The 50,496-nt window shown below is 73.8% G+C and carries 47 protein-coding genes and 2 tRNA genes (1 of these 49 cut by a window edge); 18 read left to right on the forward strand and 31 right to left on the reverse strand.

What is annotated here, in order from left to right; translation table 11 throughout:
* Together BN344_RS09680 and BN344_RS09685 are read left to right on the forward strand one after the other, a co-directional pair.
* On the forward strand, positions 1-597 hold the 3' portion of the coding sequence (locus BN344_RS09680; protein WP_040338359.1) for a cystathionine gamma-synthase. It extends 540 nt beyond the left edge of the window; only the last 597 of its 1,137 coding nucleotides appear in the window; its start codon lies off the left edge, out of view; the stop codon is at positions 595-597.
* A gap of 28 nt (positions 598-625) precedes the next feature.
* Positions 626-1,177 carry a GNAT family N-acetyltransferase gene (locus BN344_RS09685; protein ID WP_040338360.1) on the forward strand — a complete coding sequence of 184 codons (552 nt, stop codon included), beginning with the start codon at positions 626-628 and terminating at the stop codon, positions 1,175-1,177.
* A 77-nt stretch (positions 1,178-1,254) separates the two neighbouring features.
* Here the strand turns inward: BN344_RS09685 and map are convergent, their stop codons facing one another.
* The 7 genes from map to BN344_RS09720 form a co-directional block, all read right to left on the reverse strand.
* On the reverse strand, positions 1,255-2,025 hold the full coding sequence (gene map, locus BN344_RS09690; RefSeq protein WP_040338361.1) for a type I methionyl aminopeptidase: 771 nt from the start codon (positions 2,023-2,025) through the stop codon (positions 1,255-1,257).
* Positions 2,022-2,342 carry an antibiotic biosynthesis monooxygenase family protein gene (locus tag BN344_RS09695; protein WP_040338362.1) on the reverse strand — a complete coding sequence of 107 codons (321 nt, stop codon included), beginning with the start codon at positions 2,340-2,342 and terminating at the stop codon, positions 2,022-2,024. The genes map and BN344_RS09695 overlap by 4 nt, the downstream gene beginning before the upstream one ends.
* 33 nt (positions 2,343-2,375) lie before the next feature.
* Positions 2,376-2,666 (reverse strand): GNAT family N-acetyltransferase, encoded by a 291-nt coding sequence (locus BN344_RS09700; protein ID WP_040338363.1) that lies wholly within the window; start codon positions 2,664-2,666, stop codon positions 2,376-2,378.
* Between the two features lie 32 nt (positions 2,667-2,698).
* On the reverse strand, positions 2,699-2,893 hold the full coding sequence (locus BN344_RS09705; RefSeq protein WP_040338364.1) for a ferredoxin: 195 nt from the start codon (positions 2,891-2,893) through the stop codon (positions 2,699-2,701).
* Entirely contained in the window at positions 2,890-4,179 is a 1,290-nt protein-coding gene (locus tag BN344_RS09710; protein ID WP_231486694.1) for a cytochrome P450, read from the reverse strand. The genes BN344_RS09705 and BN344_RS09710 overlap by 4 nt, the downstream gene beginning before the upstream one ends.
* A gap of 139 nt (positions 4,180-4,318) precedes the next feature.
* The gene (locus BN344_RS09715; RefSeq protein ID WP_040338365.1) at positions 4,319-6,442 is read right to left on the reverse strand and encodes a DEAD/DEAH box helicase; all 2,124 of its coding nucleotides are present in this window, start codon (positions 6,440-6,442) and stop codon (positions 4,319-4,321) included.
* 181 nt (positions 6,443-6,623) lie between these two features.
* A tRNA-Met gene (locus tag BN344_RS09720) sits at positions 6,624-6,700 on the reverse strand.
* A 152-nt stretch (positions 6,701-6,852) separates the two neighbouring features.
* Between BN344_RS09720 and BN344_RS09725 the strand changes: the two genes are divergently transcribed.
* From BN344_RS09725 to BN344_RS09735, 3 genes are all read left to right on the forward strand, one after another.
* On the forward strand, positions 6,853-7,311 hold the full coding sequence (locus BN344_RS09725) for a hypothetical protein (RefSeq protein WP_155858828.1): 459 nt from the start codon (positions 6,853-6,855) through the stop codon (positions 7,309-7,311).
* Positions 7,312-7,339: 28 nt separating this feature from the next.
* Positions 7,340-8,212 (forward strand): alpha/beta fold hydrolase, encoded by an 873-nt coding sequence (locus tag BN344_RS09730; protein ID WP_197022298.1) that lies wholly within the window; start codon positions 7,340-7,342, stop codon positions 8,210-8,212.
* 282 nt (positions 8,213-8,494) lie between these two features.
* The gene (locus tag BN344_RS09735; protein ID WP_166518217.1) at positions 8,495-10,117 is read left to right on the forward strand and encodes an ABC transporter substrate-binding protein; all 1,623 of its coding nucleotides are present in this window, start codon (positions 8,495-8,497) and stop codon (positions 10,115-10,117) included.
* A gap of 56 nt (positions 10,118-10,173) precedes the next feature.
* Here the strand turns inward: BN344_RS09735 and BN344_RS09740 are convergent, their stop codons facing one another.
* The 4 genes from BN344_RS09740 to BN344_RS09755 form a co-directional block, all read right to left on the reverse strand.
* Complete coding sequence (locus BN344_RS09740; protein WP_051515761.1) at positions 10,174-10,944, reverse strand: phytanoyl-CoA dioxygenase family protein; 771 nt, start codon at positions 10,942-10,944, stop codon at positions 10,174-10,176.
* 133 nt (positions 10,945-11,077) lie between these two features.
* Positions 11,078-11,151: transfer RNA gene (locus tag BN344_RS09745), tRNA-Met, on the reverse strand.
* 68 nt (positions 11,152-11,219) lie between these two features.
* Positions 11,220-14,192, reverse strand: coding sequence for a UPF0182 family membrane protein (locus BN344_RS09750; protein WP_231486837.1), 2,973 nt, complete (start codon positions 14,190-14,192; stop codon positions 11,220-11,222).
* Between the two features lie 155 nt (positions 14,193-14,347).
* The gene (locus BN344_RS09755; RefSeq protein WP_051515762.1) at positions 14,348-15,370 is read right to left on the reverse strand and encodes a YlbL family protein; all 1,023 of its coding nucleotides are present in this window, start codon (positions 15,368-15,370) and stop codon (positions 14,348-14,350) included.
* Positions 15,371-15,498: 128 nt separating this feature from the next.
* On the opposite strand from BN344_RS09755, the gene BN344_RS09760 reads away from it, so the two are divergent.
* On the forward strand, positions 15,499-16,833 hold the full coding sequence (locus tag BN344_RS09760) for a zinc-dependent metalloprotease (protein ID WP_051515763.1): 1,335 nt from the start codon (positions 15,499-15,501) through the stop codon (positions 16,831-16,833).
* Positions 16,834-16,893: 60 nt separating this feature from the next.
* On the opposite strand, the gene BN344_RS09765 is transcribed toward BN344_RS09760, so the two are convergent.
* Positions 16,894-17,580 carry a M48 metallopeptidase family protein gene (locus BN344_RS09765; protein WP_231486695.1) on the reverse strand — a complete coding sequence of 229 codons (687 nt, stop codon included), beginning with the start codon at positions 17,578-17,580 and terminating at the stop codon, positions 16,894-16,896.
* A gap of 422 nt (positions 17,581-18,002) precedes the next feature.
* On the opposite strand from BN344_RS09765, the gene BN344_RS20255 reads away from it, so the two are divergent.
* The 3 genes from BN344_RS20255 to BN344_RS09775 all read left to right on the forward strand — a co-directional run bounded on the left by BN344_RS20255 (position 18,003) and on the right by BN344_RS09775 (position 20,760).
* A complete protein-coding gene (locus BN344_RS20255; RefSeq protein WP_012950213.1) occupies positions 18,003-18,155 on the forward strand; it encodes a DUF5679 domain-containing protein in 153 nt (50 codons plus the stop codon).
* A gap of 155 nt (positions 18,156-18,310) precedes the next feature.
* Positions 18,311-19,363 carry a ThiF family adenylyltransferase gene (locus tag BN344_RS09770; protein WP_040339036.1) on the forward strand — a complete coding sequence of 351 codons (1,053 nt, stop codon included), beginning with the start codon at positions 18,311-18,313 and terminating at the stop codon, positions 19,361-19,363.
* A 74-nt stretch (positions 19,364-19,437) separates the two neighbouring features.
* Positions 19,438-20,760 (forward strand): ABC1 kinase family protein, encoded by a 1,323-nt coding sequence (locus BN344_RS09775; protein ID WP_231486696.1) that lies wholly within the window; start codon positions 19,438-19,440, stop codon positions 20,758-20,760.
* 41 nt (positions 20,761-20,801) lie between these two features.
* Here the strand turns inward: BN344_RS09775 and BN344_RS09780 are convergent, their stop codons facing one another.
* The 4 genes from BN344_RS09780 to BN344_RS09795 all read right to left on the reverse strand — a co-directional run bounded on the left by BN344_RS09780 (position 20,802) and on the right by BN344_RS09795 (position 24,004).
* A complete protein-coding gene (locus tag BN344_RS09780; RefSeq protein ID WP_040338369.1) occupies positions 20,802-21,041 on the reverse strand; it encodes a hypothetical protein in 240 nt (79 codons plus the stop codon).
* A complete protein-coding gene (locus BN344_RS09785; RefSeq protein WP_231486698.1) occupies positions 21,038-21,382 on the reverse strand; it encodes a WhiB family transcriptional regulator in 345 nt (114 codons plus the stop codon). Before BN344_RS09785 ends, BN344_RS09780 begins: the two co-directional genes overlap by 4 nt.
* 142 nt (positions 21,383-21,524) lie before the next feature.
* The gene (locus BN344_RS09790) at positions 21,525-21,821 is read right to left on the reverse strand and encodes a hypothetical protein (protein WP_040338370.1); all 297 of its coding nucleotides are present in this window, start codon (positions 21,819-21,821) and stop codon (positions 21,525-21,527) included.
* Positions 21,822-21,994: 173 nt separating this feature from the next.
* Positions 21,995-24,004 carry an ATP-dependent helicase gene (locus BN344_RS09795; protein WP_040339039.1) on the reverse strand — a complete coding sequence of 670 codons (2,010 nt, stop codon included), beginning with the start codon at positions 24,002-24,004 and terminating at the stop codon, positions 21,995-21,997.
* 162 nt (positions 24,005-24,166) lie between these two features.
* Between BN344_RS09795 and BN344_RS09800 the strand changes: the two genes are divergently transcribed.
* The 3 genes from BN344_RS09800 to BN344_RS09810 all read left to right on the forward strand — a co-directional run bounded on the left by BN344_RS09800 (position 24,167) and on the right by BN344_RS09810 (position 25,621).
* On the forward strand, positions 24,167-24,433 hold the full coding sequence (locus tag BN344_RS09800; RefSeq protein ID WP_040338371.1) for a mycoredoxin: 267 nt from the start codon (positions 24,167-24,169) through the stop codon (positions 24,431-24,433).
* A gap of 7 nt (positions 24,434-24,440) precedes the next feature.
* Positions 24,441-24,974: an ANTAR domain-containing protein gene (locus BN344_RS09805; protein WP_081788522.1), complete on the forward strand. Its 534-nt coding sequence runs from the start codon at positions 24,441-24,443 to the stop codon at positions 24,972-24,974.
* A 188-nt stretch (positions 24,975-25,162) separates the two neighbouring features.
* Complete coding sequence (locus tag BN344_RS09810; RefSeq protein WP_231486700.1) at positions 25,163-25,621, forward strand: nucleoside/nucleotide kinase family protein; 459 nt, start codon at positions 25,163-25,165, stop codon at positions 25,619-25,621.
* 57 nt (positions 25,622-25,678) lie between these two features.
* Here BN344_RS09810 and nudC read toward each other — a convergent pair whose 3' ends face one another.
* From nudC to BN344_RS09830, 4 genes are all read right to left on the reverse strand, one after another.
* Complete coding sequence (gene nudC / locus BN344_RS09815) at positions 25,679-26,662, reverse strand: NAD(+) diphosphatase (RefSeq protein ID WP_051515765.1); 984 nt, start codon at positions 26,660-26,662, stop codon at positions 25,679-25,681.
* On the reverse strand, positions 26,659-28,020 hold the full coding sequence (locus BN344_RS09820) for a M16 family metallopeptidase (protein ID WP_081788523.1): 1,362 nt from the start codon (positions 28,018-28,020) through the stop codon (positions 26,659-26,661). The genes nudC and BN344_RS09820 overlap by 4 nt, the downstream gene beginning before the upstream one ends.
* The gene (locus BN344_RS09825) at positions 28,017-29,327 is read right to left on the reverse strand and encodes a M16 family metallopeptidase (protein ID WP_040338373.1); all 1,311 of its coding nucleotides are present in this window, start codon (positions 29,325-29,327) and stop codon (positions 28,017-28,019) included. Before BN344_RS09825 ends, BN344_RS09820 begins: the two co-directional genes overlap by 4 nt.
* Positions 29,328-29,472: 145 nt before the next feature.
* The gene (locus tag BN344_RS09830; RefSeq protein ID WP_040338374.1) at positions 29,473-30,372 is read right to left on the reverse strand and encodes a DUF2510 domain-containing protein; all 900 of its coding nucleotides are present in this window, start codon (positions 30,370-30,372) and stop codon (positions 29,473-29,475) included.
* Positions 30,373-30,428: 56 nt separating this feature from the next.
* Here BN344_RS09830 and BN344_RS09835 point away from each other — a divergent pair, with 56 nt between their 5' ends.
* Together BN344_RS09835 and BN344_RS09840 are read left to right on the forward strand one after the other, a co-directional pair.
* Complete coding sequence (locus BN344_RS09835) at positions 30,429-31,208, forward strand: putative protein N(5)-glutamine methyltransferase (RefSeq protein ID WP_040338375.1); 780 nt, start codon at positions 30,429-30,431, stop codon at positions 31,206-31,208.
* 23 nt (positions 31,209-31,231) lie between these two features.
* Positions 31,232-31,435 (forward strand): hypothetical protein, encoded by a 204-nt coding sequence (locus BN344_RS09840; RefSeq protein ID WP_040338376.1) that lies wholly within the window; start codon positions 31,232-31,234, stop codon positions 31,433-31,435.
* Here BN344_RS09840 and BN344_RS09845 read toward each other — a convergent pair whose 3' ends face one another.
* Entirely contained in the window at positions 31,436-32,845 is a 1,410-nt protein-coding gene (locus BN344_RS09845) for a M20/M25/M40 family metallo-hydrolase (RefSeq protein ID WP_040338377.1), read from the reverse strand. It abuts the gene before it with no gap.
* Positions 32,846-32,902: 57 nt separating this feature from the next.
* On the opposite strand from BN344_RS09845, the gene BN344_RS09850 reads away from it, so the two are divergent.
* Positions 32,903-33,739: an alpha/beta fold hydrolase gene (locus BN344_RS09850; RefSeq protein ID WP_040338378.1), complete on the forward strand. Its 837-nt coding sequence runs from the start codon at positions 32,903-32,905 to the stop codon at positions 33,737-33,739.
* Positions 33,740-33,798: 59 nt separating this feature from the next.
* Here the strand turns inward: BN344_RS09850 and BN344_RS09855 are convergent, their stop codons facing one another.
* From BN344_RS09855 to BN344_RS09895, 9 genes are all read right to left on the reverse strand, one after another.
* Positions 33,799-34,572, reverse strand: coding sequence for a hypothetical protein (locus tag BN344_RS09855; RefSeq protein WP_155858829.1), 774 nt, complete (start codon positions 34,570-34,572; stop codon positions 33,799-33,801).
* A gap of 155 nt (positions 34,573-34,727) precedes the next feature.
* Positions 34,728-38,057, reverse strand: coding sequence for an ATP-dependent DNA helicase (locus BN344_RS09860; RefSeq protein ID WP_040338380.1), 3,330 nt, complete (start codon positions 38,055-38,057; stop codon positions 34,728-34,730).
* A complete protein-coding gene (locus BN344_RS09865) occupies positions 38,054-41,245 on the reverse strand; it encodes an ATP-dependent helicase (protein ID WP_231486703.1) in 3,192 nt (1,063 codons plus the stop codon). The genes BN344_RS09860 and BN344_RS09865 overlap by 4 nt, the downstream gene beginning before the upstream one ends.
* A 63-nt stretch (positions 41,246-41,308) precedes the next feature.
* Entirely contained in the window at positions 41,309-42,040 is a 732-nt protein-coding gene (locus BN344_RS09870) for a biosynthetic peptidoglycan transglycosylase (protein ID WP_040338382.1), read from the reverse strand.
* A gap of 69 nt (positions 42,041-42,109) precedes the next feature.
* Complete coding sequence (locus tag BN344_RS09875) at positions 42,110-42,418, reverse strand: MGMT family protein (protein WP_040338383.1); 309 nt, start codon at positions 42,416-42,418, stop codon at positions 42,110-42,112.
* Between the two features lie 85 nt (positions 42,419-42,503).
* A complete protein-coding gene (locus BN344_RS09880) occupies positions 42,504-43,085 on the reverse strand; it encodes a TIGR03086 family metal-binding protein (RefSeq protein ID WP_040338384.1) in 582 nt (193 codons plus the stop codon).
* A 70-nt stretch (positions 43,086-43,155) separates the two neighbouring features.
* Positions 43,156-44,316 carry an adenylyltransferase/sulfurtransferase MoeZ gene (gene moeZ / locus BN344_RS09885; RefSeq protein ID WP_040338385.1) on the reverse strand — a complete coding sequence of 387 codons (1,161 nt, stop codon included), beginning with the start codon at positions 44,314-44,316 and terminating at the stop codon, positions 43,156-43,158.
* Between the two features lie 215 nt (positions 44,317-44,531).
* Positions 44,532-45,476, reverse strand: a complete 945-nt coding sequence (locus BN344_RS19020; RefSeq protein WP_081788525.1) for a DUF3152 domain-containing protein — start codon at positions 45,474-45,476, stop codon at positions 44,532-44,534.
* Between the two features lie 93 nt (positions 45,477-45,569).
* Positions 45,570-46,619 carry an alpha/beta fold hydrolase gene (locus tag BN344_RS09895; protein ID WP_051515766.1) on the reverse strand — a complete coding sequence of 350 codons (1,050 nt, stop codon included), beginning with the start codon at positions 46,617-46,619 and terminating at the stop codon, positions 45,570-45,572.
* A gap of 71 nt (positions 46,620-46,690) precedes the next feature.
* On the opposite strand from BN344_RS09895, the gene BN344_RS09900 reads away from it, so the two are divergent.
* Complete coding sequence (locus BN344_RS09900; RefSeq protein WP_040338386.1) at positions 46,691-47,341, forward strand: TetR/AcrR family transcriptional regulator; 651 nt, start codon at positions 46,691-46,693, stop codon at positions 47,339-47,341.
* Positions 47,342-47,452: 111 nt separating this feature from the next.
* A complete protein-coding gene (locus tag BN344_RS09905) occupies positions 47,453-47,695 on the forward strand; it encodes a DUF3107 domain-containing protein (RefSeq protein WP_040338387.1) in 243 nt (80 codons plus the stop codon).
* A 174-nt stretch (positions 47,696-47,869) separates the two neighbouring features.
* Here BN344_RS09905 and BN344_RS09910 read toward each other — a convergent pair whose 3' ends face one another.
* Positions 47,870-48,520, reverse strand: a complete 651-nt coding sequence (locus BN344_RS09910; protein ID WP_040338388.1) for a ferritin-like fold-containing protein — start codon at positions 48,518-48,520, stop codon at positions 47,870-47,872.
* A gap of 222 nt (positions 48,521-48,742) precedes the next feature.
* On the opposite strand from BN344_RS09910, the gene BN344_RS19535 reads away from it, so the two are divergent.
* Positions 48,743-50,496, forward strand: a 1,754-nt coding sequence (locus tag BN344_RS19535) for a DEAD/DEAH box helicase (protein ID WP_231486705.1), incomplete at its 3' end; no start/stop codon positions are given.

Consider the following 50,496-nt stretch of genomic DNA (forward strand, 5'->3'; position numbering starts at 1 on the left):
CTGCAGCGGCCGCTGACCCTGGGTGCCGACGTCGTCGTCCACTCGACGACGAAGTACCTGGGCGGCCACTCCGACGTCGTCGGGGGCGCCCTGGTCACCCGGGACGCCGCGCTCGGCGAGAAGCTCGCCTACAACCACAACGCGATGGGTGCGGTCGCCTCGCCGTTCGACTCGTGGATGGTGCTGCGCAGCCTCAAGACGCTCGGCGTCCGGATGGACCGGCACTGCGCCAACGCGGCCCGGGTCGCCGAGTTCCTCGTCGGCCGCGCCGAGGTCTCGGCGGTGCTGTACCCGGGGCTGCCCGAGCACCCGGGCCACGAGATCGCCGCGCGGCAGATGTCCGGCTTCGGCGGCATGCTCTCCTTCCGGCTCCGGGACGGCGAGGGCGCGGCCCTGAAGGTGTGCGAGCGGACGCAGCTGTTCACGCTGGCCGAGTCGCTGGGCGGGGTCGAGTCGCTGATCGAGCACCCTGGCCGGATGACCCACGCCAGCGCCGCCGGCTCGCCGCTGGAGGTGCCGTCGGACCTGGTGCGGCTGTCGGTCGGCATCGAGGACGTCGACGACCTGCTGGCCGATCTGGACGAGGCGCTGAGCTGACCTCCGTCGGCCTGGCACGCTCCGGGTCGTGACGACGCAGTACGAGGTCCGGCCGGTCCGGGCGCACGAGTGGCGGGAGGTCCGGGACCTGCGGCTGGCGGCCCTGTCGGACGAGGCCGCCCCGATCGCCTTCCTCCAGACCTACGCCGAGGCCGCCGCCCGCCCCGACGAGTTCTGGCGTGAGCGCTCCCGGGACTCCTCGGCCGACGCCGGTCCGGACGCGGCCGCCCGCCAGTTCGTCGCGATCGCGGAGGACGGCACCTGGGTCGGGAGCCTCGTCGCGCTGGTCGAGCGCGCCGGCGACGACGACTACGCGGGCACGACCATCGAGGAGCCCGGCGGCGGCCATCTGGTGGCCGTCTACCTCCACCCGGAGCATCGCGGTCGCGGTGTCATGGAGGGTGTGTTCGAGGCGGCCTTCGGGTGGCTGCGCGGGCTCGGACTGCCGCGGGTGCGGCTGCACGTCCACGAGGACAACGCCCGGGCCGAGCGCTTCTACGCGCGGTGCGGCTTCTCCCTCACCGGAGCGGGCTTCGAGGGCCCGCACGGATGGGAGCGCGAGATGGCGATGACCCTGTGACCTCCTGATCACCGACGAGTCATGCGAACTCGGGGCGATCAGCGGACGATGGCCACGAGTTCGTATGACTCGGTGAGTCAGCGCGGAGCAGTGAGGATGCGCGGGCCGTTTTCCGTTACGGCGACGGTGTGCTCGACGTGCGCGGCGCGGCTGCCGTCGGCGCTGCGCAGCGTCCAGCCGTCCGCGTCCACGGTGTAGTCGTCACTGCCCCCGGCCAGGAACCACGGCTCGATGGCGATGACCAGGCCCGCCCTCAGCGGCACCCCACGGCCGGGGCGACCCTCGTTGGGCACCGACGGCGCCTCGTGCATCGAGCGCCCGACCCCGTGGCCACCCTGGTCGGTGTTGATGCCGCACCCGCCGGCCCGGCCGACGGCGCCGATGGCGGCGGAGATGTCACCGACCCGGTTGCCGACGACGGCCGCCGCGATGCCGGCCGCCAGCGCCCGCTCCGTCGTGTCCACGAGCCGGACGTCCTCCGGTCGCGGGGTCCCGATCGGGTAGGTCATCGCCGCGTCGCCGACCCAGCCGTCCAGCACCGCGCCGGCGTCCACGCTGAGCAGGTCGCCGTCGTCCAGCATCTCCGGGGTGGGGATGCCGTGCAGCGCCACGTCGTTCACCGACAGGCACAGCACCCCCGGGAAGGGCGGGGTGGTCGGCAGGGGTGCGTAGCCGAGGAACGGCGAGGTCGCCCCGGCGTCGGCCAGGACGTCGCGCGCGATGGCGTCGAGCTGGGTCAGCCGCACACCCGGCGCCGCGGCGGCCCGCACCGCGGCGTGCATGTCGGCGACCACCGCTCCGGCGGCGCGCATCGCATCCAGCTCACCGGGGGTGCGCAGCTCGATCACGGGGTGTCCTCCGGGACGGGGTCGGCGGTCAGCACCGTCGTGAAGTGCTCGACGACCGGGAACGGGTCGTAGTACGGGTGGAGCAGCGCCTTCCACTCCTGGTAGGCGTCGCCGCCCCGGAATCCCTCGATGTGGTCCTCCAGCCGGTCCCACTCCACCAGCAGCAGGTATCCGGTGTCGCGCTCCAGGCAGCGCGAGAGCCGTAGGCCCCGGAACCCCGGGGTCGCGGCGATCAGCGGTCGCGCGCGGGCGAAGTCCGCTTCGAAACCGGCCTGCTCCCCGGGCCGGACGGTCAGCAGGGCGTGCTCGAGGATCACGCCGACGACCGTACGGTCCGGGGGCAGGTGCGGTCAGCTCTCCGAGCCGGCGAGCAGGTCGGCGTACTCCTCGTGCTTGCCGATCCACCCGCGGACGAACGAGCACTGCGGGACGACGGAGCCGCCCTTGGCCCGCACGTCGTCGAGTGCCGCCTTCACGAGGGTGCTGCCGAGGCCGGACTTCCCGGTGTCCTGGTCCACCTCCGTGTGCGTGAACACGAAGGTGGACCCGTCCCGCTGGTAGTCGGCGTGACCGAGCAGCCGGTCGCCGTCCCGGATCTCGTACCTGCTGGCGTCGGGGGCGTCCTGAACTGTGGGTTCCATGCCGCCCCCTTACCCGGTGAGCGCCGGATCGATCACTCGGCCAGCGCGAGCGCCCGCGTGGGGCACTGCTGCACCGCGTCGTGGACGGCGTCCAGCTGGCCCGCGTCCGGCTCCGACCGGTGGACGACGAGCACGCCGTCGTCGTCGAGCTCGAAGACCTCCGGCGCGAGCGACTCGCAGACGCCCGAGCCCACGCAGCGGTCCCGGTCCACCTGGACGCGGCTCATCGGGCGCCCAGCCGTGCCGGCAGCCGCTTGAGGCCGTTGACGAACGACGAGCGCAGCCGCGCCGGCTCGCCGGTGATCTCCAGGTCGGGGCAGATCTCGAACAGCCTGCGGAAGGTCACCGCGAGCTCCCGGCGGGCCAGGTGGGCGCCCAGGCAGAAGTGCGGGCCGTGCCCGCCGAATCCGACGTGGTTGTTCGGGTTGCGGGTGATGTCGAACCGGTGCGGGTTCTCGAACGCCTCCGGGTCGCGGTTGGCCGCGGCGTAGAACAGCAGGAACTTGTCGCCCTCCTTGTAGGAGTGGCCGTTGAGCTCGCCGTCCTGGGTGGCGGTGCGGCGCATCCAGGTGACCGGGCTGACCCAGCGGACGATCTCCTCGACCGCGGTCTTGTCCAGCGACGGGTCGGCCATCCAGCGGGCACGCTGCTCGGGGTTCTCCGACAGCGCGAACAGCCCCTGCGCGATCGCTGTGCGGGTGGTCTCGTTGCCGGCCACCAGCAGAAGGATGAAGAACGAGGCGATCTCCTGGTGGGTCAGCTTCTCGCCCTCGACCTCGCTGTTCACCAGCGCCGTCGTCAGGTCGTCGGTGGGGTTGGCGACCCGCTCGGCGGCCAGGCGCTCCATGAGCGCGGCCATGGCCATACCCGCCTCGAGCAGCGCGGTGAGTGGGTCGTCCTCGTCGGTGAGCTCGGGGTCGCCGCCGGAGAGGATCGTGTTCGAGGCGTTGAGCACCAGGGCGCGGTCCTCCTCGGGGACGCCCATCATGTCGCAGATGATCCGCAGCGGGATCGGGGCGGCGATGTCCGCGACGACGTCGATGCTCCCGTCCCCCGCCTCGGCCTTGGCCCGGGCCTCGACCAGCACCTGGTCGACGATGCCGACCACCGAGTCGATGACCTGCTCGAGCATCCGAGGCGTGAAGGTCTTGGCCACGATCCGCCGGATCCGCGCGTGCCGCGGGTCGTCCATGCTGATCATCGAGCCGTAGAACTCGCTGAGGTCGGCCGGGAGGTCCTGGATGGACACCGCGCCCTTGCCGGAGCAGAAGAGGGCCGGCTGCGAGCTGATGGCATCCAGGTCGGCGAGCCGGGTCACGGCCCAGTAGCCGGGACCGGGCTCCATCCCCTCCATGGTCGGCTCGGCGAAGTACGCGAAGGGCCGCTCGGCACGCAGCCGGTCGAAGACCGCGTGGCGCACCGCCGGCGGCTCCGCCCAGAAGTCGCGGTCGGAGAGGTCGATCGCGTCGATGTCGATCTGCGCGGGGTCGGTCGGGCCGGCTGGGGTGTTCACGGACACGGGGCGCCTCACGGTCGAGAGAAAACGGTCAGCGCTGACGCTAATGAGCGAAGGGGTGGCGCACAACACTCGGGGGTGCCCCGGTGCGCCGCTCCCCGCGCCGAGCCCCGGCGCGGAGCGGACCGGCCTGCGCCTAGGGACGGGACAGGGCGTCGGTCAGCAGGGCGACCAGCGCCTCGAGCTGGACGTCGGCCGACGACTGCATCTCCTCGTCCGAGCCGTCCAGCGCCCGGGCGGCCAGCCCCGCCTTGCTGTCGATCAGCTCGGCGATCCGGGCGTCCAGGGTCTGGGCGGCGATGATCCGCCAGGCGGTGACCGGCTCGGTCTGGCCGATGCGGTGGCTGCGGTCGATCGCCTGGGTCTGCTCGGCGTCGGTCCAGGACAGCTCGGCGAGCACGATGTTGGAGGCCACCTGCAGGTTGAGACCCACCCCGGCCGCCGTGAGGGAGCACACCGCGACGGCGACGGCGGGGTCCTTCACGAACGCGTCGATGTGCTTCTGCCGCGCCGACGGCGTCTGGTCGCCGCGGATCGAGGAGTACCGCACACCCAGCTTGGTGAAGGTCTCCTCGGCGGCGTCCATGACGTCGACGTGCTTGGCGAAGAAGACGACCTTCCCGGCGCTGCGGGCGAGCTGGGCGGCGTAGTCGGCGGCGAGGCCGGCCTTGGCCTGACCGATGCGCCGCATCATGCTGAAGACGTTCTCGCCGCTGGCCTTCGTGCTGGTGTCCTTGAGCTCCCAGCCGGCGACCTTGCGCACGAGGTCCAGGTCGATGCCCTCGACGTCCGTGGCGGACTCGCGTGCGGCGATGGCGCTCTCGTAGCGCTTCACCAGCCGGCGGGCGAGCTCCTGCTCGGCGGCGCGGATCGAGCGCCCCGCCTTGTCGTCGAGCTCGACGGGCAGGTCGGCGATGCGGCGGGCGGGGATGTCGGCGGCGACGTCGACCTTGCGACGGCGGACGATCCCCATGTCGACGACGCACTGGCGGGCGGCGGGATAGAAGCCGGGGTCGGCGGGGGTGAGCCCGGTGTCCTCCAGCCGCTCCATGAGCTCGCCGAGCGGCTTCTCGTCGTCGATCCAGCCGAGGAACTGCCAGATCGCCCGGAAGTCCTCGATGTCGTTGATCAGCGGGGTGCCGGTCAGCGCCATGAGCAGCGGACGCGGCGCCCGCAGCCGGATGCGCTCGGAGAGCTCCAGCACGTGCTGCGAGCGCTGCGAGGTCTTGTTCTTGATGAAGTGGGCCTCGTCGACCACCATGCCGCGGAACCCGAAGTCGCCGATCCAGCCCACGTGCCGGTCGAGCACCTCGTAGTTGACGACGACGATGTCGGCGAAGGCGTCGATCGTCTCCCCGTTGCCCTGGATCACCGTCACCGGGCGGTGCGGGACCCAGCGGCCGGCCTCGCGCGCCCAGTTCGTCTTGACGACGTTCGGCACCACCACGAGCAGCGGGAAGGCCTGCGCCACCTCCGCCGCGAGCAGGGACTGGGCCGTCTTGCCCAGTCCGGGCTCGTCGGCCAGGAGGAAGGTCCGGTGACCGGCCGCGGCGGCCGCGACCAGTTGCGCCTGGTGCGGCATCAGCTCGAGCCCCGGCGGGAGGATCCGCGGAGAGGGCGACGGCAGCTCCATGCACGCCGGGGCGCCACCGCCGGCACGTTCGAACGAGTTCAGCAGCGGGGCGAGCAGCTCCCAGCCCAGGAGACGGCGGGGCCGGGCCGCTGCCGGACGGGCGGCCGAGAAGTCGGGGGCGAGGAAGGGGTTGGCCAGCTGGCGCGAGATGACCGACTGCGGCACCACCCGGTTCTCCGGCGCGGGGGCCGTCGGGAGCTGCGGCGCCGGAGGCTCCTCGGCGACCGGCTCCATGCCGGCGGCCTCCTGGAACTCCCGCTTGAGCGAGCGGACCGCCTCCGACACGACGGCGTCCTCGGCGAGGAGGGCGAGCAGCCCGGAGTCGCGGACGGCGGTCTTCGCCAGGATGGTCGCGATGCCGTCCAGCCGCTTGAGCTGCTCGGCCCGTTGCGCCGGTGTCATGGTCTCGGCCGCCTTGACGCGGGCGTGCTCCTCCCGGACCAGCAGCGCGACGACGTGGAACTTCGTGCGCACGGACGGCGTCACACGACCGCGCTCCGCGGCCCCCTCCACCTCGCGGACGGCCCGGGCGAGCACCGCGATGAGGTCACCGCGCTCGCCGTGGCGCCCCTGGTTCCGCGGGGCGGCACGGCGCCCGCCCGACCGGGGCTGGCCTCGACGAGCCACGGACTCCTCCTCTGCACTGCCGGCACGGGTTGCCGCGGCCCGACGTCGCGCACGGCCCCGTCGGGACCGTGGATGTCGCGAGGGGAGGACCGCGCCGCCAGACGCGGCCCGGACTGCCCGCCCGTGCGATCTTCCACCAAGCGGAACGGCCCCCACAGCGACTGTGGGGGCCGTTCCAGCGTGGTAGCGGGGACAGGATTCGAACCTGCGACCTCTGGGTTATGAGCCCAGCGAGCTACCGAGCTGCTCCACCCCGCGTCGGCAGGACGAACTCTACACCGGTGCACGCGACCGCCTTCGGCGGGGACGGCAGGCCACCCGTGTGAGTGGTGGGACGGGGCCGTCACACCGGTCCCAGCCGCTCGCGCGCCTGCGCGTCCGCGTCGGCCCACGCACCTACAGTCCGCCTCGTGACGGGGGATCCGGCGGTGAGCGCCTTTGCCGGGGAGCCGCAACCGGTGGAGATCCACCACCGCGGGATCTGGTACTCCGGCGAGCTGCTCGGCTGGACGAACTCCGACGACGGACGGGTGCTGGCCCGGGTCCGCTGCGTGGTGGACGGCCTGCGCCACTCCACCTGGAAGGACCTCGCCGAGCTGCGGCTCCCCGACCCGTCCCGTCCGCCGCGGCGCGAGGTCTTCCCCGCTCCCCCGGCCCGGGCGACGACGGCCGTCCCGGCGGTCCCGGAGGAGGACGCCACCCGCCCGCACGCACTGCTCGCCGGCCTGCGCGTCCGGCCGTCGAAGCCCGAGCACGCGCTCGCTCCCCCGCCGCCCCGGGACCGCATGCCCGCCGTGCCGCTCCACCGGCCGGCGGCGAAGCGCAGGCACCCGGACCGGCGCCGCAGGGACGAGCTGAGCGCGGTCTGAGCAGGGCCGCGGTCCGTAGTCTGCGGCCGTGCTCACCGAGATCGACATCGAGACCGCCGGCCTCCGCTTCGCCGCCCTGACCGCGGGACCGCAGGACGGGCCGCTGGCGCTGTGCCTGCACGGCTTCCCGGACACCGCACACACCTACCGGCACCTGCTCCCCCGGCTCGCCGGGGCGGGATTCCGGGCCGTGGCGCCGTTCTCGCGGGGCTACGCCCCGACCGCGGTCCCGGCCGACGGGCTCTACCAGACCGGCGCTCTGGCCCGGGACGCCAACGCCCTGCACGCGGCGCTCGGCGGCGACGAGCGCGCCGTCGTCGTCGGCCACGACTGGGGCGCCCAGGCCGCCTACGGCGCCGCGGCCTCCGCTCCCGACCGCTGGCGCCGCGTCGTGACCATGGCCGTACCGGTCGGCCCGGCGCTGGCCACGCATTTCTTCACCTACGACCAGATCAAGCGGTCGTTCTACATGTACTTCTTCCAGAACCCCCTGGCCGATGGACTGGTGGCCGCGGACGACCTGGAGTTCGTCGCCCGGCTCTGGGCGGACTGGTCCCCCGGGTACGACGCCGCCGAGGACCTCGCCCACGTCCGGGCGGCGCTGGGCGGCGCGGAGAACCTGAACGCCGCGCTCGGCTACTACCGGGCACTGTTCGACCCGACCCGGCAGTCCCCGGAGCTGGCCGTCGAGCAGGGCGCCGTCGGGAGCATCCCCCCGCAGCCGACCCTGTACCTCCACGGGGCGCAGGACGGCTGCATGGGGGTGGCCGCGGCCGAGGCGTCGCGCGACCTGCTCCCGGCGCCGTCGGAGGTGGCGGTGGTCGACGGCGCCGGCCACTTCCTGCACCTGGAGCAGCCCGACGAGGTGAACCGCCGGATCGTCGACTTCCTCACCCGCTGAGCGCCCTCTTTCCTGCGACGAGGCCCTGACCTGCGCCTCCGGTCGGATCCGGCGGATGCGGATTGTGCGCAACGCATAGGTCACAGGTCGGCCACAGTGCTGCCAGCCCAGTGACGAACGTCACGGGGGGCGACAGACTCGGCTCAGTGCCCCGGGCGCTCGCACATCCTGGTGCGCGCATCCGGACGCCTGCTGTCTCTGCACGCGACTGGTTCGAGGAGTGATGACATGCGAGGACATCCGCGCCTGACGCGAGGACCGTGGAGGCGCACGCTCGCCTCCGTGGGGCTCGTGGGCCTGCTGCTCGGCAGCGCCGCCTGTGGTGGTGGTGACAGCGACGAGGGGGGCAACGCATCGGAGGGCACGCGGGAGGACATCTCCGAACAGGGCGACCCCGTCGAGGGCGGATCCATCGAGGTGGGCCTCGAGGCGGAGACCAACAGCTGGCTGCCCGGCGAAGGCTCCTTCGGCAACCCCGGCACGACGGTCGCCTTCGCCCTCTACGACCCGCTGATGAAGCGGACGGAGGATGGCGAAGTCAAGCCCTACCTCGCGGAGTCGATGGAGCCCAACGACGACTTCACCACCTGGACGCTGACGCTGCGGCCGGACGTGCAGTTCCACGACGGCACGCCGTTGAACGGCGAAGCGCTGAAGGTCAACTTCGACGAGTACCTCACCGCGCCGGGCTCCAACGTGGCCTCGACGCTGGCCGAGGTCACCTCGCTGGAGGTCGTCGACGAGCTCACCGTGGAGTACCGGCTCGCGGCCACCAACGCCGCCTTCCCCGACATCCTGACCCAGGCGCCGGGCTGGCCCTTCTCGCCCACCGCGGCGGCGCAGTTCGGCGAGGACGCCGGCAGCAACCCGGTGGGCACGGGGCCGTTCCAGTTCGTCTCGTGGCAGCGGGACAGCCGCCTGACCGTGGAGAAGAACGAGAACTACTGGCAGGACGGCCTGCCCTACCTCGACGAGATCGTCTTCCGGCCGATCCCCGACGAGGACACCCGGCTGGCCAGCCTGGAGAGCGGTGACGTCCAGGCCATGCAGACCCTGCGGCAGAGCACCATCGCCCGCGCCCGCGACGTCAGCGGCGTGGACAACTACGAGTACCTGGGCAACAACGCCGGTGGTTCGCTGATCAACACCAGCCGGCCGCCGTTCGACGACGTGCGGGTCCGCCAGGCGCTGGCACACGCCATCGACCAGGAAGCACTGATCGAGATCCTCGGTGGCACCGGGATGACCCCGCCGGCGACCCAGTACTTCAGCCCGGACAGCCCGTACTACTCCGAGGAAGCGGAGGAGGCCTTCCCCGACTTCGACCCGGAGCGGGCGCAGGAGCTCTACGACGAGTACATCAACGACCCGGCGCGTTCCGACGGCCAGCCGGCCGGGACCGACCTCTCCTTCACCTACAACTGCCCGCCCGACCCGAGCCTGAACGAGCTGTCGCAGCTCTACCAGTCGTTCTGGGGCAACCTCGGCATGGATGTGAGCCTCCGCGCGGTCGAGCAGGCCGCACACATCCAGAACGCGATCGCCAGGGACTACGACGTGCAGTGCTTCCGCTTCAGCGAGGAGGCCGACCCGTACTTCATCCTCGACGAGGCGTTCACCCCGGGCCCGCTGAACTTCACCGTGTACCAGAGCCCGGAGATCGACACGGCGCTGGAGACCCTGCGCACGACGACGGATCTCGACGAGCGCAAGGAGGCCGTCGCGGCAGCCAGCCTCAACATCTCCGAGAACGTGCCGAACCTCTTCACCGGCTACACCCTCACCGATGTCGCGGTGCGGGAAGAGGTGAAGAACGTCGGCGGCTGGGAGTTCCCCGACGGGACGATGGGTGACGGCGTCCCGGGCGCGACCACCATGTGGGGTTTCGTCTGGCTCGCTGACTAGTCAGCACCCGGAGGACGGCGGCCCGAGCGGAACTTCGCTCGGGCCGCCGTGCCGTCTCAGGAGGACAGCACCCGCCTGGGGTGGCGCCCGTCCACGTAGCCCAGGAACGGCGGGTGGATGTTGTAGCCCAGCAGCTCCTGCAACCGCTCGGGCAGCTCGCGCGCGACCTCCTGCGGCACGGCCAGGACGTGGTTCTCCTGCGGCCGGAGCCAGGACGCGGCGTACTCGAGGATGACCCCGAGCCGCGGCCTCTCGGTCGTGTTCGCACCACCGCCGTGGATCAGGTTCCCGACGTAGATCAGGACCGAGCCCGCCGGCATGACCGCGGCCGTCGTCTCCTCCTCCGTGGCGACCCGCCCCGGCTCCCACCGGTGACTGCCGGGCACGAACCGGGTCGCCCCGTTCTCGACGGTGAAGTCGTCCAGGGGCCACATGGTGTTGACGACGACGTCCGGGTGCGGGCGGGGCAGCGGGTAGACGTCGTCGTCGCGGTGCAGCACCTGCGCGACCTCGCCCGGTCCGATCCGGATCCCGACGGGCGCGCTGAACTGGTACTGGCCGAGGACGTGGTCCAGGACGCCGAGCACCAGCGGGTGGGTGGCGGGTCCGTCGAACCAGCGCGTCTTCGCGAACAGCGCGTAGACGCGCTGGGTGGAGAAACCCTCGAACGAGTTGCGCCCCGTGGACGTCTCCTCCAGCACCCGCTGGAGGTCCTGCTTGGCGGCCGCCACCCAGGCCTGGTCCATCAGCCCTTCGATGATGACGTAGCCGTCCCGGTCCACGGCCTCGACGGCCTGCTCGACGGTCGCGTCCCTCGTCAGCGCCATGGCGACTCCCCTGGTGTCCGATGCGGTGACTGCAGCAGACCACGGAGGCGGGGCGGCGGTCGAGACGGGCGGACGTCCTGGCCACGAACGACGAAGGACCCGGTCACCGAGGTGACCGGGTCCGACGTGCGAGTAGCGGGGGCAGGATTCGAACCTGCGACCTCTGGGTTATGAGCCCAGCGAGCTACCGAGCTGCTCCACCCCGCGTCGGTACGACCACCGTACCAGGCGGCAGGGAGGGGAGAGCGCGGGTGCGCCCTCCCCTCCCCCGCCGGTCAGTCGCCGCCCGTCCCCGAGCCGTCCGCGGCTGCCTGCGCCGCGCGGTAGGCCTCGACGGCGGCGTCCAGCTGCTCCAGCGCCCGGCCCTGGCCGGCGAAGTCACCGTTTCGCTGGGCGTCGCGCAGGGCCTCCAGAGCGGCGTTGATGTCGCCGACGGCCTCGTCCATGTCCGGGCTCGCCCCCGGCTGTCCCCCGCCGCCGGGTGCCGGAGCAGGTTCGGGCGCGGGTGCCGGCGTCGGCGCCTCCTCGCCCTCGTCCTCGTCCGGCGGAGTCACCGGTAGCCCGTCACTGTCGGTCGCGATCTCCCCGGCCCCCTCGCCGAAGACCTGGTCCAGCGCCTCCGCCAGCGTGTTGGCGTAGCCGATCTGGCCACCGAAGTTGACCAGCACCCGCTGCAGCAGCGGGAACCCGCCCTCGCCGGTGCTCTCCACGTAGAGCGGCTGCACGTAGAGCAGGCCGGCGTCCCCGATCGGCAGGGTCAGCAGGTTGCCGAGCACGGCGTTGGAGTTCTCGCTGTCGAACAGGGTGAGGTCGCGGCGGATCTCCTGGTTCGCGCCGAACGAGTTCTGCACCTGCCCCGGCCCCCGGAAGGGGGTGTTGCCCGGCAACTGCAGCACCTGGATGTCGCCGTAGCTCTCCGGCGCGCTCGACGCGGAGACGAACGCCGACAGGTTCGGCCGCTGGAAGGCGTTGAGCGCACTGGTCAGCTGGAACGTGGCCTCCGGGTCACCCGGCCGCTGGGCGAGGATGTAGTACGGCGGCTGGGCTTCCTCGACGTCCTGCGTGGGGTCGTCCGGGACCTGCCAGCGGTCACTGCCCTCGTAGAACGAGATCGGGTCGTCGACGTGGTAGCGGGTGAGGATGTCCCGCTGCACCTTGAACAGGTCCTCGGGGTACCGCAGGTGGCTCTCCAGCTCCTCGGAGACCTCGCTCTTCGCCTCGACGGTCCCGGGGAACGCCTTCATGTAGGTCTGCAGGACCGGGTCCTGCTCGTCCCACTCGTACAGCGTCACCGTGCCGTCGTAGGCGTCGACCGTGGCCTTCACCGAGTTGCGGATGTAGTTGAAGGTGTCGTTCGGCAGCGCCGTCGTCCCCGTGCCGGTCAGCGCGTCGGTCGCCGCCTCGCCCAGCTCCATCTGCTCGGAGTAGGGGTAGGAGTCCGAGGTCGTGTAGCCGTCGAGGATCCAGGTCACCCGGCCGTCGATCACCGCGGGGTACGGGTCGCCGTCGACCTCCAGGAAGGGCGCTGCCTTCTCCACCCGCTGACGGGGGTCCCGGACGTAGAGGACCTTGGACTCCTCGTTGACCGCGCTCGAGAGCAGGAAGTTCCGCTCCCGGAAGTAGACGGCGAAGGTCAGCTGTCGGAAGAAGCTGCCGGCCGAGACCCCGCCCTCACCGTCGTAGGTGTTGTTGAGCTGCCGGTCGTCCGAGCCGGGCAGGTCGGACTCGCGGGGGGCGGTGCCCTCGGGCGCGCCGACCACCGAGTAGTCGTCGATCAGCTCGCCGTAGTAGATCCGGCTCTGCTCGACCGGGATGTCACCGGTGACGGGCAGGTCGCCGGTGGTGAAGCTCGGCTCACCGCCGTCGGAGCCGCCCACGACCTCGTTGGCCGGCGCGGCGACGAAGCCGTGCCCGTGGGTGTACACCGTGTGCCGGTTGATCCAGGTGCTCTGGTTCTCCGAGAGCCCCGCGCTGTTGAGCTCGCGCACGGCCACGACGTAGTCCCGGAGCTCGCCGTCGACGACGTAGCGGTCGACGTCGAGCTTCTCGGGGAAGCCGTACCAGTTCCGGATCTGCTGGCGGGCGGTGAACGTGTCGGCCAGGACGTTCGGGTCGAGCAGACGGGCGTTCGGGATGGTCTCGGTGTCGTTGCGCAGCTCCGCCAGCGCGACCTCCGGGTCGACGGCCTCGTCCTCGCTGTCCGTCGTCGTCTCCTGGGCGTAGTCGATGTACTCGACGTCGTCCAGGCCGTACGCCTGCCGGGTCATCTCGATCGCCCGCTCGATGTACGGGGCCTCGCGCTCGTTGGCGCTGGGCTTGACCACGAACTGCTGCACGATCGCCGGGTAGGCCACGCCGATGACCAGGCTGGAGGCCAGCAGCAGCACCAGCGCCGCGGCGGGCAGCAGGAAGTTGCGGACGACGATGTTGGCGAAGAACGCGATGGCGCAGACCGCGGCGACGAAGACCAGGATCACCTTGGGCACCAGCAGCGCGTTGACGTCGGTGTAGCTGGCGCCGGTGAACACGTCGCCGCGCTCGGAGTAGACCAGTCCGTACCGGTCCAGCCAGTAGGCGACCGCCTTGAGCGCGACGAAGATGCCGAGCAGCACCGAGACCTGCACCCGCGCGGCCGAGGTCAGCTTCTGGCCGGGCGTCTGGACCCGGAGGCCACCGAACACGTAGTTGGTCAGCAGGGAGCCGATCAGCGCCAGGATGACGATGGCGAACCCGAAGCCGAGCACCAGCCGGTAGAAGGGGTACTCGAAGACGAAGAACGACAGGTCGAGGCCGAACTGCGGATCCGTCTGGCCGAACTCGGTGCTGTTGCGGAAGGTCAGCCAGGTCTCCCAGTTGCTCTGCGCGGTGAACCCGGCGAACAAGCCCAGGACGACGCCGACGGCGGTGAGCACCAGCCCGCGCCGGGGCTCCAGCGACTGCCGGTAGCGCTCGAGGTTCTGCTGCTCCAGCGACATGGGCCGGAAGGTCGGCCGGAAACGGTAGGCCAGGTAGACGGCCAGCGCCGTCAGACCACCGGTGGCCACGCCGGCGACGGCGAACAGCAGGGCCCGGCTCTGCAGCTCGGTCCAGAAGACCTCGGTGTAGCCGGTCTCGTCGAACCACAGGTAGTCGACGTAGACGTTGGTCAGCGAGCCGATCACGGTGAACAGCACGAGCAGCACGGCGATGGCGCCGAGGACCAGCTTCGCGCGCCGGGACAGCGTCGGCACCGGCACGGGGGGCCGCATGGCCACGAGCGGTCTCCTTCAGTTACGGGTCGTCAGGTGCGGATCCGGAGACGCGACCGCGTCGCCGGCGAGGTGGAGCCGACCGACCCTGGGCGCACTCCCCCGCTCATCCCAGCACAACGTGCCAGGACCGACGGGGTTCCCGGCGTCCTTCCTCAGCAGCCGGCGGGGGTGCGGCCGGCCCGGAGGTCGGCCAGTGCGGTCAGCGCGTCGTCGAGGGTGTCGACCCTGGCCAGGGGGATCCCCGGGTCCCTGGCCGCCAGGGCCTCCTCGCAGTTCCCTCCCGGCACGAGGAAGAGGTCGGCGTCGAGGTCACGGGCGGCGAGCATCTTCAGCGGTACCCCGCCGATCGGCCCGACCCGGCCGTCGACGTCGATCGTGCCGGTGCCGGCCACCAGTGCACCGCCGGTGAGGTCCTCGTCGCCGACCAGGTGGAGGATCCCGAGGGTCAGCATGAGGCCCGCCGACGGGCCACCGACGTCCTCCACCTGGATGTCGACGTCGAACGGTGCGGACGGCTGCTGCAGGACGCCGACGCCGAGCAGCGAGCCCTCGCCGTCGTCGGCGGCGCGCGTGGTGACCGTGCCGGTGCCCGGCTCGCCCAGGCGCGTGTACCCGACGGAGACGGCCGTCCGCGGCGGGATGGACGCGAGCACCGCGTCGAGGGCGTCGAGGTCGGGGGTCTGTCGGCCGTCGATCGACTCGAGGGCATCGCCCTCCTCCAGGACGGACTCCGACGGCGACCCCTCGGGCACCTGGCGGACGACGACCTTCTCCGGGAAACCGAGGTGGCCGAGCGCCACGCTCTCGGCCGCCTGCTCCGAGGTGAGGAAGGCACGGCGGTTGAGCTGGCGGGTCTCCTCCTCGGTCCGGTCGGGTGGGTACACCGACTCCTCCGGGACGACGGCCACCTCGTCGTCGAACCAGCCGCGCACCGCCTGGACCAGGCTGAGCCCGCCCCGGCCGACGCCGACGGTGGTCAGGTTGAGGTTGCCCCCGACCTCGTTGCGCTCCCGGCCCTCGATCTCGATGATCGGCTCGCCGTCGATGTCGCCGAGGGTGTCGAAGGTCGGTCCGGGCACCTGCGCGACGTAGGGCACGGGCAGGGTCGTGCCGAGCAGCCCGAAGACCAGCAACAGCACTCCGCTGGCGGTCAGGACGGCGATCCGACGGGTCACGACCGGCCACCCTATGTGTCACCTGCCGCTTCCCGCCCGGACGCCGGGCCGCGCCGGCCCGTGCGCCGTTCGCCCTGGGCGTGCCCAGCGCAGGGTGACGGGGGTCCACCTGCGTCTACCGTGGACGCATGAGCGACGTGCCCTTCGGCTTCGGTCTCCCCGACCGCGACCCCGAGCGCCGTGACGGCGGCGACAATCCGGGCGGAGGTGACCCCTTCGGCCTGGGGGCGCTGTTCGGTGGCATCGCCGGCGGCGGTTCTCCGGAGGACGTCCTGGGCAAGATGCCCCTGTTCGCCGAGCTGCAGAAGCTGATGAACTGGTCCGGCGGCCCGGTGAACTGGGATCTGGCCAAGCAGGGCGCCATCAGCCAGCTCTCCGCCGGTCACCAGCCGTCCTCCGACGGCGAGCGCACCGCCACGGCCGAGGCCCTGCGGCTGGCCGACCTGTGGCTGGACCAGGTGACCGAGCTGCCGTCGGGCATCGAGCGCACGGCGGCCTGGTCGCGGGTCGAGTGGGTGGAGGAGAGCCTGCCCGCCTGGGGGGCGCTCATCGATCCGCTGGCCGAGCGGGTAGTGGCGGCGATGACCAGCGCGCTGCCGCAGGAGGCGGCGATGTCCTTCGGACCGATCGCCGGGATCATGGGCCGGATGGGCGGGCTGATGTTCGGCGCCCAGGTGGGCTCGGCGCTGGCCAAGCTGGCCGACGAGGTCCTCACCAGCACCGACGTGGGGCTCCCGCTCGCGCCCGCCGGGACCGGCGTGCTCGTGCCGCAGAACGTGGCCGAGTTCGCGGCCGGGCTCGACCGCCCGGCCGACGAGGTCCGGCTCTTCCTCGCCCTGCGCGAGGCCGCGGCCCAGCGGTTGTTCGCGCACGTGCCGTGGCTGCGCCAGCAGCTCCAGGACGCCGTCCACGCCTATGCCCGCGGCATCACCATCGACCGGGAGGCCATCGAGCGGGGCGTCTCCGAGGCCTTGGCCGGCGGAGGGCTGGAGGGGCTGGACCCGAGCGACCCGGAGAGCATCCAGCGACTGCTCGGCAGCGGGCTCCTGGAGCCGGAGGAGACGCCCGAGCAGCAGATGGCGCTGCGCCGGCTGGAGACGATGCTCGCGCTGGTCGAGGGCTGGATCGACACGGTCGTCGCGGCCGCCGCGACCGACCGGCTCCCCGGCCACGGCGCGCTGGCCGAGACGATGCGTCGCCGCCGGGCCACCGGCGGGCCGGCCGAGCAGACCTTCGCCACCCTCGTGGGACTGCAGCTTCGTCCCCGCCGACTGCGTGACGCCGCGACGGTGTGGGCCGCGATGGGCCAGAAGCACGGCAACGCCGACCGCGACCGGCTCTGGAACCACCCCGACCTGCTGCCGACGTCCGAGGACCTCGACGAGCCGATGGACTTCGTCGCGCGGCAGGGGCTCGACGACGAGCTGGAGGCACTGACCGACGAGCAGCCGCCCGAGGACTGACGGCCCCGTCCGGAGGCTCGCCCCGAGCGTGCGAGGGGTGAGAGGGACGGGGCCCTCCTACTAGTCGACGACGTCGGCTGCGTCTCCGCCGGCCGCTTCGGCGGTGTTGGCCAGCTCGACGCCCTCGAGGAAGCCGCGGGCCCGCTCGGCCCGGGGATAGCGCGCCACGAGGGCCCAGAACCGCTCGTCGTGACCCGGTTCGAGCAGGTGGACCAGTTCGTGCACCAGCACGTAGTCCACGACGTACTCGGGCATCGAGCGCAGGCGGCTGGACAGCCTGATGCTGCGGTCGGCCGGGGTGCACGAACCCCACCGGCGCTGCTGGTTGTCCACCCATCGGACCGACGCCGGCTCGGCCAGCCCGTCGAGGTGCGCGGCCGAGAGCGCACGGGCGCGCAGCATCAGCTCGTCGTCGCCACCCAGGGACCGGCGGCGTCGCTCCTCGCGGGTCTGCAGCTTGGCCACCATCTGGGCCACCCAGCGACGCTCCTCGGCCGGGCTGAACGCCGCAGGGATGAGGACGACGGTGCGCCCGCTCTCGCGGTAGGCCGTCACCGTGCGCCGGCGCCGGGCGCTGCGCCGGACCTCGACGACCGACTCGGGGTCCCCACCGGGCATCGGGACCGGACCGCCGTCGTCGTCGGCCTTCCGGCGTGCCATGGGCACGGCCCGGCGCACACCCGTCGGCGCCGGCGGACCGCCGGGGAGCTCGGGGTGTGCGGAGGCGTCGGGGAGCGTTCCTGGCACGGGGGCACCGTAAGCCACTTCGCGGCCCCTGCGCGCGCCCGAGGACACCCTCTCGGGTACAGGTCGCACGGACGGTGGACATGGTGCGTCCCCGGCCGGTGACGACGGCGGCCCGGAGGTACGTTCCACAGCCCCCGGGAGGGGAAACCGCAGGTCGACCGGGGTCCTGCTCGTCACCGCGCGGAGTTGTCCCCCGGTGCGCCCCCTGCGCACGCACAGGGACACGCCGACTGTTCCCCACGTGCTCCACAGGCTTGTCCACAGGTTGTGGGAACCGTTCTGTTCGTGTACGCCCCGCGAGCGGCGGAACGGCCCGGAAACGGACGCCCGCCGCCGGTACCGCAGGGCACGAGCACGGGTAGCGTCCCTGCGCAATGGCGCCCGGCGAGCGTGCCGAGACGCCCCCGAGACGAGGAGATCCCGTGGCTGAGAGCTACAACGGCTACTGCGTGAAGTGCAAGGAGAAGCGCGACTTCGACGGCGAGGTCAAGGTGAGCGAGTCGGGGCGTCGCATGGCTCAGGGCACCTGCCCGGTCTGCGGCACCAAGATGAACCGGATCCTCGGCAAGGCCTAGTCGGCCCCCTGCAGGGGCCCGATGCGAGCTCGCGAGCGTCGGGGGGCCGGGGTCCTTGCGGTCTGATGGCGGCGTCCCTCTGGGGCGCCGCCGTCGTCGTCCCGGCCTGTGGACGGCGCCAGCGGCGCAACCGCCCGCGCTGCGACCCTCCCCTGGTGAGCGACACGGCCCATCCCCTGCTGCCCGCGGCCACGCCCCTGCTGCGCCGCGGCGTCGACTCCCTCCAGATCGGCGGGGTGGACTCCACCGACGGGCTGCTGGTCACCCCCCACCCCGACGGCCTGGCGGGTCTGCTGCGCGGCCTCGACGGGCGGCGGGTGCAGCGGGCCGTGCTGGCCGACGCCGCCCGGCAGGGGCTCGACCCGGGGGCGGTGTCCGCGGTGCTCGACGGGCTGCGCGCCACCCGGGTGCTCGTCGACGTCGACGCCGCCGACCTGGTGGCGAGCGACGCGGGGCCGGCCGCAGCGGCCCGCCGCGCCGCCGAGGCCCCGCCGGCCGGTGGCTGGCGGGCCCGGCGGTCGGCCGTCGTCCTCGTCGAAGGGGCCACCCGCGTCGGCACGCCACTGGCCGCCGTCCTGGCCGCCAGCGGAGTCGGGCGGGTGAGCGTCCGCGACAGCGCCGTGGTCTCCGCCGGCGACGCCGTCGTCGGCGGGGCCACCGCCGCCGACGAAGGACGGCCACGGTCGCTCGCCGCGGCCGACGCGGTGCGCCGGGCCAGCCCGCTCACCGACCTGCGGCCGGTACCGGAGGGCACCCGCCCCGACCTCGTCGTGCTGGCCCGGCCGTGGGCCGCCTCCGACCCGGCCGCCGCAGCCTGGGCCCGGGCTGGCGTGCCGCACCTGGTCGCCACCGTGCGCGGAGCCACCGGCGTGGTGGGACCGCTGGTCGTCCCGGGTGTGACCAGCTGCCTGCGGTGCGCCGACCTGCACCGCCGGGACGCCGATCCGCGCTGGCCGCACCTCGCCGCCCAGCTCACCGCCACCGAACCGCCCCCCAGCGGCGCGACCGTCACCTGCCTGCTCACCGCCGTGACCGCCGCCGTCCAGGTGCTGGCCTACCTCGACGGCGACGCCGCGCCGGTGACGCTGGATGCGACCCTGGACATCGCCCCACCGGACCTCGTCCCCCGTCGGCGACCGTGGCCGTCCCACCCCGACTGCGGCTGCGTCCGGCGGGTCGACGAGGCGACAGGGGACAATGGCCCGTGAGCGCGCTCGCGGGTTCCCCCGAGGCGACCCCGCGATGCCGCCGGGGCCGGGCACGGCGCCGACGAGGAGGACGCGTGAGTGACGACCGACCGGTGATGCCGCGGGGCTCGGTGTCGCGGACCGCGCGACTTGCCTCCCTCCCCCTGGGCGCCGCGGGCCGGGCCACCCTCGGGCTGGGCAAGCGGCTCTCCGGCCAGTCCGCGGATGCCGTCACCGCCGAGCTCCAGCAGCGCACCGCCGAGCAGCTCTTCGCCGTGCTGGGCCAGCTCAAGGGCGGCGCCATGAAGCTGGGGCAGACGCTCTCGGTGTTCGAGGCCGCGGTTCCCGAGGAGATGGCCGCCCCCTACCGCGAGGCGCTGGTCAAGCTCCAGGAGGAGGCGCCGCCCATGCCGGTGCGCACCGTGCACGCGGTGCTCGCCCAGCAGCTCGGCGGCACGTGGCGCCAGCGGTTCAAGGAGTTCGACGACCAGCCGGCCGCGGCGGCGAGCATCGGCCAGGTGCACCGGGCCACCTGGCGCGACGGGCGCGACGTCGCCGTGAAGATCCAGTACCCGGGCGCGGCCACGGCGCTCATGTCCGACCTCAACCAGCTCGCCCGCTTTGCCCGCCTGTTCGCGGCGATCTTCCCCGGCATGGACGTCAAGCCGCTGATCGCCGAGCTCAAGGCCCGCGTGGTCGAGGAGCTGGACTACACCCTCGAGGCCGACGCCCAGCGCGGCTTCGCCGCGGCGTACCCCGACGACCCGCAGATCGTGGTTCCGCGGGTGGTGGCGAGCGCGCCCAAGGTCATCGTCTCCGAGTGGCTCGAGGGCACGCCGCTGTCGCGGATCATCACCTCCGGCACCCGCGAGCAGCGCGACCGCGCGGGCATGCTGATGGCGCTGCTGCACTTCTCCGCGCCGCAGCGGGCGGGGCTGCTGCACGCCGATCCGCACCCGGGCAACTTCCGCTTGCTGCCCGACGGCCGGCTCGGCGTCATCGACTTCGGGGCGACCGCGCGGCTGCCCGACGGCCACCCCGAGCCGATCGGCCGGCTGCTGCGCTGGGCCCTGGAGGGCCGGGCCGACGAGGTGCTCGCCGACCTGCGTGCCGAGGGCTTCGTCCTGCCGACGGCGCACATCGACGCCCAGGGCGTGCACGACTTCCTGCGTCCGATGCTCGACCCGGTCGCGGAGCCCCGGTTCCACTTCACTCGCGCCTGGATGCAGGAGCAGGCGGCCCGGGTCTCCGATCCGCGCAACGAGGCCAGCCGGCTGGGCCGGCAGCTCAACCTGCCGCCTGCCTACCTGCTGATCCACCGGGTGACGATCGGCTCGATCGGCGTGCTCTGCCAGCTCGACTCCGAGGGCGCCTTCCGCGGCGTCCTCGAGGAGTGGCTCCCCGGCTTCACCGAGTGAACCGGGCCGGACGCTCGGAGAGCGTCCGGCCCGGTCGGTCACTACACAGAGGCGCTGAGCCGGGCGGCGCGCCGCGCCGCCCGCTCGGCACGCAGGGCGGCCTTGCGCGCCCGGTACAGGCGGTGCGCACGGGAGACCCGCTGGGCCTCCTCCTGCATCTCCTGCATCCGTCTGTGGGCGAGTACCTGCTCGTACGAGTGCATGATCGTGTCCTCGGTGGTCGATGCTGATGCGGGCGCCCGCGTCGAGGGGACGGGGGCGAACTGCTGCCGGCTGGTCATGCGGCGGTCACCTTGCGGGGACGGCCACGGGGTCGCTTGCGCGCGATGACCACCCCGCGGTCGAAGATCTCGCCTCCCCAGACGCCCCAGGGCTCGGCGCGGTCCAGCGCACCGGCCAGGCAGGCGTCCCGGACCGGGCAGGCCGCGCAGAACGCCTTGGCGCGTTCCAGCTCGGCGGGGCTCTCGGCGAACCAGAGCTCCGGGTCCTCCTGCCGGCACGGCATCGGGTGCCGCACCGGTGCGGGTGACAGAGGCGTGTGCGGCCGTCGCGGTGTCGCGCCGCCGGTCCGGGGCAGGCCGGGCCGGTGGAGGGACATCGGGCGGTCGAGCGTCTGCTGCACTGCCGCTCCTCCTCGTGCTCGTCGTCTGACGGCCGGCGGGGACCCGCCGACCGAAGTCGGGGCCGGGTGCCGCGGAGGAAAAGAAAGAAGCCGCGGATCCCGGGATTCGGGTTCCGCGGCCTCGAGGAGGACCGGCGAGCGGTTAGCTCTGCGGTCTCCCCGGGGGGTGGATCCCGAGGGTGGTGCCGTTGTTCTCGGTGGTGGTGCTCATGGGCGCGATGCCGGCGAGGTCCTTCAGGTAGGACGGGCGAGCGGTGTGGCGCTCATCGATGGCGCGGAGACGAACCGCGACGGGCACACCGGTCCCCTGGACCTGGGCTGCGACGGGCGCGACGACGATCCGGTTGCCGCCGGCCGCCAGGCAGGCGGCCGGACGCACGGCGACGCCGCCCGAGCCGGGGAACCCGGTGGGGGCGTCGGTCCACGTCGTGCTGATCACGTCACCCCTCCTTCCGGTTCTCGAGCGCGGCCGGACGGCCGTGCTCGGGGCTGGGTGCAGCTGGTGTGGTTCAGGACACTAGGAGCGAGCGCTCCGGACGGTCAATCGAATTAACGCCACATACCGCAAAAAGATGGTCAGACCCCTCGGAAGCCCGCCGGGCGGCCGCTGGATCAGCCGGAGACGGCCGCCAGCACGTCCTCGCCGTAGAGCTCGAGCTTGCGGGCGCCGATGCCGGGCAGAGCGGAGAGCTCCCGCAGGCTGGCCGGACGGGTCTCCGCGATTGCCTGGAGCGTGGCGTCGGTGAAGACGACGTAGGCCGGCACCGAGGCCGTCTGCGCGGCCTGACTGCGCCACGCCCGCAGCCGCTCGAACAGCTCCCCGGCCTCTCCCTCGAGCACCACCTTGGGTCGCTTCGTGGTCCGCCTGGCCGGCGGCGCGGTCGGACCGGAGTCGGGCGCCAGTCCGGTGAGGAAGCGACTGCGCGGCCTGGCCCGCTTGGCACCCGGGTTGCGCGCCAGCGACCACGACAGGGCGAGCTGCTCCCGGGCCCGGGTGATGGCGACGTAGAGCAGCCGCCGCTCCTCCTCGACCGCATCGGGCCGCGACAGCGACTGCGCGATCGGCAGCACGCCGTCGACGAGTCCGACGACGAAGACGGCGTCCCACTCCAGGCCCTTGGCCGCGTGCATGGACGCCAGCGTCACGCCCTGCACGGTCGGCGCGTGCTGGGCGTCGGCCCGCGCGGCCAGGTGGGCGACGAACCCGGGCAGGTCCAGCGACGGGTTCTCCGCGACCAGGTCGACGGCCAGGTCGACCAGGGCAGCCAGGGACTGCCAGCGGTCACGGGCCGCCCCACCGGAGGGGGGACGGTGCTCCACCCAGCCGGTGGACGCGAGCACGTCGCGGACGGTCGGCACGAGCATGCCCGGCTCGCTGCCGCCGGCGGCCGCGCCACGGAGCAGCAGCACCGCCTCGCGCACCTCGGGCCGCTCGAAGAAGCGCTCGCCGCCCCTGAGCACGTAAGGGACGCCGACGTCGGAGAGCGCCGACTCGTACACCTGCGACTGCGCGTTGATCCGGAACAGCACGGCGATCTCGCTGGCCGGGGTGCCCTCGTCGATCAGCGCCTTGCAGCGGGCGGCGACGGCCGCGGCCTCGGCCGGCTCGTCGGGGTACTCCTTGAACGTGGGCTCGGCGGCGTCGGCTCGCTGGCCCAGCAGCCGGAGCCCGGGCAGGCCCTTGCGCTTCGGAGCCATGCCGATCAGCCGGTTCGCCAGGCCGACCACCTGCGGCGTCGACCGGTAGTCGCGTTCGAGCTTGACCACCTCGGCGTCGGGATAGCGGTCGGCGAAGCCCAGCAGGTAGTCGGGGTCGGCGCCGGTGAAGGAGTAGATGGTCTGGTTCGGGTCGCCCACGACGCAGACCTCGGCGCGCCCGCCGAGCCACGCGTCCAGCAGCCGCTGCTGCAGCGGGTTGACGTCCTGGTACTCGTCGACGACGAAGTACCGGTACTGGTCGCGCACCGCACGGGCCACGTCGGGGTGGCCCTCGAGCGCGTAGGCGGTGACGAGGAGGAGGTCCTCGAAGTCCAGGGCGCCGTCGCGCTCCTTGGCCGACTCGTAGCTGGCGTAGACGGCGGCGACCGCGGCGGCCTCGAACGGGGGCTCGCGCCCGGCCGCCTTGGCGCGGGCCGGGTAGTCCTCCGGCGTCGCCAGCGTCGTCTTCGCCCACTCGATCTCGCTGGCCAGGTCGCGCAGGCTGGTGCGGTCGGTGGTGAGCCGGTTGCGCGCGGCGGCGGTGGCGACCACCCGCAGCTTGTTCTCGATCAGCTGGGGCATGGGGCCGCCCAGGACGCGCGGGGCGAAGTAGCGCAGCTGGCGCATCGCCGCGGCGTGGAACGTGCGGGCCTGGACCCCTCCGACGTCGAGGGCGTTGAGCCGGGTGCGGAGCTCGCCGGCGGCGCGGGCGGTGAAGGTCACCGCGAGCACCTGCTCGGGAACGTAGACGCCGGTGTGCACCCCGTAGGCGATGCGATGGGTGATCGTGCGGGTCTTCCCGGTGCCGGCGCCGGCCAGGATGCAGACGGGACCGGTGACCGCCTGCGCCGCGGCCTGCTGCTCGGCGTCCAGCCCGGCCAGCACCTCCTCCGCGCGCGTGTCCGCCCGAGTCCCCGCGCTCAACGGCGGCATCGGATCACTCTTTCCAGTGGCACGGACCGATCCTCCCAGCCGCTACCGACGTCGTGGGGGAAGCATCCCCAGGACGGCCGCGTTGACCGGGGCACACGCGTGCTGTCCGCCCAGGGGTGGACCCGCCACGCTCGACCAGGGAGGATCCCCTCGATGACCACGACCCCCGGCGCCGCCGTGACGATGTACACCACGACGTGGTGTGGCTACTGCGTCCGGCTGAAGAAGCTCATGCAGATCGAGGGCATCGACTTCGCCGAGGTGGACATCGAGCAGGACGAGGCGGCCGCGGACCTGGTCTCGAACGCCAACGGTGGCAACCGCACCGTGCCCACGCTGATCTTCCGCGACGGGACCGCGCTCACCAACCCCGGCATCGACCAGGTCAAGGCGCAGCTCGCCTCGGCCGCGGAGGCGTGACGGTCCCGTGATCCCCGGTCCCCGCCCCTCGGACGGGCAGTCGCGCCCGGTCCCGGGTGCGGGTGGCCCGGCGCCGGTCGTCGTGACCCGCACGCCGGAGGGCTGGGCGGTCGTGTCGACGGCCGGCTCCGAGGCGGTCGCCGACCTGGTCGAGGGCCTGTCCCTGGCCGACCTCGTCGCCGAGGAGTTCGGCCTGCTGCCCGAGCCGGACCGGTCGGCCCGTCGCTCCGCCCGCGGCGCCGCCGGGGACGCCGGCGACGACGACCCGGCCGCCGTCCGCATCGCCGCGCTCGAGCGCACCGTGGCCCAGCTCGAGCACGCCCTGGCCGCGCGCGTGGCCACCGAGCGCGCCATCGGCGTGCTGGCCGAGCGGCACTCGCTCAGCGTCCGCGCCGCCTTCGAGGCGCTGCGCCGCGATGCCCGGTCCCAGGGCCGGCCAGTCGCCGAACTGGCCCGCGAGGTGCTCGACGGCCTGGCCGCGGAGCTCCCCGCCGTCCCGGAGCAGACCGTTGCGGTGGGCGCCGCGGACGGCCGGTCCTGACCCGCCCCGAACCGCTCACCCCGGCCGCGCTGGCCGACCGGCTCGCCGAGCTGCTGGCCGGGCTGCCGCCCGAGCCGGACGCCGCCGCCCTGCGCGTCGCCGTCGACGGGCCGGAGCTGGCCGAGCCGCAGACCCTGGCCCGAGCGCTCGCGGACCGGCTGCCCGCGCTGGGTCGCGGCTCCGTCGTCGTGCCCGCCGAAGGCTTCTACCGCCCGGCGTCCCTGCGGCTCGAGCACGGCCGCACCGACCCCGACGCCCGCTACACCGACTGGCTGGACGCCGGCGCCCTGACCCGGGAGGTGCTCGCCCCGGTGGGAGCCGGTGGCTCCGGCCGCTATCTCCCCGTGCTGTGGGACCTGGCCCGCGACCGTGCTGCCCGTGCCCACCCGGAGCCGGCGCCCGCCGGCGGCGTCCTGCTCGTGCCCGGCACCCTGCTGCAGGGCATCGGCCTGCCGTTCGACGTCGTGGTCCACCTGCGGGTCAGTCCTGCCGCCCGCCGCCGGCGCACCCCGGACGACCAGGCGTGGGCGCTGCCGGCGTTCGACCGCTACGACGACGAGGTCGATCCGATGGCGCTCGCCGACGCCGTGGTGCTGGCCGACCACGCCGACCGTCCAGCGCTCGTGCTCGCCGGCCGCCTTCTCTGACGGCCTGCCTGCAGGGGCCCGCCGCGAGCGTGCGAGCGGTGGGGGGCGGGCAGGTCCTTACCCGAACTCGCCGGCCAGCCAGCGGTCGATGATGTTGCGGGCGATGGAGACCGCCGGCGGCAGCGCGGACAGGCCCTCGCCCGCGCGCAACTGCTCCCGGGAGAACCAGCGGGCCTCCTCGATCTCGGAGGGATCGAGGATCAGGTCGCCGGCGCTCTCGGCGCGGGCGACGAAGCCCAGCATGAGCGACTGCGGGAACGGCCAGGGCTGGCTGCCGACGTAGCGCACGTCGGTGACCTGCAGCCCCACCTCCTCGGCGACCTCCCGGACGACGGCGGCCTCGGCGGACTCCCCCGGCTCGACGAAGCCGGCCAGGATCGAGAACCGGCCGGGGGGCCAGACCGCCTGCCGGCCCAGCACGACGCGCCCGTCTCCGTCGTGCACGAGCATGATCACGGCCGGGTCCACGCGCGGGAAGAGGTCGGTGCCGGTGGTCGGGTCGCGCTGCACCCACCCGGCCCGCTCGATCACGGTGGCCGCGCCGGTGAGCGGGCTGAAGCGGTTGCGCTCGTGCCACTCCATGATGCCGACGGCCTGCACCAGCAGACCGGCGTCGAGGTCGCCCAGCTCCGTGGCGAGGTCGCGCAGTCCGGCCCAGCGGTCGACCGGGCGGCCGCTGACCGTGAGGGCCCGCTCCCCGCGGACGGCGGCGTACGGGACGCCGTCGGCCTCACCGAGGAAGATCGCGCCGACGGGCAGCTCGGGCTGCTCGTCCCAGATCAGCCGGGTGCCGTCCGGCGTCTGCTCCACGGGGGCGGTGCGGTGCCGGTCGACGGTGAGCACGAGCACGGGACGGCCACCGGTCGGGTCCGGCAGGGACCGGGCGAGGTGGGCCCGGTCGTGGGCGACGCGGGAGAGCACCGGGACCGTGCCGCTCGACGGGATCTCCGCGGACGGCCAGGCGCCCCCGGAACCGCGCTCGGGATCGGCGGTGGGCGGCGGGTTGTCGGCCGGGGTGCTGCCTCCGGGCGGGACCGTCACTCCCCGGTGTCCCGTCGGACGGCGAGCTCGCCGACGGCGGCCAGCGGGGCCTCGACGTGCTCCGCGTCCCCGACGACGACGGCGGTGAGCGCGGACGGGGCGAGGTAGCGGCGCGAGACCTCCTGCACCTGGTCGACGGTGACCGCCTCCAGCGCGCTCTGGTGCTCGGCCAGCCATCCGGCGGGGAGCCCGGCGCCGACCAACGCGGAGAGGGTGCTGGCCAGCCCGGCGTGGGTGGCCGTCGCGAGCGCCATGCTGCCCAGGACGTACCGCCGCGCCGCGTCGAGCTCGGCCTCGGTGACGGGTGTCAGCGCCATGCGGCCGAGCTCGTAGGTCGTCTCCAGGAGCGCGGGGCCGGTGACCTCGGTGGCGACGTCGGCCTCGACGAGGAAGGACGACGCCCCGGCCAGGTGCTCGACGGAGCTGCGCGGGCTGTAGCTGTAGCCCCGCCGCTCGCGGATGTTCTCGACCAGCCGGGAGGAGAAGTAACCGCCGAACACCATGGCGGCCAGCCGCACCGCCGGCAGGTCGGGGTCGGTCCGGCCCGGGGCCGGGCCACCCAGCCGGATGTTGGACTGCACCGCTCCCGGCCGGTCGACCAGCTCGAGCACCGGCGAGTGCTGCGAGGGAGCCGGCTCGGACTCCACGGCCCGACCGGGGCCGGTCCAGCCGGCCAGCGCGTCGGCGACGGCGTCCGTGGCGGCCGAGGGATCCAGGTCCCCGACGAGCACGAGGGAGCTGCCCGCGGGCAGGACCGCTTCGCGGTGCAACTGGTGCAGCGCCCCGTCCGTGACCCCGGCGACGTCGTCGGGCTCGGGCAGGGAGATCGCGTACGGGTGTCCGGCGTAGCGCCGCGCACTGAGCGCCGCCCGGGCGATGACGCCGGGCTGGGAACGGGCGATGGTGATCCGCTCGGCCAGCCGGTCGCGCTCGCCCTCCACGCCGTCGGCGGGATAGGTGGCCGAGGTGAGCAGCTCCGCGAGCACGTCCAGGACCGGCCGCAGGCCGCCGGGCAGGAGCGTGGTGCCCAGCAGCAGCCGGTCGCTGTCGGTGGAGACGGCCATCTCCGCGCCGTGGCCCTGCAGGAGCTGGGCGATCCCGGTCTGGTCGTGCGACGCGGTGCCCAGCAGGACGGCGCCGGAGAGCACGGCGGCGCGCGCGGAGTGCGCGCCGGCCGCGCCTGCGACGGACGGGGCGAAGGGCACCCGCAGGCGGAGCTCCACCAGGGGCACGCCCGGACGTGGCACCACCACGACCCGCAACCCGTTCGGCAGCGTCGTCTCCGTGGCCGCCGGCACCGGCTGGGGGCGGGGTTCGCCCAGGGGCGGGATCAGGGAGAGGTCCAGGGTCGCGCTCACCGCCGTCCTCCCGCCGGGCGCAGCTCGAGCACGGCGACGGTGCCGGGATCCAGCCCACGGGCCGCCGTCCGCACCTGCTCGGGGGTGACCGCGGCCAGCCGGGCGGCGAGCTCGCCGGCCAGCTCGGCGCGGCCGTGGACGAGCTCGGCGGCGGCGAAGGCGAGGGTGCGGCCGAGCACGGAGTCGGCCTGGCGCAGCAGCTGCGCCTCGGTGCGGGCCTGCACGCGCCGCAGCTCGTCGTCCGGGACGCCGTCGGTCGCGAGGCGGTCGATCTCCTCGTGCACCGCGGCGGTGACGCGCTCGACCGGCACGGCGGCCGGGTGGTGCACCTGGGCGGTGAGCAGCGTGGCGTCCCGGACGTCGAACGGGTCGCCGAAGAGCCCGACGTAGCTGCTCTGCGCGATCGCGATGCGGTCGTCGTGGATGAGCCGGCGCTCCAGCCGGGAGGCGTCGCCCTCGCTGAGCAGCTCGGCCAGCAGCACGGTGCCGAGGTAGGCGTCGAAGTCGGCGACCGGATCGGGCACCCGCCAGCCCAGGGCCACGGCCGGCGCGGGGGCCAGCCGGTCCTCGACGACGGCCGAGCGCACCGAGGTCGGCGCCGGCTCACCGGTCAGCGGGGTCGGGGGCACCTCGCGGGCGGCGACGGGGCCGAACCAGCGCCGGACCAGCCTCTCGGTCTCGGCGACGTCGAGGTCACCGCCCAGGCAGAGCACCGCGTTGCCCGGGGCGTAGTACTTGTGGAAGAAGTCGGCCGCGTCGTCGACGGTCGAGGACTCCAGGTCGACGAACGAGCCGTAGCCGTCGTGGGTGTTGGCGAAGCTCTCGAAGGCCACCTGCGGCAGCTGCAGCCAGGGGAAGGCGCCGTAGGGCCGGTTGAGGACGTTGACCCGGATCTCCTCCTTGACCACGTCGATCTGGTTGCGGAGGTTCTCCTCGGTGATGGCCGGGGCCGCCATGCGGTCGGCCTCCAGGAAGAGCGCGCGCTCGAGAGCTTCGGCCGGCAGTGCCTCGAAGTAGTTCGTGTAGTCCTGGTGGGTGGAGCCGTTGAACGTGCCGCCGGCGGCCTGCACCAGCCGGGCGTGCTCCATCTTCGGCACGTGCGCCGAACCCTGGAACATCAGGTGCTCGAAGAGGTGGGCGAAACCGGTCCGGCCTTCGGGTTCGTTGCGCATGCCCACGTCGTAGAAGACGCTCACCGTCACCACGGGCACGCTGCGGTCCGGGGCCAGGACGACGCGCAGGCCGTTGTCCAGCGTGAACCGTTCGACCGGGTGGCGCAGCGTCAGTTCGGTTCCGGCTGCTGTCACGTCCCCGACAGTAATGGCGGGCAGCGGCGGTGCGCCGTGCGGTCGACGTCGCTGCCGTCCTCCCTCACCACGCGGCGTCCTCCCTCACCGTCCACGCCGAGGGAGGACCCTCGACGATCAGGTCACCTGATCGTCGACGGCCTTCTCACTCGAGCACGTCGACGGCCTCGATCAGCCGGTCGATGACGCCGTAGAGCTCCGCGTGCGTGTTCGGGATGGACATGTACAGCAGCGCCGGGCGGGAACGGCCGACGTCGATCAGCAGCAGCGCGGCGCGCTCCCCCGACGCGTCGTAGCCCTCGACGTCCCAGGCGAGCTGGAACTCGAGGAGGTGCGCGGCACGTCCGTCCACGGTGAGCGCCTCGTCGCGCAGGATCCGCTGCTCGTTGGGGCGCGGGTAGTAGTTGAAACGCACGCTCTCGGCCAGCGCGGCCACCGTGGTGGACAGGCTGCCCGGCCCGGACCAGCCGTAGCCGTCGATCACCGGGCCGGACGTCACCTGGGCGATGAACTCCCCGGCCGGGGTGTCCTCCTGGGTGGTGAAGTACTGGCCGGCGACGGTCGTGGTCTCGACCAGGAACGGCCGGTCGAACTCGAGCCAGCCGGTGCCGAGGTAGGGATAGGCGATGCCCGCGGACTCGTCGATGATGCGCACCGTGCCCGGCGCGAAGGTCGGCCCGGAGGGCTGCTGGCCGGACGTCGGCGGCGGCGCGTTCCGTTCGGCGACGACGTCGTCGCCACCCCCGTTGACGAGGACGAGCGCCAGCACCACGGCGACGACCACCCCCAGCACCCCGGCGATGATCCAGGCACTCCGGCTCGACCGGTCCCGTCCCGAGGGCGGGCCGGACGCCCACGGGGCCGGCTCCGGAGCCGGTGGCGGCTGCGGGGTGAACACCGGCGAGCTCTGGACGGCGACGCCCGGGCCGGCCGGGGTGGCGACGTCGGACCAGGCCGATCCGCTCCACCAGCGGACCATGCCCGGCGTGCCGTCGGGGTCGGGGTACCAGCCCGGCGGTGGAGCGGGTTGCCCGGCGGTGGTCACGGCTCAACCCTAGGCCGCGCGCGTAGCGTTCCGGGGACCGTCGCAGGGAGGCCACCGTGGACGTCGCACCGGCGCCCGGCGCTGTGATCGACCGGCTGAGGGCGGCCGGCTGCGTCTTCGCCGAGGAGGAGGCCGAGCTGCTGCTGGCCGCGACGTCGTCGTCGGCGGAGCTGGAGGAACTCGTGCGGCGCCGCGTCGGCGGCGAGCCCGTGGAGCAGCTGGTGGGCTGGGTCGCCTTCGACGGGCTGCGGATCGCGCTGGAGCCGGGCGTCTTCGTGCCGCGCCGGCGCACCGAGCTGCTGGCGGCCGAGGCCGCGGCACTCCTCGGACCAGGAAGCATCGTGGTCGACCTGTGCTGCGGCTCGGGCGCCGTCGGCGCGGCCCTGCTCGCCCGCGAGCCGGACCTGCTGCTGCACGCCGCCGACCTCGACCCGGCGGCGGTGCGGTGCGCGCGGCGCAACCTGCCCGGCGTCCCCGTGCACGAGGGCGACCTGTTCGGGGCGCTGCCTCCCGACCTCCGGGGACGGGTGGACGTGCTGGTCGCGAACGTGCCCTACGTGCCGACGGCGGCCGTAGCGCTGATGCCGCCCGAGGCGCGCGACCACGAAGCGCGCATGGCGCTCGACGGCGGGGACGACGGGCTCGCCGTCGCCCGGCGGGTGGTCTCCGGCGCCCGGGGGTGGCTGACAGCCGGCGGCTCGGTGCTGTTCGAGGCCGGCGAGACCCAGGTGACCGGTGCCGTGGAACTGGTCGCCGGTGCCGGGCTGCGCCCGCGGGTGGTCACCGACGACGAGCGGGGCGGGACCGTCGTCGTCGGACGGCTCGGTCCGTCCTGACCGTGGGGGGCGAGACTGGGCACGTGAGCGACGACGTGGTGATCTGCTCGGCGAAGGGCTGCCGGGCGCCGGCCGGCTTCGCGCTGGTCTGGAACAACCCGAAGGTGCACACCCCGGACCGGGAGAAGATCTGGACGGCGTGCGAGGAGCACCGCGAGCAGCTGTCGCACCACCTGGCGGCCCGCTCGTTCCTCCGCCGGGTGGACCCGCTGGACCAGGACCGCTAGCTAGCGCCGCAGGGCCGCCAGTTCCCGCCAGAGGTGGGCGGTGGCCTCGGCGGCCCGGTGCAGCATGGAGAGCAGCACCCGCTCGTTCGGCGAGTGGATGCGGTCGGTGGGCAGGCCGGCGCCGAGGAAGAGCAGCGGCGCGCCGAGCTGCTCGACCAGGTCGGCCTCCGGTCCGCTGCCGCCCTCCTTGAGGAACAGGACGTCATCGGCGTTCGAGTCCCAGGCCTGGGCGATGGCGGACAGCAGAGCGTCCATCCACGGCGAGTCCAGGTCGCTGGCACACGGCGCGACGCCGGCCGGCGGCGCGTGCACCTCGGCCTCGATGCCGGCCGGGAGTCGCGCGTCCACCCAGGCCTGGACCATCGCGCCGATCTCCTCCGGGCGCTGGTCGGCGACCAGCCGGAAGGTGAGCTTCGCGTGAGCCTCGGCCGGGATGATCGTCTTGTGGCCGGGGCCCTGGTAGCCGCCCCACATGCCGTTGACCTCCGCGGTCGGGCGGGCGCCGAGCCGCTCGAGGGTGGTGAACCCGGCCTCGCCCGCGGTGGCGCGGGAGGCGGCCGGGCCGGCCAGCCACTCCTGCTCGTCGAACGGGACGCGGCCCATGAGCTCGCGCTCGCGGTCGGACAGCGGGCGCACCTTGTCGTAGAAGCCGGGGATCGTGACCCGGCCCTGGTCGTCGTGGAGGCCCGCGAGGAGCTTCGCCATGGCGTGCAGCGGGTTGGGGACGGCGCCGCCGAACGAGCCGGAGTGCAGGTCGACGGTCGGGCCGCGCAGGGTGAGCTCGACGTCGGCCAGCCCGCGCATCGACGTCACCGCGCTGGGCAGGTCGGGTGCCGCCATGCCGGTGTCGCTGACGACGACGACGTCGCAGTCGAGCCGGTCGCGGCGCTCGCGCAGCAGCGCGGCGAAGTGCGGCGAGCCGGACTCCTCCTCGCCCTCGATCAGAAGCTTGACGGTGACGGCGGGGGTGTCGCGGCAGGTGGCGGCCAGGTGGGCGCGCATGCCGAGCAGGTGGAAGGCGACGTTGCCCTTGTCGTCGATGGCGCCCCGGGCGTGCAGCTCGGGGCCGTCGGGGCCCTCCACGAGGGTGGGCTCGAACGGCGGGTGCACCCACAGCTCGGGCGGGTCGACCGGCTGCACGTCGTGGTGGCCGTAGACCAGCGCGACCGGGGCGTCGGGGTCTGCGCTGCGCCACTCGGCGTAGACGGCGGGGGCGCCGGGGGTCGGCCAGATCTCCACGGTCGGGAAGCCGGTGCGGCGCAGCGCCTCGGCCAGCCACTCGGCGCTGGCAGCGACGTCGCCGGCGTGCGCGGGGTCGGCGGAGATCGACGGGATGCGCAGCCAGGCGTCGAGGTCGGCGTGCAGGTCGTCGAGGTGGGCGCGGACGAACTCGCGCTCGGGGCTGGCCACGGCTCCCGACGGTAGTGCTGCGGGCGGCCTCCCCTGCTCCCGGCTAGCGTCCGGGGCATGCCCGGAGAGCTGCTGCGCACCGATGTCGGCGACCTGACCTTCGACGTGCGGGTCGACGGCCCGGAGGACGGGCGGCCGGTGCTGCTGCTGCACGGCTTCCCGGAGACCTCGGCGTCGTGGGCTGCCGTCACGCCGCTGCTGACCCAGGCGGGGCTGCGTACCTACGCCCCCGATCAGCTGGGCTACTCCCCCGGCGCCCGCCCCACGGAGGTCGGGGCCTACGCGGTCCAGAACCTGGCGCAGGTGACAGCGGACCTGATGACCGCCCTGGAGATCCCGGTCGCCGACGTCGTCGGCCACGACTGGGGCGCGAACGTGGCGTGGGCGGTGGCCGGCTGGCACGCCGACCGCGTGCGTTCGCTGACGGCGGTGTCGGTGCCGCACCCGGCGGCGTACACCGCTGCCTTCCGTGCGGACCCGGAGCAGAAGGAGCGCTCGGCCTACATCCGGCTGTTCTGGCAGGAGGGCAAGGCCGAGGAGGTCCTGCTCGCCGACGACGCACGCCGGTTGCGCCGGATGTTCGGGGACGCGGTGCCGGCGGAGGCGGTGGACGAGTACGTGGCTGTGCTGTCGGCACCGGGAGCGCTCACCGCGGCGCTGAACTGGTACCGGGCGATGAGCTCGGACACCCGCGTGGACCCTTCTCCCGTGCCGACGACGTATGTGTGGAGTGACGGCGACGTGGCCGTGGGCCGGACCGCGGCGGAGGCGTGCGAGCAGTTCGTGACCGGCGACTACCGGTTCGTGGAGCTGGCCGGGATCACGCACTGGATCCCGGAGCAGGCCCCCGAGCAGCTCGCCCGCGCGATCCTGGACCGCATCGCGACCTCGTGAGCCGACAGGCCTTCCACGATCGCCTCACCCGCCATGCTCCTCAGCCGGCGCGGCGAACGTCACGTTGAAAGGCGAACCGCATCCGGCCGACTATCACTATGTCCGAGCAAGTCGGGAAAGTTCACCACCCGCCCAGCGAGGGCAAGTATTCGTCGACAGATTCGATAGGTCGAAGCGCCCCAAAGGACGAGCGTGCCAACAAATGAGATCAGCACCATAGGCACCGACTGCGAGAAAACTTCGACAGATGGTCCCGCGTTCCACAAGAGTGGAATGCCCACACTGAAACTCAAGGCCCACCCGCCGGCAAAGAGGGCGAGCATCGACAAGTAGTAGGCGCCCGACCCGTAGCCCCTTGTGAGCTTGTCGTTGAAGATCCGCGCGTACGCCGACTCGGTGAAGAGAGGTGGCAACGCCTCGCTGCCGAACCGGATATGCAGATTCGGGGCGTGGAGCGTATGTCGTTCAAGAGACCTCCAGATCACCGCCGCCCTCCCCAGCCGCAGCAGTTCACCCAAGTACACCAAGTTGGCTATGACGGAGACGCCAGGCGCAGCCACGGCGAAAAGAATAAACAACACCACGCTGTTCGGCTCACCACGCTCCGGATTTGCGTAGACGAGGCCGCCGAACACTACCCCCGCCAACACAGTTCCATACCAAGCAAGCGCCCTTTGCTGCATCTCCCGACTTTGCATGGAATCCGCGTGCAGGAACGCCAATGCAGTTTGCAGCAGTGCCACTCTGACCTCAACGGGTTCGACACCCATAAAGGAGGGCTCCGCCGCGGCTGTGACGGGAGGCCTGAGCCGCCGCATGATGCGCTCGATCACGCACACATGATCAGGCACGAAGGGCAGCGTGGCGCTTCAGACCTCTGACCGTCCACGGCCACGCGGCGTGGCTCATGTGATGGCCAGGTCCCTCCGCTTCGGGACAACGCGGGTCGCTGCGCCCCCTTCGCTGGCACCGTCGACCGCGGCCAAAGTCAACTAGCCGAGCCGGTGATCAGCGCGAGAAGTCCGGCCTCGTCGAGGAGGTCGACCGGGCGCACGGTCTCCTTCGCGCCGACGTGGTGGAACCCGGCGCTCACCTGCTCGACCGGCACCCCGGTCAGCCGCGACCAGCCGAGCCGGTAGGCGGCGAGCTGCACCGCGGCGGCGGCCAGTTCGGCGCCCGACGGCGGCGGGCCGGTCTTCCAGTCGATGACCTCGAAGTTCCCGTCGGCGTCGGCGAACACCGCGTCGATCCGGCCGCGCAGGGTGAGCGGGCCCAGCGGCGTCTCGAACGGCACCTCGACCTCGACCGGCTGGCGGTCGGCCCACTCGCTGGCGAGGAACGCCTCCTGCAGTGCGGCGAGCTCGTCGTCGGGTGCGGCGAACTCGTCGCCGGAACCGGGCAGCTCGTCCAGGTCGACCAGCCGCGCGGCACCGAACCGCTCCTCCAGCCAGGTGTGGAAGGCGGTGCCGCGGCGGGCCTGCGGCGCGGGTGCCGCGGGCATCGGACGGCGCAGCCGACGCGCCAGCTCGGCCGGGTCGCGGCGCAGGGTGACCAGCGCCGACACCGACAGGTGAGACGGCAACGGGACGTCGACGGTGGGTCCGGCGTGCCGGGCTCGCTCGCGCAGCAGCAGGTCGGCGTCGCGGACCCAGGACGCGACCACGTCGTCCTCCTCGCCCAGCGACCGCTCCGGGTCGAGCGGGTGCGGCGCGGCGGACTCCACCAGCTCCGCGGCCGCACTGAGCGCCCGACGTCGGCGGGCCGACAGCGGATCGGTCGGCCACACCCCGATCGGCCACTCCTCCAGCGCGGGATTGGTCGCGCCGTCCTCCGGCGCCTCCGCCCAGTGCACGACCTCGCCCGCGCCGTCCTCGCACGCCTGCTTCACCGTGTGCAGCAGCACCGACGGCCCGCAGGGGTTGACGCCGTCCCGCCACCAGCTGCCCGAGCAGAGCAGCAGGTGCCGGGCGCGGGTGACCGCCACGTAGCCCAGCCGGATCTCCTCGTCCCGGCCGAAGTCCTTCCAGTCCTGCACGTACCGCTCGAGCGCGTCCCGGACGGCCGCCTGGTCTCCGGAGCCGGGCACCGGCAGCTTCAAGCGCGGCAGCTCGGCCCGGTCGGTGAGCCGCAGCTCGGCAGGGACGGCGCCCGGGTCCTTGATCCAGGAGTCGCTGGCGTTGCTCCGGGCCGGGAACTGGTCGACGGTCATGCCGGGGACGGCGACGACGTCCCACTCCAGGCCCTTGGCGGAGTGCCCGGTGAGCAGCTGCACCGCCTCGGGGTTGACCGCGACCTCACCCGGTTCCAGCCCGCGCTCGCGCTCGTCGGCGTCGCGGAGGTAGCCGAGGAACGCCGGCAGCGAGGGCAGCTCGGCGAGCTCGGTGAACTCGGCGGCGACGGCGTGCAGCGCGTCGAGGTGCGCGCGCGCCCCGGCCGGGCTGGCCTCGGGTGCGCTAGCCAGCTCGGTCTCCAGACCGAGGGTGCGGGCGACCTCGTCGACCAGGTCGGGCAGCGACTCCCCCAGCCGGTTGCGCAGGTGCGCGAGCTCCGCACCGAGCCGCCGCAGCCGGCGGTGGCCGGCGGGTGAGTACGCGGCGGCGTCGCCGAGGTCGTCGAGCGCCTCGACGATGCTCCCGCGCTCCGTCGGCGCCTCGACCGCGGCGCCCTCCTCGGTCGGCCGGGCCGGCCGGCGGGAGTGCACGAGGGCCCGCGCGCGGGCCTCCAGCGCGGCGAGGTCGCGCGGGCCGATCCGCCAGCGGGCGCCGGTCAGCAGCCGGCCGAGGGCGTCGCCCGCGGTCGGATCGACGAGGACGGTGAGGGTGGCGACGACATCGGAGACCTCGGGCACCTCCAGCAGGCCGCCCAGGCCGACCACCTCGACGGGCAGGCCACGTTCGCGCAGCGCCGCCGCGATGCCCGGGAGCTGCTTGCGGGTGCGGGCCAGCACGGCGACCGTCGGCGGCTTCCCGTCCGGCCGCTGCCCGATGACCGGGTCCTCCCCGCGCCAGCAGGCGGCCAGCCGGTCGGCGAGCGCCGCCGTCTCCTCGGCGATCGTCGCGTAGAGGCCGACGCTCACCGCGCCGCGGTCCGCCGTCGGGGCCGGCGTCAGGTCGGGCAGCGGCTGCTCCGGCGGCGGGAGCATCGCCGAGACCGCGTTCGCGACCGCGAGCACGCTCTCGTCGTTGCGCCAGCTCGTGGCCAGCGTGAGGCGCTCGGCCCGCTCCGCGCCGCGGCCGGGGAAGGTGCGGTCGAAGCGCTCGATGGTGCCGGCCGAGGCGCCGCGCCAGCCGTAGATGGACTGCCGCGGGTCGCCGACCGCCAGCACCGCGTGACCGGTGTCCCCGCCGAAGAGCGCCTCGAGCATGCGCAGCTGACCGACGCTGGTGTCCTGGTACTCGTCGAGCAGGACGACCTTCCACCGGGCGCGCTCGCGCCGGCCCACCTCGGGCGAGGAGACGGCGATCCGCGCGGCATGGGCCACCTGGTCGGCGTAGTCGATGGACCCCATGCCGCGCTTGCGCGCCTCGAACGCCTCGACCAGCGGGAGCAGCGCCACCCGGGCGCGTTGACGGGCGAGCATGTCGTTGACCGCGGCATAGGGGCCGCGCTTCTTCGGCGCGTCGGCGTAGCCGGCGATCTGCGCCTCCAGCCTCGCCGTCCAGTTCCGCAGCGCCGCCGGGCTCACGTCGTGCTCGCCCATCTCGGAGGCGAGCGCAAGAACGTCCTCGACGGTGGTGAGCAGGGTGAGCGGGACGTCGCTCATGTCGCCGGTGTACGCCGCCACCACGGTGGCCGCCTGGCCCCAGCACATCGCCGGTCCCAGCACCCCGGCGCCGGGCTCGACCCCGATGCGCAGCCCGTGCTCGGAGACCAGCGCCGCGGCGTACCCGTGATAGGTCGACACGGTGGGCTGGGCCACGGCCAGCCGCTCGCGCAGCTCGGGCTCGGTGTCGGGGTGCCGGGCGAGCGCACCGAGCCGCAGATGGACGCGCTCGTTGAGCTCGCTGGCGGCCTTGCGGGTGAAGGTGAGGCCGAGGATCTCCTCGGGCGCGACGATCCGGTTGGCCACCAGCCAGGAGACCCGGGCCGCCATCGTCTCGGTCTTGCCCGAGCCGGCACCGGCGACGACGACCAGCGGTCGGTCGGCGGGCGCCTCGACTACCCGGGCCTGCTCCGGGGACGGTGCGTAGGACAGGCCGCACCGGGCGGCCACCTCGGCCGGCGTGAGCAGCCTGCGCGGGGCGGCCGGCTCGTCGGCCGCGACGGCGAACAACTCGTCGAAGGAGAGCTGCTGCTCGTCGGCGGCGCGGCGGGTCATCCGGTCACCTGCCGGCCGCGCTCGTGCATCGGGCAGGTGCGCCGGGCCGGGCAGCGCGCGCAGTGGCTGCCGGTGCGCACCTCGAACGTCGCCGCGCCCATGCCCTCGCTCACCTCCGCGATCAGCTCACCGGCCCAGGTCTGCGGCAGCGGCAGATCCACCGGCAGCGGCTCCTGGTGCTGCTCCTTCGCCTTGGCGCCGGTACCGACCTGCAGCAGTGCCGCCCCACCGGGCACGTCGCCGTGGTCGCCGAAGCCACCGGCAGCCACCGCCACCTGGTAGGCGGCCAGCTGCCCGTGCTCCTCGGTGTTCTTCGCCGCCGTCTTCCCGGTCTTGAGGTCGACGACCACCAGCCGGCCCTCGCTGTCACGCTCGAGCCGGTCGACCTGGCCGCGCAGCCGTGCCCGGCCGACGACCACGTCGAAGTTCTCCTCGGCGCCGACCAGCTCCCGGTCGTTGGCGGCGTGCCAGCGGAGGAAGCGCCCGAGCATGTCCTGGGCCCCCTGCCGCTGCCGCTGGTCGGCCCAGCCCGGCCCGAGGTCGAGCTGGTCGAGTTCGCCGTCCAGCACGGCGGGGGCCTCGGCCGGCGGCAGGCCCTCGGCCACCTGCTGGGCGACCGCGTGCACCGCCGTGCCGACGGTCCGGGTGGCGTCGGGCGAGGCCTCCGCCCCCACGGCACCGAGCACCCAGCGCAGCGGGCAGCGCTGGAAGGTCTCGATGTGCGAGGGGCGGACGCGCACGTCGTCGTCCTCGGGCACCAGCGGGGCGTCGTCGGAGAGCGGCGCCAGCCCCCACCAGTCCCCCGGACCGGCGCCGGGCACCCGCTCGTCGGCCAGCCGGCGGAGCACGGACGCGGCAGCCGACCGGCGGGCAGCCGGCGTGGCCGGGTCGGTGACCGCCCGGCGCAGCTCGGCGACGAGCGCGGGCAGGGTGAGCGAGCGGGGCAGCTCGGTGAGCGGACGCCCGTCCTCCGGTGGCGGCTGGACGAGATCCAGGAACCGCGAGGCCGTTGCTCCGGCGTCGGCGCCGTCGAGGGCACCCTGCACCGCCGTCACGACCAGCCGTCGCCGTGCGCGGGTGACGGCGACGTAGAAGAGCCGGCGCTCCTCGGCCAGCGCGAGCGTGCGCCGGTCGACCGCCGCACCGTCGATGCCCGCGGCACGTTCCACCAGCTCCTCGGCACCCAGCAGCGAGGAGCGCTCGCGCAGGTCGGGCCAGACGCCCTCCTGAACCCCGGCGACGCAGACCAGGTCCCACTCCAGGCCCTTCGCGGCGTGCGCGGTGAGCAGGCGGACGGTCTCCCCCGCCGTCGCCCGGGCCGCGCCGCCCTCGCTGGGCAGCTCCTGCGCCGAGAGGTGCGCGACGAAGGCCCGCACGTCGGCCGAGGGCAGCCGGTCGACGAAGCCCGCGGCCGCGTCGAACAGCGCAACGACGGCGTCGAGATCGCGGTCGGCGACGGCACCGGAAGGCCCCCCGGCCGCGCTGGCGCGAGCCCACCGCCCGGCCAGCCCGCTGCGCTGCCACATGGCCCACAGCACGTCCTCGGCCGTGCCGCCCTGGGCCAGCGCGAGCCGGCCGGCGGCGAGCACGGCGGCGACCCTCAGCGCCGGCCCGGCGAGGTGCGCCGGCAGCGACTCCAGCAGCGCGTCGTCGGTGAGCACGGTGGCCAGCGGGGTACCGCGCTCGGCCGGGTCGACCCCCTGCGTGACCAGGGCGATCCGGACTGCACGTCGCAGCCGGCGCAGGTCGAGCACCGTGGCCCCGCCCAACGGCGAGGCGAGCAGGGACTCCGCGGCCGGCTCGTCGAGGCCGTTGACGATGCCCTCGTCCGGGTCCGTTCCCGGCTTCGGGAGCAGCGCGCCGAGTGCGCCGAGGAAGGGGGCGACGGCGGGCTGGGCGGCGAGCGGCAGGTCGTCGGCGGAGACGGCGACCGGCACCCCGGCCGAGGCGAGCGCCCGGCGCAGGGGCCCGAGGGCACCGGCGGTGCGGACCACGACCGCCATCCGGGACCAGGGCAGGCCGTCGAGCAGGTGTGCTCGCCGCAGCACGTCGGCCAGGTAGGCGGCCTCGACCGCGGTGGAGCCGAAGACGTGCACCTCGGCGGCGCCTGGGTCGGCCGACTCCCCCGCCGTCAGCCGGCGGTGCTCCCAGGGACCGGGCAGGCCCTCGGCGACGACGCGGCTGATCCGCAGCAGTTCGGCCCCCGACCGGCGGGAGACGCCGAGCGACACGCGAGCGGCCGGGCGCCCGTCGGTGTGCCGGAAGCGGTCGGGGAACTCGGTGATGCCGCGTGGCTCGGCTCCGCGGAAGGCGTAGATCGACTGGTCGGGGTCGCCGACCGCGACCAGGTTGCCGCCGCGGCCGGCGAGCAGCGCCAGCAGCTCGACCTGGGCGGGGTCGGTGTCCTGGTACTCGTCGACGAACAGCCAGCGCGCACGATCACGCTCCTGGCGCAGCAGCTCGGCGTCCCCGTCGAGCTCGGCGATCGCCTGCCGGACCAGCTCGGCCGGGTCGTAGCCCGATGCGTCGCCACGGCCGAGGGTGGAGAACGCGGTGACCGCCTCGTACTGCTCCTGGAACGCCGCGGCGTGCACCCAGTGGTCCCTGCCCGATTCCCGCCCCCAGGCGGCCAGCCGCGCGGAGTCGACGCCGCGCTCGGTGGCGCGCAGCAGCAGCTCGCGGAGCTCGGTGCGGAAGCCCGCGGTGCCCAGCGCCGGGGCGAGGTCGGCCGGCCAGCGGACGGCGCCCTCCTCCTCGACGTCGCCGCGGAGCAGTTCGGCGACGACGGCGTCCTGCTCGGCGGCGGTGAGCAGGCGGGGCGGGGCCTCACCGCGCAGCAGCGCCGCCCGGCGGAGGACGCCGTAGGCGTAGGAGTGGAAGGTGCGCGCCAGCGGCTCGCGGATGGTCTGCCCGACCCGGCCGGTGATGCGGGTGCGCAGCTCCGCCGCGGCCTTGCGGCTGAACGTCAGGACGAGGATCTGCTCGGGGTCGACGCCGGCCTCGATGCGGGTGGCGACCGCCTCGACGATCGTCGTCGTCTTGCCGGTGCCGGGCCCCGCGAGGACCAGCAGCGGCCCGGAGGGGTGGTCGACGACCGCCTGCTGCGTGGGGTCGAGCCGCGGGGCGGCCGCCCGGGGCTGCTCGCTCTGCACGAGCCGGTAGACCGGCGCCCCTCCCCCCTGTGCCACCTCTCGATGGAAGCACGCGCCACCGACACTTCCGCGACGCGCGGGGCACCTGTGGCGGGTGCCTCAGCCCTGCAACCGCCAGGGCTCCACGGCGACGGCATCGGCCGTGGCACGGTCTAGGTGGCCGACCTCCACCAGCCGGTTCAGGACGTGGGCCTGCCGGGCGGCGGCGCGCTCGGGGTGCACCAGCGGGTCGTAGGCGCTCGGGGCCTGCACGAGCCCGACCAGCACCGAGGCCTGCGCCCAGTCGAGGTCGGCCGGCGAGAGCCCGAAGTAGCCGCGCGCGGCCGCCTCGACGCCGTAGAACCCGTGCCCGAAGTAGGCGGCGTCCAGGTACATGCGCAGGATCTGCTCGTCGGTCCACCCGCGGTCGAGCTTGACGGCGAGCGCCACCGCGCGCGTCTTGGCCAGCGGGTCGGTGGCGCCGTCCTCGTAGACGACGCGGGCCAGCTGCTGGTGCAGAGTCGAGCCACCCAGGTCGTCGCCGGTGAGCAGTCCGAGAGGGGCCCGGAGGGCGCCGCGCCAGTCGATGCCGATGTGGTCGGCGAAGTGGCTGTCCTCGGTGGCCAGCAGGGCCGCCGCGATCCGCGGCGGCACGTCGCCGGCCAGCGGGATGCCCCCGAACGCGGTCAGCCGGGCGTCCACCCGGCCGCGAGCGTCGTCCACCCCCGGGGTGAGCGCCCACGCCGTCCCGAAGGCCAGGACGGCGACCACGACGAGGGCCAGCAGGAGGCGGCGCCCGATGCGGAGCAGGAAGGTCGGACGGCGGAGGCGCTCGGAGGTCGCAGTGGGCACCCGTGCATCCGATCGTCCGGCGCTGTCATCGCGCATCGTCCTTCCGGACGATCTTGGTGGTGACGTCGGTCATCCCGGGGGACGACTCACCGGGAAGCCGACCGTGGCCAGATCGACGCGCCCGTTCCTGATCGGCACCCCCTCCCCCGCCAGCAGCTCGAGCTGGCGGACGCGGACCGGTTCGGCGACCGAGCCGTCGGCGCGCACCACCCGGAACCAGGGCACCGCGCCACCGCCCTGGGAGAGCGCCCGCGCCACCCGGCGCGGCCCGATCCCGACGAGCCGCCCGATGGCGCCGTAGGTGCTCACCCGGCCGGGCGGGATCCGTTCGACGGCGTCGAACACGGCCTCGTCGACGTCGAGAGCGGCATCGGTCACCCGCCCATCCTGGACCGGCCCTCCGGCCCCGTTGCAGGGTTCCGCCGCGAGCGTGCGGGCGGTGGGGGGCAAGGGGGTCCTCCTGTCAGAAGTCCTTGCGGCCGAAGCGCGCCAGCATGCGGGTCTGCGGGGACGCGCCGGCCGAGACGTCGAGCGGCGGGTCGAAGAACCCGGGGACGCCGTCGTCCGGGAGCTGCTCGCCCAGGAGCAGCGTCGCCGTCACCAGCTCGCCGCCCAGCTCGGTGTCACCGCCGGTCGCCCGGGCGAGGTCCCAGGCGTGCACGGTCAGGTCGGCCGTCATCTCGAGGATGTACTGGGTCGCCGGCGTCGGACCGCGCTGGAGGTGCACGGTGCGCGCCAGGGCGTCGTCCTCGGCGAAGGCGGACAGCGAGCCGTCGGCGGCGGTCTCCCACCCGGTGAAGGGGTCCTCCCCGAGCAGATCGCCGGTGTCGTCGGGGAACCGACCCTCGGCGTACGGCTCGCCGGCCAGGAGGGGCGGCGCCCAGAGGTGCTCGCTCACCAGGTGCGCGACGAGGTCGCCGACCGTCCACCCGGGCAGCGCCTCGTCCTCCCACTGGTCCGGGTCGACGGCGTCCACGCGGTCGGTGAACAGCGCCTGCGCGCGCTGGAACAGTTCGAGGAGCTCCACGGGCGAGAAGTCGGCCATGCCGCCAGTCAAGACGACGACGGCCCGCCCCGCTCCCCCAGGGAGCAGCGCGGGCCGTCGATGCTGTCGATCAGTAGGTGGGCAGCGTCTTGTCGATGCGCGTGGCCCACGAGGTCACGCCGCCCTGGACGTGGACGGCGTCCCGGAAGCCGGCCGCCTTGACCGCCGCCAGGACCTCCGCCGAGCGCACGCCGGTCTTGCAGTGCAGCACGATCGGCTTGTCGTTCGGCAGCTCCGCCAGCGCGCGGCCGGAGAGGATCTCGTCCTTGGGGATCAGCCGGGCGCCCGGGATGGACACGATCTCGTACTCGTTGGGCTCCCGGACGTCGATCAGGTCGAAGTCCTTGCCCGCGTCCATCATGTCCTTGAGCTCGTCGACGGTGATCGTCGCGCCGGCCGCAGCCTCCTGAGCCTCCTCCGACACGACACCGCAGAAGTTGTCGTAGTCGATGAGCCCGGTGATCGGCTCCCCCTCGGGGTCCTTGCGCACCTTGATCGTGCGGAAGGTCATCTCCAGGGCGTCGTAGACCATGAGCCGGCCGAGCAGCGTCTCGCCGATGCCGGTGATCAGCTTGACCGCCTCGGTCGCCTGGATGGCGCCCACCGTGGCGCAGAGGACGCCGAGCACGCCGCCCTCGGCGCAGCTCGGGACCATGCCGGGCGGAGGCGGCACCGGGTAGAGGTCGCGGTAGTTGGGGCCGTGCTCGTTCCAGAAGACCGAGACCTGACCGTCGAAGCGGTAGATCGAACCCCACACGTAGGGCTTGTTCAGCAGCACGCAGGTGTCGTTGACCAGGTAGCGGGTCGCGAAGTTGTCGGTGCCGTCGACGATGAGGTCGTACTGGCTGAAGATCTCCATCGCGTTGTCGTTGTCCAGCCGCGTCTCGTGCAGGCGGACGTCGATCAGCGGGTTGATCTCCTTGATGGAGTCCCGCGCGCTCTGGGCCTTGGACCGGCCGATGTCGGAGACGCCGTGGATGATCTGGCGCTGCAGGTTCGACTCGTCGACGGTGTCGAACTCGATGATGCCGAGGGTGCCGACACCGGCCGCGGCCAGGTACATGAGCACCGGCGAGCCGAGACCGCCGGCGCCGACGGCGAGCACCTTGGCGTTCTTCAGCCGCTTCTGCCCGTCCATGCCGACGTCCGGGATGATCAGGTGGCGGCTGTAGCGGCGGACCTCGTCGATCGACAGGTCGGCGGCGGGCTCCACCAGGGGTGGCAGGGACACGCGAGCTCCTCGGTGTGGCGGTTTCTCCGGCTGGGCCGGTGCATTCATCCGCACAACAGCGTCCCAGGCGCGGCGATTCCCGCTGCCACCCGGCTGCCCGATGCCACCGTCGCCGGTGCTGCCTGCGACGTCCTCCCTCGCCGGAGCGCGTCCTCCCTCACCGCCCACCGTGCGGGAGGAGGCGCTGGGATCAGGTCACCTGATCCCAGCCGCTGCTACGGGTAGGGCCAGGCGTTCCTGGCGCAGCCGTCGAGACTCAGGGTCTGCTGGACCATGACCGGCGCGAGCTGACCGGGTGCGGGGCAGTCCACGTGGCCCTGGCCCAGCGCGTGGCCCACTTCGTGGTTCACGACGTACTGCCGGTAGGTCGGGATGTCGCCGTCGTAGTGCGGGACGGCCGTGGCCCAGCGGGCCAGGTTGATGACCGCGCGCTCGCCGTAGCGGCAGGACGTGTAGCCGCCGGTGCCCACGCCCGGGCAGTAGCGCTCCATGCTGCCGGGGCTGACCAGCGTCACCTTGAACTCGTACTGCGAGGCCGCCGCCTCCGCGACGCCCACCCGCTGGAACGACATCCGCCCGCCGTTGCCCCACGAGCGCGGGTCGCCCAGCGTCGCCTCGACCGCGGCGGCGAACGCCCCGCCGTCCACGTCGATGCCGTCCTCGACCTCCACCACGAACCGGCGCAGCGGCCCCGTGCCGTGCACCGGGCCGCTCCCGTCGACCACGGAGACGGTGCCGGCCCCCTGCTCGACGTAGGTGGTGGCGTCGGCCGCGGGCGCCGGCAGCTCGGAGGGTTCGGCATCGCCCTGCGCCGGGGCGCCGGGCTCGACGTCGGTCACCGGCATCGGCAGCACCGACGGCGTCGGCTGCGCGGCCACCCCGGCGGCGCCCGTGGTGTCGGTGCTCGTGGCGCCGTCGGCGGCGACGTCCACCAGCGCCACGAGGGTGGCCAGCGTCAGGAAGGGGATTGCGTAGGCCCGCCATCCGTACCGGCGGACGAGACCGCGGAGCGGACCGACCGACTCGGGAGCGCGCCGGCGGGCAGCCCGGGGCTCGGCGGCGGCGACGAGCGGTCCGTGCCGGGGGCGGGACGGGGCCGTTCCCGGACGGGCCGACCGGACGCGGACGGCGTCCCGGCCGTCGGCGCGGCGTCCCGACACTCCCGACCCCCTGCCTGCACCGTCCGTCGATGTCCGGCCGCCAGGGTCTCACGCTCCGTGCTGTGCCGGCCACAAGCGGGCAGGCCGGTCCGTTCAGCCTCCGGGCGGGGCGTCCAGCATCCCGAGGACCGCACGCGCGGTCGGCTCCGGCGCCTCCAGCATCGCCACGTGGCCGATCCCTTCGAGGAGGGTCAGCCGGGCGTCCGGGATCACCGCCGCCAACCGTGGGGCCAGCGCCGGATCGACCAGGCGGTCGCGGTCGCCCCAGACCACCAGGGTCGGTCGCTGCAGCGAGGCGGCCATGCGCCAGGCGTTGGCCCGGCCGACGCGCAGGTAGGAGGTGATCAGCCCGCGCATGCTCCCGGCCAGTGCCCGGTCGGCCCACGGCTGCTCGGCGCGTTCGCGCATCTCCCGCACGGCCTGGTCCACCCGCTCCTTCGGCACCCGGCGCGGATCGCCGAAGCACATCCGGATCATCGCCCGCACGTTCTGCTCCGGGGTGACCCCCGCCAGGCGGCGCTCCGCGAGGGACGTCGCGCCCGGCAGCAGGAGGAGCAGCAGCGCCTTGCTGAAGGCGTCGGGCACCCGGTACACCGGCATCGCCGGGGAGATCAGGGTGAGGGACGCGACCAGGTCGGGTCGCCGAGCGGCGACCAGGAGGCTCACCAGCCCCCCGAGGGAGTTGCCGAGGAGGTGGGCCGGCTCGCCCCCGCCCGGACCCGGCCGGCTGCGGACGTGCTCGAGGACGTCGACGACGGCGCGCACGTGGCCGCGGATCGAGTACCGCCCGCGCGGCGGCGGCTGCGAGAGACCGAACCCGGGCAGGTCGAGGGACCAGCCCTCCAGCCGGACAGCCAGCAGCGCGGCGAGATCGGTCCAGTTGGTCGAGGCGCCGCCCAGCCCGTGCACGTAGAGGGCGCGTCCCCGCGGGGCCCCGTCCCCGGGCCCGTCGACCGGACCGGCCCAGGGCGTGTACCGCACGAAGACCTCGCCGCCGCTCACCGCCAGCGGCTGTCCGGGCCAGGGCGGCAGGAGGACGTCCAGGCGGGGCAGTTCGTGGGACGACTCGTCCGCCTCGACGACGGGGTCGGACGGCCCGCCGGCCCTGCGCCGGGCGCCGTCGGAGGTCGTGGACTCGGGCATCGCCTCGACGGTAATCGCCGTCCGGACAGGGCGCGGCGCCCGGCCGAACCCGCCGGTAACATCGCGCTGCCATGCAGCCGCCACGTCCAGCGCCCGCCGCCAACCGGCGCACCTCCCGTCTGCCCCGGGGCGCCCGGCGGATCCAGCTGCTGCGCGCCGCCCAGGACGTGTTCGTCGCCCAGGGCTTCCACGCCGCCGCCATGGACGACATCGCCGACCGCGCCGGGGTCAGCAAGCCGGTCCTCTACCAGCACTTCCCGGGCAAGCGGGAGCTGTACCTGGCGCTGCTGGAGGAACACGTCTCCGAGCTGGCCGAGCGGGTCGCCGAGGCGATGGCCGCCACCGACAACAACCGGGCCCGCGTGGACGCGGCGGTCGGCGCCTACTTCGACTTCGTCGACGCCGACGGCGAGGCGTTCCGGCTGGTCTTCGAGTCCGACCTGCGCAACGACCCCGACGTCCGCGGGATCGTCGACCGCGGCACCGGCGTGTGCGTCGAGGCGATCGCCGAGGTGATCGCGGCCGACACCGACGCGGACCCCGAGCGGGCACTGCTCCTGGCCTCCGGGCTGACCGGCCTGGCCGAGGCCAGCGCGCGCTGGTGGCTGCCCCGCAAGGGCACGGTCTCCCGCGACGAGGCGGTGTCGGTCATGTCGGCGCTCGCCTGGCGCGGCATCTCCGGCTTCCCGCGCGTCGACGCCGGGCAGCCGCTGCACCCCTGAGCGTCGTCGCTCCGGCGCGTTCGCTGTCGGCGCACCGTCTCGAACCGCCCGCTGCCCCGGCCCTGGACTAGCGTTGGCGGCAGTCGCGCGAACCGAGGAGGCATCGCCCACGTGGAAGTCAAGATCGGCGTCCAGCACTCCCCCCGGGAGCTGGTCATCGACAGCCCCAAGACCCCTGACGAGATCGCTGCGGACGTGTCAGCAGCCATGTCCGGCAACACCAAGGACGGCCTGCTGACGCTCGTCGACGATCGGGGCCGGCGGATCGTCGTACCGGTCGACCGCATCGCCTACGTCGAGATCGCGCAGCCCGACCAGCGCCGGGTCGGGTTCATCTCCGGCGGAACCGCCTGAGAGAAGCACGCCGTCCGGAAGGGGGCGCCTCCGCTGCGGCGGGGGCGCCCCCTTCTGCGTGGTCGTGCCGAGTGGGGCCCGGAGGGTCCCGGGCAGGCACGACGGACGCGCTCGCCGCAGCAGGGGACCGCTCGTGGCCGCGGTGTCGGCCGGAGGCCGACGAATGTCATCGTGTTATGGATTCAGCCCGAGCGTCTTCATCCGCTCGGTGTGCGCGCTCGTGATCCGCTCGATCAGCCGGCCGACGCCGGCGAAGTCGCCGGTGCCGGTGATGATCAGCTCGGCCAGCCCGTCGTGCTCGGCGATGACCGCCTGCGACCGCGTGATGGCCTCGCCGACCAGGCGCCGCCCCCACAGCGCCAGGCGCCCGGCGAGCCGCCGGTCCGCGGCGATCGCGGCCCGCACCTCCCGGACGGCGAAGTCGGCGTGGCCGGTGTCGGCGAGCACCTCGAGCACGAGCGCCCGGTCGGGCTCGGGCAGGAACGAGGCGATCTCCCGGTAGAAGTCGGCGGCCAGCCCGTCGCCCACGTAGGCCTTCACCAGTCCCTCGAGCCAGGTGCTCGGCCGCGTCGACTCGTGGAAGGTGTCCAGCGCGGAGGTGAACGGCGCCATCGCGGCGGCCGGGTCGGCACCGAGCTCGACCAGACGCTCGGTGAGGCGGACGTGGTGGGTGATCTCGGCCGCCGCCATGCGGGCCAGCGCCGCCCGGCCGGTGAGCGTGGGGGCCAGCCGCGCGTCCTCGGCGAGCCGGTCGAACGCGGTCAGCTCGGCGTAGGCCAGCACGCCCAGCAGGTCGACGACGGCACCGGGCTCGGGCTGGCTCAACGCAGATCTCCTGGGGCTCGGGACGGCGTCCGGGCAGCGACGTGCCTGCCCACGGACGAGTGGCGGGGGCCACACCGTGCGTGCGGCGCGCCGAGGCTAACCGGTGCCCGCGCTACCATGGGCGCCAACGGGCCAATTAGGCCCGCCCCACTGTGCGCTGACGACCGTCGGACGACGCCCCTCCCGGGCCGTCTCCCGGGCAGTCCGCAGGGACGCCCGGTCATGCTGGCCGCGTCGGCGCTGGAACCGATCCCGCGACAACCGACCCGGGACAGGTCCGACGCTGCGAATCCCCGCCGCCGGAGCCGGTCCCCCAGCAGACCAGAGGCGAGACCGCTGACCTCCACCGAGAACACGCCCACGTCCACCGACATCCCCGCGACCGAAGCCCCGTCGACCGAAGCCCCGTCGACCGAGGCCCCGTCGACCGAGGCAGTTGCCCTCGAGCACGCCGAGACCGGCGCACCCGCTCCCGAGGAGCTCGAGTCGCAGGTCGAGGAGCTCGGCGGCGCCCCCGTCGCCAAGGACAGCCCGCTGTTCAGCGACTTCGACGTGCACCCCGACATCGTCGCCGCGCTGGCCGAGGCCGGGATCCACCGCACCTTCGCCATCCAGGAGCTGACGCTCCCCCTGGCGCTCACCGGCAATGACCTCATCGGTCAGGCGCGCACCGGCACCGGCAAGACCCTCGGCTTCGGCGTGCCGATGCTGCAGCGGGTCACGCCCCCTGCCGAGGGTGGCGACGGCGTCCCGCAGGCGCTGGTCGTCGTCCCCACCCGTGAGCTCTGCGTTCAGGTGGCCCGCGACCTGGGTGCCGCCGGCACCAAGCGCGGCATCCGCGTGCAGGCCATCTACGGCGGGCGCGCCTTCGAGCCGCAGATCGAGGCGTTGCAGAACGGCGTCGAGGTCGTCGTCGGCACGCCGGGCCGGCTGCTCGACCTCGCTCAGCGCGGCGATCTGATCCTCGGCAAGGTCAAGGCGCTCGTCCTCGACGAGGCCGACGAGATGCTCGACCTGGGCTTCCTGCCCGACATCGAGCGGATCCTCGCGATGGTCCCGGAGAAGCGGCAGACGATGCTCTTCTCGGCCACGATGCCCGGCCCGATCGTGACCCTGTCGCGCACGTTCATGACCCAGCCGACCCACATCCGCGCCCACGGCAACGACGAGGGTTCGACGGTTCCGCAGACCACGCAGTTCATCTACCGGGCGCACAACCTGGACAAGCCCGAGTTGCTCTCCCGCGTGCTGCAGTCCCGCGACCGCGGCCTGGTCATGGTCTTCTGCCGCACCAAGCGCACCGCCCAGAAGGTCGCCGACGAGCTCGTCGACCGCGGGTTCGCCGCGGCGGCCGTGCACGGCGACCTCGGTCAGGGCGCCCGCGAGCAGGCGCTGCGGGCCTTCCGCAGCGGCAAGGTCGACGTCCTGGTCGCCACCGACGTCGCCGCCCGCGGCATCGACGTCACCGGCGTCAGCCACGTCGTGAACTACCAGTGCCCCGAGGACGAGAAGACCTACGTGCACCGCATCGGCCGCACCGGCCGGGCCGGGTCCACCGGTGTCGCGGTCACGCTGGTCGACTGGGACGACATCCCCCGGTGGCAGCTGATCAACAAGGCGCTGGACCTCGGCTTCGACGACCCGCCGGAGACCTACTCCACGTCGCCGTGGGTCTACACCGACCTGGACGTGCCCGAGGGCGCCAAGGGCCGGCTGCCGCGCTCGCAGCGCACCCGCGAGGGCCTGGAGGCCGAGACGCTCGAGGACCTCGGCGAGACCGGCAAGCGCAACCGTCCCACCGCGGCTCCCGAGCGCGGCTCCCGCGGCCGCTCCGACGGCGAACGTCCCGCCGGGGGCGAGGGACCGTCCGGCGGCGGCAAGAGCCGTCCGCGCCGGCGCACCCGCAGCGGAGGCGGCTCGTCCGGCGACGGCGAGTCCGCGGCACCGGCCGCGTCCGGTTCCGACGCCGGCCCGCA

This window comes from Candidatus Blastococcus massiliensis AP3, from assembly GCF_000582785.1.
Taxonomy (GTDB): domain Bacteria; phylum Actinomycetota; class Actinomycetes; order Mycobacteriales; family Geodermatophilaceae; genus Blastococcus; species Blastococcus massiliensis.

What these genes read in the sequence shown, in the direction of transcription:
- BN344_RS09700 (WP_040338363.1), bottom strand. Translation starts at nt 2,666, where the DNA reads ATGGAACCCACAGTTCAGGACGCCCCCGACGCCAGCAGGTACGAGATC.
- BN344_RS09705 (WP_040338364.1), bottom strand. Translation starts at nt 2,893, where the DNA reads ATGAGCCGCGTCCAGGTGGACCGGGACCGCTGCGTGGGCTCGGGCGTC.
- BN344_RS09740 (WP_051515761.1), bottom strand. Translation starts at nt 10,944, where the DNA reads ATGGCGCTGACGAGGGACGCGACCGTCGAGCAGGCCGTCGAGGCCGTG.
- BN344_RS09750 (WP_231486837.1), bottom strand. Translation starts at nt 14,192, where the DNA reads ATGCGGCCCCCCGTGCCGGTGCCGACGCTGTCCCGGCGCGCGAAGCTG.
- BN344_RS09760 (WP_051515763.1), top strand. Translation starts at nt 15,499, where the DNA reads ATGAGCGACGTGCCCTTCGGCTTCGGTCTCCCCGACCGCGACCCCGAG.
- BN344_RS09780 (WP_040338369.1), bottom strand. Translation starts at nt 21,041, where the DNA reads ATGACCAGCCGGCAGCAGTTCGCCCCCGTCCCCTCGACGCGGGCGCCC.
- BN344_RS09800 (WP_040338371.1), top strand. Translation starts at nt 24,167, where the DNA reads ATGACCACGACCCCCGGCGCCGCCGTGACGATGTACACCACGACGTGG.
- BN344_RS09850 (WP_040338378.1), top strand. Translation starts at nt 32,903, where the DNA reads ATGCCCGGAGAGCTGCTGCGCACCGATGTCGGCGACCTGACCTTCGAC.
- BN344_RS09860 (WP_040338380.1), bottom strand. Translation starts at nt 38,057, where the DNA reads ATGACCCGCCGCGCCGCCGACGAGCAGCAGCTCTCCTTCGACGAGTTG.
- BN344_RS09880 (WP_040338384.1), bottom strand. Translation starts at nt 43,085, where the DNA reads ATGGCCGACTTCTCGCCCGTGGAGCTCCTCGAACTGTTCCAGCGCGCG.
- BN344_RS09895 (WP_051515766.1), bottom strand. Translation starts at nt 46,619, where the DNA reads ATGCCCGAGTCCACGACCTCCGACGGCGCCCGGCGCAGGGCCGGCGGG.
- BN344_RS09900 (WP_040338386.1), top strand. Translation starts at nt 46,691, where the DNA reads ATGCAGCCGCCACGTCCAGCGCCCGCCGCCAACCGGCGCACCTCCCGT.